General features: G+C 48.0%; 45 protein-coding genes and 3 tRNA genes (1 of these 48 running past the window's edge). 23 read left to right on the forward strand and 25 right to left on the reverse strand.

All coding sequences use genetic code 11. The features are described 5' to 3' along the window. Positions 1-67 precede the first annotated feature (67 nt). The 3 genes from KVT36_RS26255 to KVT36_RS26265 all read left to right on the forward strand — a co-directional run bounded on the left by KVT36_RS26255 (position 68) and on the right by KVT36_RS26265 (position 416). A tRNA-Tyr gene (locus KVT36_RS26255) sits at positions 68-153 on the forward strand. Between the two features lie 98 nt (positions 154-251). After that, a tRNA-Cys gene (locus KVT36_RS26260) sits at positions 252-327 on the forward strand. Between the two features lie 4 nt (positions 328-331). Next, positions 332-416, forward strand: a tRNA-Ser gene (locus tag KVT36_RS26265). A 24-nt stretch (positions 417-440) separates the two neighbouring features. On the opposite strand, the gene KVT36_RS26270 is transcribed toward KVT36_RS26265, so the two are convergent. Further along, complete coding sequence (locus KVT36_RS26270) at positions 441-866, reverse strand: SRPBCC domain-containing protein (protein WP_217606421.1); 426 nt, start codon at positions 864-866, stop codon at positions 441-443. A 23-nt stretch (positions 867-889) separates the two neighbouring features. Beyond that, entirely contained in the window at positions 890-2,074 is a 1,185-nt protein-coding gene (locus KVT36_RS26275) for an MFS transporter (RefSeq protein WP_217606422.1), read from the reverse strand. A 130-nt stretch (positions 2,075-2,204) separates the two neighbouring features. On the opposite strand from KVT36_RS26275, the gene KVT36_RS26280 reads away from it, so the two are divergent. Both KVT36_RS26280 and KVT36_RS26285 read left to right on the forward strand, forming a co-directional pair. Further along, positions 2,205-3,194: a GlxA family transcriptional regulator gene (locus KVT36_RS26280; protein WP_217606423.1), complete on the forward strand. Its 990-nt coding sequence runs from the start codon at positions 2,205-2,207 to the stop codon at positions 3,192-3,194. Positions 3,195-3,310: 116 nt separating this feature from the next. Beyond that, a complete protein-coding gene (locus KVT36_RS26285) occupies positions 3,311-5,731 on the forward strand; it encodes an FtsX-like permease family protein (protein WP_217606424.1) in 2,421 nt (806 codons plus the stop codon). Between the two features lie 7 nt (positions 5,732-5,738). Here KVT36_RS26285 and KVT36_RS26290 read toward each other — a convergent pair whose 3' ends face one another. Together KVT36_RS26290 and KVT36_RS26295 are read right to left on the reverse strand one after the other, a co-directional pair. Next, a complete protein-coding gene (locus KVT36_RS26290) occupies positions 5,739-6,038 on the reverse strand; it encodes a hypothetical protein (RefSeq protein WP_217606425.1) in 300 nt (99 codons plus the stop codon). Between the two features lie 113 nt (positions 6,039-6,151). Beyond that, positions 6,152-6,742 carry a Crp/Fnr family transcriptional regulator gene (locus KVT36_RS26295; protein WP_217606426.1) on the reverse strand — a complete coding sequence of 197 codons (591 nt, stop codon included), beginning with the start codon at positions 6,740-6,742 and terminating at the stop codon, positions 6,152-6,154. Between the two features lie 90 nt (positions 6,743-6,832). On the opposite strand from KVT36_RS26295, the gene KVT36_RS26300 reads away from it, so the two are divergent. Beyond that, positions 6,833-8,419 carry a tetratricopeptide repeat protein gene (locus KVT36_RS26300; RefSeq protein ID WP_217606427.1) on the forward strand — a complete coding sequence of 529 codons (1,587 nt, stop codon included), beginning with the start codon at positions 6,833-6,835 and terminating at the stop codon, positions 8,417-8,419. A gap of 52 nt (positions 8,420-8,471) precedes the next feature. On the opposite strand, the gene KVT36_RS26305 is transcribed toward KVT36_RS26300, so the two are convergent. Beyond that, on the reverse strand, positions 8,472-9,215 hold the full coding sequence (locus tag KVT36_RS26305) for an isocitrate lyase/phosphoenolpyruvate mutase family protein (protein ID WP_217606428.1): 744 nt from the start codon (positions 9,213-9,215) through the stop codon (positions 8,472-8,474). 351 nt (positions 9,216-9,566) lie between these two features. Here KVT36_RS26305 and KVT36_RS26310 point away from each other — a divergent pair, with 351 nt between their 5' ends. The 5 genes from KVT36_RS26310 to KVT36_RS26330 all read left to right on the forward strand — a co-directional run bounded on the left by KVT36_RS26310 (position 9,567) and on the right by KVT36_RS26330 (position 16,755). After that, positions 9,567-12,320, forward strand: a complete 2,754-nt coding sequence (locus tag KVT36_RS26310; RefSeq protein WP_217606429.1) for a TonB-dependent receptor — start codon at positions 9,567-9,569, stop codon at positions 12,318-12,320. 68 nt (positions 12,321-12,388) lie between these two features. Next, positions 12,389-13,672: a hypothetical protein gene (locus tag KVT36_RS26315; protein ID WP_217606430.1), complete on the forward strand. Its 1,284-nt coding sequence runs from the start codon at positions 12,389-12,391 to the stop codon at positions 13,670-13,672. 105 nt (positions 13,673-13,777) lie between these two features. Next, the gene (locus KVT36_RS26320) at positions 13,778-14,833 is read left to right on the forward strand and encodes a phytase (protein ID WP_368670051.1); all 1,056 of its coding nucleotides are present in this window, start codon (positions 13,778-13,780) and stop codon (positions 14,831-14,833) included. 91 nt (positions 14,834-14,924) lie between these two features. Next, positions 14,925-15,896 carry an aldo/keto reductase gene (locus tag KVT36_RS26325; RefSeq protein ID WP_217606431.1) on the forward strand — a complete coding sequence of 324 codons (972 nt, stop codon included), beginning with the start codon at positions 14,925-14,927 and terminating at the stop codon, positions 15,894-15,896. A gap of 100 nt (positions 15,897-15,996) precedes the next feature. Continuing rightward, positions 15,997-16,755: an AraC family transcriptional regulator gene (locus KVT36_RS26330; RefSeq protein ID WP_254640211.1), complete on the forward strand. Its 759-nt coding sequence runs from the start codon at positions 15,997-15,999 to the stop codon at positions 16,753-16,755. A gap of 21 nt (positions 16,756-16,776) precedes the next feature. On the opposite strand, the gene KVT36_RS26335 is transcribed toward KVT36_RS26330, so the two are convergent. Both KVT36_RS26335 and KVT36_RS26340 read right to left on the reverse strand, forming a co-directional pair. Continuing rightward, positions 16,777-17,376 carry a hydrolase gene (locus KVT36_RS26335; protein ID WP_217606433.1) on the reverse strand — a complete coding sequence of 200 codons (600 nt, stop codon included), beginning with the start codon at positions 17,374-17,376 and terminating at the stop codon, positions 16,777-16,779. 32 nt (positions 17,377-17,408) lie between these two features. Next, the gene (locus KVT36_RS26340) at positions 17,409-18,257 is read right to left on the reverse strand and encodes an alpha/beta hydrolase (protein ID WP_217606434.1); all 849 of its coding nucleotides are present in this window, start codon (positions 18,255-18,257) and stop codon (positions 17,409-17,411) included. A 143-nt stretch (positions 18,258-18,400) separates the two neighbouring features. Between KVT36_RS26340 and KVT36_RS26345 the strand changes: the two genes are divergently transcribed. Continuing rightward, positions 18,401-18,988 carry a DUF4142 domain-containing protein gene (locus KVT36_RS26345; protein ID WP_217606435.1) on the forward strand — a complete coding sequence of 196 codons (588 nt, stop codon included), beginning with the start codon at positions 18,401-18,403 and terminating at the stop codon, positions 18,986-18,988. A gap of 178 nt (positions 18,989-19,166) precedes the next feature. Here KVT36_RS26345 and KVT36_RS26350 read toward each other — a convergent pair whose 3' ends face one another. Then, positions 19,167-19,700, reverse strand: coding sequence for a YceI family protein (locus KVT36_RS26350; RefSeq protein WP_217606436.1), 534 nt, complete (start codon positions 19,698-19,700; stop codon positions 19,167-19,169). Positions 19,701-19,897: 197 nt separating this feature from the next. Between KVT36_RS26350 and KVT36_RS26355 the strand changes: the two genes are divergently transcribed. After that, positions 19,898-21,265, forward strand: coding sequence for an exonuclease domain-containing protein (locus KVT36_RS26355; RefSeq protein ID WP_217606437.1), 1,368 nt, complete (start codon positions 19,898-19,900; stop codon positions 21,263-21,265). Positions 21,266-21,791: 526 nt separating this feature from the next. On the opposite strand, the gene KVT36_RS26360 is transcribed toward KVT36_RS26355, so the two are convergent. Continuing rightward, on the reverse strand, positions 21,792-22,415 hold the full coding sequence (locus KVT36_RS26360; RefSeq protein WP_217606438.1) for an energy transducer TonB: 624 nt from the start codon (positions 22,413-22,415) through the stop codon (positions 21,792-21,794). A gap of 106 nt (positions 22,416-22,521) precedes the next feature. Beyond that, positions 22,522-23,541 (reverse strand): amidohydrolase family protein, encoded by a 1,020-nt coding sequence (locus KVT36_RS26365; protein WP_254640212.1) that lies wholly within the window; start codon positions 23,539-23,541, stop codon positions 22,522-22,524. Positions 23,542-23,963: 422 nt separating this feature from the next. Between KVT36_RS26365 and KVT36_RS26370 the strand changes: the two genes are divergently transcribed. The 3 genes from KVT36_RS26370 (at position 23,964) to KVT36_RS26380 (ending at position 27,513) form a co-directional block, all read left to right on the forward strand. Next, complete coding sequence (locus KVT36_RS26370) at positions 23,964-24,893, forward strand: phosphoribosylaminoimidazolesuccinocarboxamide synthase (RefSeq protein WP_217606440.1); 930 nt, start codon at positions 23,964-23,966, stop codon at positions 24,891-24,893. A gap of 202 nt (positions 24,894-25,095) precedes the next feature. Next, entirely contained in the window at positions 25,096-26,892 is a 1,797-nt protein-coding gene (locus KVT36_RS26375) for an ABC transporter ATP-binding protein (protein WP_217606441.1), read from the forward strand. A 165-nt stretch (positions 26,893-27,057) separates the two neighbouring features. After that, entirely contained in the window at positions 27,058-27,513 is a 456-nt protein-coding gene (locus KVT36_RS26380) for a DUF3276 family protein (RefSeq protein WP_217606442.1), read from the forward strand. Positions 27,514-27,759: 246 nt separating this feature from the next. Here KVT36_RS26380 and pgi read toward each other — a convergent pair whose 3' ends face one another. Then, positions 27,760-29,412 carry a glucose-6-phosphate isomerase gene (gene pgi, locus KVT36_RS26385; protein ID WP_217606443.1) on the reverse strand — a complete coding sequence of 551 codons (1,653 nt, stop codon included), beginning with the start codon at positions 29,410-29,412 and terminating at the stop codon, positions 27,760-27,762. Positions 29,413-29,517: 105 nt separating this feature from the next. Beyond that, positions 29,518-30,333, reverse strand: a complete 816-nt coding sequence (locus tag KVT36_RS26390) for a hypothetical protein (RefSeq protein WP_217606444.1) — start codon at positions 30,331-30,333, stop codon at positions 29,518-29,520. Positions 30,334-30,454: 121 nt separating this feature from the next. On the opposite strand from KVT36_RS26390, the gene prfB reads away from it, so the two are divergent. Next, positions 30,455-31,544 (forward strand): peptide chain release factor 2 gene (gene prfB / locus KVT36_RS26395; protein ID WP_217606445.1). Its coding sequence is split into 2 segments (ribosomal slippage): positions 30,455-30,514 and positions 30,516-31,544, totalling 1,089 coding nucleotides; the frame shifts between segments, so codons are not numbered across the junction. 159 nt (positions 31,545-31,703) lie between these two features. After that, on the forward strand, positions 31,704-33,347 hold the full coding sequence (pruA, locus tag KVT36_RS26400; RefSeq protein ID WP_217606446.1) for an L-glutamate gamma-semialdehyde dehydrogenase: 1,644 nt from the start codon (positions 31,704-31,706) through the stop codon (positions 33,345-33,347). Here pruA and KVT36_RS26405 read toward each other — a convergent pair. Then, entirely contained in the window at positions 33,286-34,161 is an 876-nt protein-coding gene (locus KVT36_RS26405; protein WP_254640213.1) for a phosphatase PAP2 family protein, read from the reverse strand. The genes pruA and KVT36_RS26405 overlap by 62 nt on opposite strands. Positions 34,162-34,280: 119 nt before the next feature. On the opposite strand from KVT36_RS26405, the gene KVT36_RS26410 reads away from it, so the two are divergent. After that, on the forward strand, positions 34,281-34,961 hold the full coding sequence (locus KVT36_RS26410) for an NAD-dependent deacylase (protein ID WP_217606447.1): 681 nt from the start codon (positions 34,281-34,283) through the stop codon (positions 34,959-34,961). Positions 34,962-34,970: 9 nt separating this feature from the next. On the opposite strand, the gene KVT36_RS26415 is transcribed toward KVT36_RS26410, so the two are convergent. Beyond that, complete coding sequence (locus KVT36_RS26415; protein WP_217606448.1) at positions 34,971-36,893, reverse strand: hypothetical protein; 1,923 nt, start codon at positions 36,891-36,893, stop codon at positions 34,971-34,973. Positions 36,894-37,011: 118 nt separating this feature from the next. Further along, positions 37,012-38,337: a saccharopine dehydrogenase C-terminal domain-containing protein gene (locus KVT36_RS26420; RefSeq protein ID WP_217606449.1), complete on the reverse strand. Its 1,326-nt coding sequence runs from the start codon at positions 38,335-38,337 to the stop codon at positions 37,012-37,014. Positions 38,338-38,943: 606 nt separating this feature from the next. Between KVT36_RS26420 and gyrA the strand changes: the two genes are divergently transcribed. Then, a complete protein-coding gene (gene gyrA / locus KVT36_RS26425) occupies positions 38,944-41,520 on the forward strand; it encodes a DNA gyrase subunit A (protein WP_254640214.1) in 2,577 nt (858 codons plus the stop codon). A 177-nt stretch (positions 41,521-41,697) separates the two neighbouring features. After that, on the forward strand, positions 41,698-42,963 hold the full coding sequence (locus KVT36_RS26430; protein WP_217606450.1) for a lipopolysaccharide assembly protein LapB: 1,266 nt from the start codon (positions 41,698-41,700) through the stop codon (positions 42,961-42,963). A gap of 53 nt (positions 42,964-43,016) precedes the next feature. Here the strand turns inward: KVT36_RS26430 and KVT36_RS26435 are convergent, their stop codons facing one another. Both KVT36_RS26435 and KVT36_RS26440 read right to left on the reverse strand, forming a co-directional pair. After that, complete coding sequence (locus KVT36_RS26435) at positions 43,017-46,490, reverse strand: M1 family aminopeptidase (protein WP_217606451.1); 3,474 nt, start codon at positions 46,488-46,490, stop codon at positions 43,017-43,019. After that, positions 46,484-47,365 carry an ABC transporter ATP-binding protein gene (locus tag KVT36_RS26440; RefSeq protein WP_217606452.1) on the reverse strand — a complete coding sequence of 294 codons (882 nt, stop codon included), beginning with the start codon at positions 47,363-47,365 and terminating at the stop codon, positions 46,484-46,486. The genes KVT36_RS26435 and KVT36_RS26440 overlap by 7 nt, the downstream gene beginning before the upstream one ends. Before the next feature lie 202 nt (positions 47,366-47,567). Here KVT36_RS26440 and KVT36_RS26445 point away from each other — a divergent pair, with 202 nt between their 5' ends. Together KVT36_RS26445 and KVT36_RS26450 are read left to right on the forward strand one after the other, a co-directional pair. Further along, positions 47,568-49,052, forward strand: a complete 1,485-nt coding sequence (locus KVT36_RS26445) for a sensor histidine kinase (protein ID WP_217606453.1) — start codon at positions 47,568-47,570, stop codon at positions 49,050-49,052. Next, entirely contained in the window at positions 49,049-49,768 is a 720-nt protein-coding gene (locus KVT36_RS26450; RefSeq protein ID WP_217606454.1) for a LytTR family DNA-binding domain-containing protein, read from the forward strand. The genes KVT36_RS26445 and KVT36_RS26450 overlap by 4 nt, the downstream gene beginning before the upstream one ends. Positions 49,769-49,825: 57 nt before the next feature. On the opposite strand, the gene KVT36_RS26455 is transcribed toward KVT36_RS26450, so the two are convergent. The 8 genes from KVT36_RS26455 to KVT36_RS26490 form a co-directional block, all read right to left on the reverse strand. Further along, the gene (locus KVT36_RS26455; protein WP_089911048.1) at positions 49,826-50,005 is read right to left on the reverse strand and encodes a hypothetical protein; all 180 of its coding nucleotides are present in this window, start codon (positions 50,003-50,005) and stop codon (positions 49,826-49,828) included. A gap of 256 nt (positions 50,006-50,261) precedes the next feature. Then, complete coding sequence (locus KVT36_RS26460; protein ID WP_217606455.1) at positions 50,262-52,463, reverse strand: hybrid sensor histidine kinase/response regulator; 2,202 nt, start codon at positions 52,461-52,463, stop codon at positions 50,262-50,264. A 170-nt stretch (positions 52,464-52,633) separates the two neighbouring features. Continuing rightward, positions 52,634-52,837, reverse strand: coding sequence for a hypothetical protein (locus tag KVT36_RS26465; protein ID WP_217606456.1), 204 nt, complete (start codon positions 52,835-52,837; stop codon positions 52,634-52,636). Between the two features lie 217 nt (positions 52,838-53,054). Beyond that, the gene (locus tag KVT36_RS26470) at positions 53,055-53,750 is read right to left on the reverse strand and encodes a LytTR family DNA-binding domain-containing protein (protein WP_217606457.1); all 696 of its coding nucleotides are present in this window, start codon (positions 53,748-53,750) and stop codon (positions 53,055-53,057) included. A gap of 151 nt (positions 53,751-53,901) precedes the next feature. After that, positions 53,902-54,510 (reverse strand): hypothetical protein, encoded by a 609-nt coding sequence (locus KVT36_RS26475; RefSeq protein WP_217606458.1) that lies wholly within the window; start codon positions 54,508-54,510, stop codon positions 53,902-53,904. Positions 54,511-54,561: 51 nt separating this feature from the next. Continuing rightward, complete coding sequence (locus KVT36_RS26480) at positions 54,562-55,878, reverse strand: DUF4302 domain-containing protein (protein ID WP_217606459.1); 1,317 nt, start codon at positions 55,876-55,878, stop codon at positions 54,562-54,564. Positions 55,879-55,885: 7 nt separating this feature from the next. Beyond that, a complete protein-coding gene (locus KVT36_RS26485) occupies positions 55,886-56,788 on the reverse strand; it encodes a putative zinc-binding metallopeptidase (protein WP_217606460.1) in 903 nt (300 codons plus the stop codon). A 30-nt stretch (positions 56,789-56,818) separates the two neighbouring features. Continuing rightward, a protein-coding gene (locus KVT36_RS26490; RefSeq protein ID WP_217606461.1) for a RagB/SusD family nutrient uptake outer membrane protein crosses the window boundary here: on the reverse strand, positions 56,819-57,671 show its 3' portion. The gene runs 599 nt beyond the window's last position; 853 of the gene's 1,452 nt are visible here — the last part of the coding sequence; the start codon falls outside the window, past its right edge — the gene reads right to left on this strand; its stop codon occupies positions 56,819-56,821.

The raw sequence follows: 57,671 nt of genomic DNA on the forward strand, positions 1-57,671 counted from the left end.
ACGTACGGTGGTGTGAGAGGTCAGATAGTCGGCCAAGCCGACTATCTTCCTACTCGATTTATATATCGGGAGATCGGCTACGATGGCGGCGTAGCGCCGGACTGTAAATCCGGTACATCAGAAACACAATAGGTTCGAATCCTATATCTCCCACTACCTGGAGGGTAGGCAAATAATGGTTTGTTGCGGCATCCTGCTAAGTTGTTCCGTGTAACAGCGGTGATGGTTCAATTCCATTGCCCTCCGCTAATGAGCATGTACCTAATGTTGGTAAAGGGGATACACTGCAAATGTATTTTAACAACGGTTCGATTCCGTTCGTGCTCTCTATGGAAGGTTGCCAGAGATGGTAATGGCGCAGTCCCGAAAACTGACGGCGGGTAACACCGGCACAGGTTCGATCCCTGTACCTTCCTCGATTCATATAATGCATTGCATCATCACCCCTGATCCGGATACGGAACACCCTTACCCGTTTCACACAACAATCGCAGGCTTCTTAGAAACAGCGCCCAGTCATAGCTACAGCCGGCAAACTCCGGCGTATATTCTTTCCAGCCATCATGATGCAGGAACAATACAGTGCCTCTTTCAACCGGCTGTAATTCAAATGTAAGCGTTGTGCCGATCCATTCCTCATAACCTTTAACGCAAAGCCATTCTACTTTACTGAGTGGTTCAAGATTAGTGATCTTCATTTCCTTGAAGTAATCCGGGCCAAAGGCAAAGCGCGCAATACTGCCGGTTACTGGCTGCGCTTTTGTTTCAGGTGTCCACCATGCGGAGAGGCCTTTTTCCAGGGTTAATGCATTATAAACGGTTTCAGCTGAGGCTTTAATCAAAAGCCTGTGACAAATACTTTTCATAACAAAATGTTTTGTTGAATTAATTATGCTGCTATAGCAGTTCTTTTTTCTTTCGTAAATGTTGCTGTTCCGGCAGCACGTTTCTTTATAAATACAAAACTAAATGCCAGGGCTGCCAGCAGGCACAGGATGCTCATCCAAACAACATTTTGTATTCCAAAACGTGTTATGACCATACCACCCAGGAAAGAGCCCAGGGCAAAACCTGCATTCCCGAAAGACACCATCAGGCTGGTGGCCAGCTCGGGCGCTTCCGGCGCTTCGGCTGAAATACGCGTCTGGCATATCAGGAAACCACCGGTATGTATAAGTCCCCAGAGTGTAACAATAGCGGTAACCGGAACAAACATGCCGCCGAAAAAATAAGCCAGCATATGCACACCAATAAGAGCCACTATAAACAGGCGTGTGGTAAGCATTATATTTTTACTCAGTAAAATGCCTGTCAGCCAGTTCCCTGCAACGCTGGCGCCTCCGAATAAAAGCAGCATGAGGCTGATCTCTTTGCCATTCATCAATGAAACTTTCGACAGGAATGCTGCCAGGTAGCCATAGGTAGAGAACATACCGGCAATCATGATAATGGTGGCTAAAAGGTTTACCCATAACTGCGGGTTAGCCAATGACCTGACCTGGCTGCGCTGCGTATTCTTTTCTGTTACAGGCATGGATGGTATATATGTTACCAGCATGGCAAGCGCCACCAGGTTAATGATGCCTGCTGTAATAAAAGCAGCCTGCCAGTTTACCAGGTCGGCAATATAGGTAGTAAGCGGTACACCTAATACCGTACCTACACTAATGGCGCCCATTACCACTGCTACTGCTTTAGGCACATCCTTTGGCGCCACCTGCCGTGAAGCTGTTGCAATGGCAACTGACCAGAACACAGGATGCAGTAAGGCCGGTACAATACGCGCAATCATCAGCACTGTAAAATTGGGTGAGAGGGCTGAAACAATATTAGAGAGCACAAAAACAGATAGCGCGCCTGTCATCAGCCATTTGCGGTTTATCCTGGATGTAAGCAGCACTGTAAAAGGGCCTGTGACCGCAATCGTAAGTGCAAACCCGCTCAGCAGCCAGCCTGCGGTATCTATGGAAATTTGAAATGCTTTTGCCAGTACAGGTAAAATGCCAATTACGCTGAACTCTGTGGTAATGATCCCAAAACCACCCAGTGCTAAAATCAAAATTGACCTTTTCATAAAATGTGTTTTACCGGTTGAAGAATGTAATACAAAGCTAATTTCCATAAGTCACTTTCAGGGGTAGGCGATTGGACATTATGATGGGTTGATCAGGACAGCACAATTGGGTACCTTTAAAATAAAAACGATGAAACATCTTACAATAATAGTCCCCGACGGCCAGTGCACTTTAAGCAGTGTGGCCTGTATAGTGGGTGCATATGAAATGTTTGCATCTGCCAACGAATACTGGAAAGAAAATAGTAAAGACGATCTGTTTAAGATAGAGCTGGCAGGGGTTTCAGAACAGGGTGAATTTCACGATGGCATGTTGTCGGTAAATTATGTGTCGCCTGTTTCAACGATCCTGAATACCGATCTTATCCTGGTACCCTCACTGGTGCACGACTTCCAAAAAGCTTCAAAGGGAAACCAATTACTGGCGGACTGGGTGGCAAAGCAATACAAGAACGGGGCAGAGATAGCCAGCATGTGTACCGGCGCTTATATGCTGGCATCAGCTGGTTTGCTGGATGGGAAAACATGCTCCACGCATTGGCGCACGGCAAATAATTTCAGGGCCTTATTTCCCAATGTGATCTTAAAGGAAGAGCACCTGATCACAGATGAAAATGGCATTTACACCAATGGCGGCGGCTATTCTTTCCTGAACCTGGCCATTTACCTGGTAGAAAAATATTACGACCGGCAAACAGCCATTTACTGCTCTAAAATAATGCAGGTTGAAATAGACCGGCAAAGCCAATCGGCATTCATCATATTTACAGGACAGAAACTGCATGGCGATGAAATAGTGAAACAGGCACAGTCCTATATTGAAAGCAACCTGGATGAAAAGATCTCAATTGAAGAGCTGTCGTCCAGGTTAGCGGTAGGCCGGCGGAACTTTGACCGCAGGTTTGTTAAAGCTACCGGCAATACGCCTATTGAATATGCCCAGCGGGTAAAAATTGAATGGGCAAAAAAAGCATTTGAAAATACCCGTAAAACAATCAATGAAGTGATGTATGAAGTGGGTTATTCTGACCTGAAAGCATTCCGTGAAGTTTTCCGCAAAATTACGGGTATGTCGCCTTTGGGATACAAGAACAAATATAATAAGGAGGCGGTGGTTTAACTGTTCACTTCCGGACAGCCATGTTCAGATCCGGACAGGCGTAAAACGTCAAAGCCCGCTACCAGCGCATGTTAAGGATGGCAATATTCTTGTATTGGAGAGGAAAACCACAAAGCATGCTAAGGAGCTACTTCAAAATTGCCTGGAGGAATCTATCCAAACAAAGAATGTATTCTTCCATTAAAATAGGCGGATTTGCTTTGGGGATTGCCGCCTGTTTGCTGATAGCTTTGTATATCAGGCATGAGCTTAGCTATGACCTTCAATATCCCCTGGCAGATCGTATTTACCGGGCTGTGGTGGACTGGCATATGCCTAACAGCAAGAATTCCTATTTACCCGCTCCGCTTGCAGGCGCTTTAAAAAGAGACTATCCCGAAGTAGAAAAGACAGGCCGCTTTTTAGATGGCGAGCTTTTTGGCGCCGGCAGCACCCAGGTGAGGCGTTCGGACAAAGTTGAGAATAATTTTGAAGAAGGCGTGCTTTTTGCCGACCAGGAGCTGTTGGATATACTACAGATCCACTTTATTTATGGCGATGCTGCACATGCGCTTGACAAGCCCAATACCATTGTAATAACAAAACGTAAAGCAGATAAATACTTCCCTGATGAGAACCCTGTTGGTAGATCGCTTATATTAAATGATAATAACGGAAAGCCCTATGAAATAGGCGGGGTGATAGCTGATTTTCCGTCAAATTCCCACCTGCAGTGCGATTTCATGCTTACGCTGAAGGGAGTGGAGCTTTGGGCGGGCGAGCAAACACACTGGCTGGCCAACAACTATCAAACATATATCCTGCTACGTCCCGGAGCGGATGCTACAAAATTTCAGGCAAAGCTTTCAGATATAAAAAACAAATACCTAATGGCAAATGCCCGGGCAACGGGTAATGCGCCGCTGGCTGAAATATTTGAGAAAGTAACGTTTTCGATCCAGCCATTGAAAGATATTCATCTGAGATCTGAAGGCATCAATGATGGCCTGCGCCACGGCGATATACGCCTGGTGTGGCTGTTTGGCGCTGTTGCGTGCTTTATCCTTATTATAGCCTGCATCAACTTTATTAATCTTTCCACTGCCAGGTCGGCCGGCAGAGCTAAGGAAGTGGGGCTCAGGAAAACCATCGGCTCCAGCCGTGCCGGTTTGATCCGGCAATTTCTCAGTGAATCTACTTTATTCAGCTTTCTTTCATTTGCCCTGGGCATTGGCCTTGCCTGGCTGCTCTTACCTTATTTTAATACGCTTTCGGGACAGTCGTTACAATTCCCCTGGACTGCCTGGTGGCTGGCGCCGCTGCTGATTGTTTCAGCCCTGGTTGTGGGCTTACTGGCCGGCCTGTATCCCTCTTTGCATCTTTCATCCTTTCAGCCCATTCATGCGCTTAAAGGTAATATTGGCCGTACCAGCCGGCGTTCCAATATGCGCAGCGTGCTGGTTGTTTTCCAGTTTACCGTATCCATCGCTCTCATTGTAGGCACCTTTGTAATTTACCGTCAGGTGAGATATATTCTTGATAAGAAAGTAGGTTTTGATAAGGAACAGGTGATGCTGTTACAGGGAGCCAACGCGGTGGGGAGCAGAACAGCTGCGTTTAAAAAAGCGCTTTTACAATTGCCGGGCGTAAAAAATGCTACTGTCAGCGAATACCTGCCTGTTTCGGGCACTAAAAGAAATGATAACCTGTTTATAGAAGAAGAGAAACGACAGGAGAATGTACCTGTCTCCGGCCAGCTATGGGTAGCAGACCATGATTATGTGAAAACCATGAGCATGCATATATTAGCGGGGAGAGACTTTTCCGTTAGCATGCCTACGGATTCACAGGCTGTGATCATTAATCAAACCATGGCAAAGCAGCTGGGCCTGAAAGATCCCATTGGCAAGCGTATTACCAATACCGACAGAACCTGGACAGTTATTGGCCTGGTAGAAGATTTTCATTTTGAATCGCTCCGGGAAAATATCAGGCCGCTTTGCCTGGTCATAGGCAACAGCCCTTCCATTATTTCCGTTAAAGTGCATACCGCTGATATGCGCCGCTTTATTTCATCGGTAACATCGGTATGGGATGCGTTTGCACCCCATCAGCCCATCCGGTATTCGTTCCTGGATCAGCGCTTTACCCGCATGTATACGGATGTAGAGCGTACCGGCCGGATCTTCAGCAGCTTTGCCGTGCTGGCCATTATTGTGGCTTGTTTGGGCCTGTTTGGACTGTCTGCTTTTATGGCGGAACAGCGTACAAAGGAAATAGGCGTCAGAAAAGTGCTGGGCGCCAGTGTGGGTAATGTAATAGTGCTGCTTTCAAAAGAATTTATCCGCTTAGCGCTGATCGCTATTGTTATAGCTTCGCCGCTGGCCTGGTACGTGATGCAGCGCTGGCTGAATAATTTTGCTTACCATATTAATGTGGAATGGTGGGTGTTTATACTGGCTGGTTTGATCGTGACGGTTATTACGCTTTTAACAGTGTCGTTCCAGTCTGTGAAAGCAGCGCTTATGAACCCGGTGCAATCATTGAGATCGGAATGATGCTTAGTTATTCCGCATTGGGTACATCTTCTATGCGGTAATAAATTTTCAAGCCTCTTTCTTTGGCAATCCTTACATCTTCATCTGCGCCTTTAGAAGCGCCGGTTATACGAAGAACAGCATCACATTTTTCAAGGATCCGGTGTGCAACAGGATATTGCACCTCTTCCCAGGCTGCATCTCCCGGTTTGGCAGAACCTGCAAGATGGATTAACGGCAGTGCAATCCATTCTCCAATAATGGGAACATGGCCTTTCCTGAAAAGTGGTAAGGCTACCGCTTCCAGGTTGTTTAGATTTTGTTGCATTGCTTGTGGGTCGTCATTTGTTCCGCTCCTGTAAGGGCCTGCAATAAGTATCAGCATATTTTTATTGTTTTTACAAAGCAACTACACCTGCAGCAGAAAAAAAATAAAGTAGTTTAAGAAATAGTTTTCCCCGTTTTATTGGCTCTTATCATACTTAAAAACTCCGGCGTAATGCCTAAATACGAAGCAATTTGTTTTTGTGTAACCAGTTTTGCTACCTGTGGATATTTGTCCAGGAAAATACGATACCGCTCTTCGGCTGACAGGGAGAGGGTTTGAATAACTCTAAGCTGCTCTCTTATATATGCATTTTGCATGATTATTCTAAAGAACCGTTCAAACTTTGGAACCTTTATATACAATTGGTCCAGGTCTTCTTTTTGTAATTGAAGCAGCATGCTGTCTTCCAGCGCTTCAATATTTAACATGGCTGGTTGCTGGTTTATAAAACAAAACATATCAGTAACCCACCAGTCAGGAATAGCAAACATAATGGTGGATTGCCGGCCCGTTTTATCCAGGTAAAAAGCCCTTAAAGCACCTGATACAACAAAACTGATCTCTTTACAGAGCTGTTCTTCTCTCAGGATCATACCTTTCCTGGGAACCTTCTTTTCTTTTAAGAGTGAAATGAAATACGCAGCCTCCTGTTTATCCAGCGAAATGTGTTTGCTGATGTTCCTCAAAATTATGTCATATTCCATATGCTAATTTTGAATGAAGTTAGAACCTATAATTGGGAAATCAGCCCATCCCTTAACAATAAGATAATATTCAAACCTTTCCTTTGCACTATGGATCGTGCGCTCATCATTATATTACTTTTATCCCTGACCATCTCCGCCACTGCCCAGGAGCTTACATTGAAACTCCGCCGTTTTGAGCAAACCGACGATTACCAGCAGCCGCCCCAGGACTCTGCCTTCCTGGCGCTGCAAGCTGCCTGCAATAAAGCCATTGAGAAAAAAGACGCATCTGCTGCTGCCGGTTACCTGCAGCAAATGGGCCGCGCCTGTTTTCACCTGGGGCATTACCCCCAGGCGCTGGACTATCACCTGCAAGCCGGGGAAATATTCAGAAGCGAAGGTAAACAGGAGCAGCTGGCCAATAACCTGAACGACCTGGGGATCCTTTATTACTACAACCGCCAGCGGGGCCTTGCACATCAGCAATACCAGGAGGCCTTATCCATCTACAGCCATTTACATAACCCAGCCGGCATGGCCGTGACCCTGGGGAAAATAGGCCACCTGTACGAAAAACAGCAGCGGTACGACAGTGCCTTTTACTTCCAGCGGCAAGCCTTAGCCCAATACCGGCAGCTGGATGATAAGCAGGGCATTGCCAAAATTTATGAGAATATTGGCAGCATTTATGAAGACCTGGCCCGCTATGATTCCGCCCATTACTACTTTCAGCAGGCGCTCACATTAGATGAGCAAACCGCCGACGATATTGCCCGCATAGAAGTGCTCAATAACCTGGGCGATGTGCTGCGCAAAACCGGCCGTTACCGCGAGGGGCTGCAGCTTACCCGACAGGCATTGGCCTTAGCCCTGCAAACCAATGAGCAATACCAGCTAAGCGGGGCGTATAAAGACCTTGGCAAATCCTACAACCTGCTGGGCATGAACGATAGCGCCTATTATTACCTGGAGCTGAGCCGCCAGCATTTACTGGATATCTATTCCCGCGAAAGCAGCAAACAGGTAGCCCTGCTGCAAACCATGTATGGCATGGAAAAAAAGAACCGGGAAATAGAACGCCTGCAGCTGGCCCGTAAAATGAACGGCATTATTGTGATAGCGGTAGTAGTGGTAATTATACTGCTGGTAGTGTTAGGTACGGTTATCATCAGCCGCCAGCGCCTGCGGATAAAACATGCGGAGATACTGGCCCAGCAGGAACGCCAGCAGTACGAGGTGTCCCAGGGCCGCATGCAGGCAGAGCTGGAGAACCGCAAAATGGAGCTTACCACCCATACCCTTCACATTATTCAAAAGAACCAGCTGCTGGAAGAGCTGCGCAACCGCCTGGATGAATTAGTGAAGGACGACCGCCGCGATCAGAAGAAACAATTAAAACAGATGCACCAGCAGATCAACCATAGCTTTCAGCACGACCGCTACTGGGATGAGTTCCGCAGCATGTTTGAGCAGGTACACCAGGCTTTCTTTAACAACCTCAAAAACTATTGCGACAGCCTTACCCCCAACGATCTTCGCCTGGTAGCCCTCCTGAAAATGAACCTGCCTTCCGGCGATATTGCCACCCTGCTCTCTGTTTCACAGGACAGCCTTCGCGTAATGCGCTACCGCCTCCGCAAAAAGCTGAACATGGAACAGGGAGAGAGTTTGACGGCATTTATACAGTCGCTCTGAAAGAATTAATAATGAAGAATGAATAATTAATAATGTTGAATGTAGCGGACTTTTAATGTAGTGGCGCAAACGAATGGGTTGCTACAATGTTCTTAACAATACTTTCTAATTGATTATAAGTGGCCCGGTATAGAAAACCTGCCATGCTTATTCTCTTAATACCGCATTCAGCCAGTGTTTGGATAGATGACAGCTTAGGCGTACCCACCACATTTACCGGAAGGGTTGTAGCGGCAGTAATTTCCTTAATAATATCAGTATCCTGTACACCGGTAACAAACAAGCCATCGGCGCCTGCCTCCTGGTATAACTTTGCCCTTCTTAAAGTGGTTTCAAGCGGCGAAGGAAGCTTTAATAAAAAAACATCGGTTCTTGCATTTATAAAAAGCTGCTGGTTGGTTCTTGCCAGGTAGTTTTTAATGCTGCTTAACTTTTTCAAATAAACGTCCTCACCCTGCGGGTCTTCCAGGTTTATTCCTGCAACGCCAATGTTAATCAGTTTTTGAATATTAGCGTTTAAATCGTTTAAATTCTCGGCGTAACCTCTCTCCAGGTCAACCGACAATGGGATGCTGGTGCAGGATCTTATGCGTTCCAGCATATATAATAATTCAGAGAACGGTATCTTTTCACCATCCGCATACCCTAATGAATCTGCAATGGCGCCGCTGGATGTAGCAATGGCATCAAACCCATTTTTTTCTATTAACTGAGCGCTTTTAACATTCCAGGCATTTGCAATAACCAGTGGTTTTACCTGGTGGTGTAAATCCAAAAACTTTTCATAATCACTCATAACAACCTATTTTATTTTACAAATGTATTGTCCGGATGGCACTCTTTTGGGGGGCAACAGAGACAATATTGGGGTCATTTGGGTCAGGAGGATTAGTTGCTTTCCGCTGTTTTGTTTTGTGGCCGGCAACCAGGCGGTAAGGGCTTAACATTCCGGTAATATTGCGGTAACATTAAGTTAATTGGCTATTCTGTTACGCTTGTGACTATTGAGGATCAAATAATTATCACTGGTTTGTTCACGTTGTTGCCCCCTTGTTCACGCCTCTTGTAACGGTGTTTCCTTTTTGTTAACCCCCAAAACTTGGCAAGGTTAAGCGGCCTTTGCACATTTGCCCCGTCAAATAAATATATGCTGCGCAAAATTTACTTCCTCTTTTGTTTTATAGTGTGCACGCTGCCGGTACTGGCAGGTAACATCAAAGGCCGGGTAACGGATCCTACCACCCGGGAGCCGCTTATTGGCGCTACCGTGATGCTGGAAGAAAAAGGCCTGTATGATATTACCGGCCTGGATGGCTCCTTTAATATAAAGAACATACCACCCGGCACTTACCACCTGAGTATAAGCCTGGCTGGTTATAAAACCCGTGTGCAGGAGATTACGGTAACTGAAACAGGAATGCCTGTAACAGATATTACCCTGGAACCCGGTAATAAAAAGAACCTGCAGGAAGTGGTGGTAGCCGGCAAAACCAATAAAGCGGCAGAAGGCACTGCCCGTTTAATTGAGCGTGATGCCGGCCAGGTAATGAACGTGGTTTCCGGGCAGGCCATTAAGCTGTCGCCGGATCTTACGGTGGCAAATGTTATACAGCGTGTGTCCGGCATTTCCGTGGAGCGTAACAGCAATGGCGATGGGCAGTACGCCATTATGCGCGGCATGAATAAACGTTACAATTACACGCTGGTGAATGGCGTAAAAATTCCCAGCCCCGATGATAAATACCGTTATGTGCCGCTGGATATTTTCCCCGCGGAGCTGCTGGACCGCCTGGAAGTATACAAAGCCCTTACGCCTTCTATGGAAGGGGATGCTGTGGGCGGCGCAGTGAACATGGTAATGAAAGATGCGCCGGATCACCTGGCCGTAGATGCCAACCTGGCTACCGGTTATAACCAATTATTCTTTAACCGCGATTTCATGAGCTTTAATAAAGGCGGGGTAAATGCAAAATCGCCGTATGAGATAAACGGTAATCAGTATAATGCTACTGCGGCTGATTTTCCCAACGCTACCTCCGGCTATAAACAGCAACGGCCCATGCCTAACCTGGTAGGCGGCCTTTCTGTAGGTAACCGCTACCTCCATAACCGCCTGGGCATAATACTGGCCGGCAGCCTGCAGCACACGTACCGTGGCAGCAACAGCTTGTTCTTTAATACAGAAAAGGTAGATACGTTCAGCGGGGTTACCATTACCAGCATGAATAAACGCCAGTATTCAGAAGAACAGCTGCGCTATGGGCTGCACGGAAAGGCGGATTTCCGGTTTAACAGCCGCCACCATCTTGAATGGTACAATGCCTTTATGCACCTGGCCAACACACAGGTGCGCGATGCCGTGGGTACACAGCTTACTATTGGCGGTTATGATCCGGAGAATGGTAATGCCACCCTGAGCTTTAATACCCGCTCCCGCATTACCCGCCAGCAGATCTATAACAGTACCCTGCAGGGTAATCACCAGCTGCTGGACAAGCTGCAGCTGCAATGGGCCGCAGTATATTCCAAAGCCAGCAACCGCCAGCCGGATAATACCACCATTCCGCTTAGCGGTATAGAACAACACTTTGAGCAAACCCGTACCACGGTAGGCAATGCCTCCCGTAGCTGGGAATATAATACAGACCGCGACCTGGCCGGGTACCTGCACCTTGTATATAACCAACCCGTAGCCGGTGTACCGGTAGAGTGGAGGCTGGGAGGCCTGTACCGCGATAAGCAGCGTACCAACTTCTATAACAACTACCAGTTCCACCCCGCCAATTTGCAGGCAGAATATGATAAAGACTTTAACGACTATACGGAAATTCAATGGGTGATAGATAACCCGCGTGGCAGCGTAGGCTCTGCGCTTAATTACTCTGCCACGGAAAAGATCAAGGCCGGTTACCTGCAGTTTAAAATAGCAGCGCCCCGCCTGGAAGTAACCGGCGGCGCCCGTGTGGAGGCTACTGACCAGGGTTATGAAATGAAGGTGCCTATTGGTGAGGACCGCCCCAGCGCCAATCAAACCTATACCGATGTATTGCCCAGCTTACACTTCCGGTACATGGCCAATGATAAGACCAATATCCGCGCGTCTTACTTCCGCTCCGTGAACCGCCCGGGTTTTGCAGAGCTGGTGCCCGCGCCTATTGTACGAGAAGAGTATTCTGAAAAAGGTAACCCGGATCTTAAACATGCCATTGCAGATAATATTGATCTGCGTTATGAGCTGTTCCCGCATGCCACAGAGCAGCTGATGGCCGGCGTATTCTTCAAACACATCAAAGACCCTATAGAGTTCACGCTGCAGCGCGATCCACGCCGTCCGCAGGATAGCTATTATATGCCGGGCAACTTTGGCAATGCTACCAACTACGGCCTGGAGCTGGATTTCATTAAATACGTAAAACAGTTTGGCATCAAGGCGAATTATACCTATACCCATTCCAGCATTACTACTACCAAAGCACAACGCGTACGGGATGCCAATGGCGATTTTGCCATTGTTACGCCGGAGCAAACCAGGCCGCTGTACGGGCAATCTGCACACATCGGCAACCTTACTTTGTTATACAGGAATGCCCGTTATGGCTGGGATGCCCAGCTGGCAGGCACTTACACAGGCGATCGTATTGTAACGGTTGCAGAGTTTATAGATGATGACCAGTGGCAGAAAGGTTTTATACAAATGGACTTCTCCATGGAAAAAACCTTTGGGCACTTCAGCGTTTTTGCCAAAGCAAACAACCTGCTGAATACGCCCATGGAGGTATACATCCGCAAACCGCGCAATAATACAGATGCCATTTCCTACCAGACAGAGAACGGCAAAGTACTGGTGCGCCGCGATTATTACCAGCGCACTTATCTGTTAGGAGCGAGGTATAACTTTTAGGAGCAGAAAGCAGAAACCAACATTAGCACATCAGCATATTAGCACATTAAAATAAACATCTTCAAGAAATGAAAAAGCTTATTCTTAATCCGGTTATGGCCTTGCTGGTAACAGCAGCGGTATTCACAAGTTGCAGCAAAGACAGTAACAATAATCCTGATCCTAATCCCGGTAAAGTTGATACCACTGCGCTTTCCGGCGATGTATCCGGTACCTGGACCAAAGGCAATGTATACAAGATAACAGGCTCCGTGCAGATCGCAGAGGGTAAATCCCTCACTATTGAGGAAGGGGTAACCATATTATTCAGCGATACTATTGTAAAGCCTGAGTTCATTGTAAAAGGTAACCTGTACAGCAACGGTACTGCACAAAACCCGGTAAAGTTCACCGTGCCTGATAACCTGAAAACCAGCGCCAACCAGTTCGGTGGTTTCTGGGGTGGTATTATTGCCGGCCCTACCAGTGCAGAACTGGTTTTGAACTACACCATCCTGGAATATGGCGGCGCCGTAACCACAGAAGAATCAGCGTCTGTAAAAGCAGGCCTGTATAAAGCCGCCGCAGGCGAGCGTGTGCCCGCCCTGTATTACAGCAATGTGAATGGCAAGCTGGTTGTAATGAACAGCACTATCCGTAATTTTTATGAAGATGGTATGTACCTGGAAGGCGGCAAGCTGCTGATAGCTAAGAATACCGTGCACACCACCGGTATTGCTAATGGCGATGCTATTAACATAAAATCCGGCTGCGTGGCAGATGTGGCTTTTAACCTGGTGTACAGCCCTAATACCAATGGCATGAAGTTATCCAACAGTGGCGACCGTACCCCCCAGGCTTTTGTGACCGGTTATAACAATACAATTGTAAATGCAGGCTGGAGAAGGCCTACCACCAAAGGCGGCTCCATTTGGGTAGAGAAAGGTGTACGCGTAAACCTGTACAATAACCTGCTGGCTAATGACCGTTATGGCATTAAACGCGATAAAGGCGCGCCGGAAGACAGCGCCAACGGCCGCTCTGTAATAGCCAATACTTTCTATTACGGTTATACGCAAACCACTGTGGACCAGTTCCAGCCTTCTAACGAGATCATTGCAGGCGCTAACGATATTATTGCTGCTACTGCAGGCGCTAATGATCCTAAGTTTGTAAGCTACCCTTTAAATACAGATCTGAATAACGCCACTTTTGATGCTACCTGGGATTTTCACCTGCAGGCAGGCTCACCTGCTTTAACCAAAGGCAAAACCGGCATTACACGTAACTACTCCGCCGGCCTTACTGTAAATGGCGTAACCTATACATCTCCCGAAGCGGCTGATTATATAGGAGCGTTTGGTGTTAAATAGCATAAAGCGCAAAGCAGAAAGCAGAAAGCAAAATGTACTTCATTCGCTCATAACATTCGCATTAAAGGCTTTCTGCTTTCTGCTTTCAGCATAAAACAAACAACAGTGAAATACTTCCTCTTCATTCTTCCCCTTGCCCTGCAATCCTGCCAGGGGCAGCAGGGGCCTATCGTTATACAGGATACCACGCTTAGCAACGGCAAGGCCCTGCAGCCGGTAGTAGTTACTGAACCGGTGTTATACGATTCCGATGATCCAGCCATCTGGATCAACAAAACCGATACAGCACATAGTCTTATCATTGGCACCGACAAGAACAGCGATGGCGGCCTGTATGTATTTGACCTGCAGGGAAAGGTTGTACAAAAAGTAAGCGGCCTTAAACGTCCTAACAACGTAGACATAGCCTACGGCCTGCACCTGAACGGGCAGCCCACAGATATTGCCGTTACTACAGAACGGGAAACCAACAGCCTGCGCATTTACCGCCTGCCGGATATGCAGGCCGTGGACGGCAGCGGCATCCCGGTATTTGAAGGAGAGGAGGAGCGGGCCCCCATGGGCATCAGCCTGTATACACGCCCTTCAGACAGCGCCATCTTTGCCATTGTAAGCCGTAAAACCGGCCCTGCTACCCAATACCTGTGGCAGTACCGCCTGCAGGATAATGGCAAGGGACAGGTAACAGCCACGCTGGTACGAAAATTCGGGCAATACAGCGCTAAAAAGGAAATAGAAAGTGTTGCGGTGGATAATGAGCTGGGCTACGTTTATTATTCTGATGAGCAATCCGGCATCCGCCAGTACTACGCTGATCCGGCAAAGGGAGATGCAGAACTATCCCTCTTTGGACAGCACGAGTTCCGGGCAGATAATGAAGGCATCAGCATTTATAAAACCGGCCCGGCTACAGGTTATATCCTGGTATCAGACCAGGATGCCAACAGCTTTAATATTTACCGCCGTGAAGGCGATGCTGGTGATCCGCAGCGGCATACTTTACTGAAAAAGATCCTGGTATCTGCTATGAACAGCGATGGCTCCGATGTTACCAATGTAGCGCTGGACGCACGTTTTCCCAAAGGGCTTTTTGTAGCCATGAGCACCGATAAGACTTTCCATTACTATGATTGGCGGCAGCTTGAAGCATTAATAAGGTGAGCCATACAGACAAGTAAATTGAGCCGCAAAAGAAACCCCTCAGAGGGTTCAAAAGCTGATCTTTGTGCCGTTAATCAATAAAATAACAACCATGACAACAATAACAAAGATCAGCCTGGGCAAGAATGGACCACTTGTATCTAAACTGGGATTAGGCTGTATGCGCATGTCGCCTGTTTGGGGAAACAAGGGGAGCGACGAAAGTGAAAGCATCGCCACCATTCAGCAGGCATTGGACAGCGGCATCAATTTCCTGAACACCGGCGACTTTTACGGCCACGGTCATAATGAGCTGTTGGTAGGCAAAGCCATCAAAGGCAGAAGGGATGATGCTTTCATCAGCGTAAAATTTGGCGGTATCATATATGGCGGTCAATTCATTGGATTGGACCTGCGGCCTATAGCCATCAAAAACTTCATCAACTATTCTTTGGTGCGCCTGGGTATAGATACCATAGATCTTTACCAGCCCTGCAGATTAGATAACAGCGTTCCGGTAGAAGACGTAATAGGAACTGTTGCTGATCTGATCAAAGAAGGAAAGGTGCGTTACCTTGGCGTATCTGAGATCACTGCCGGTCAGCTGCGGAAGGCAAATAACATACACCCGGTAACAGCATTGGAAATAGGCTATTCACTGGCCGACCGCCAGATAGAAAGTGAGCTGCTTCCCACCGCTAAAGAGCTGGGGATAGGAGTGGTGGCCTTTGCCAATACTGCCGAGGGTTTACTTACCGGTGAGCTGAAAGCACCGCTTGCAGCCAATGCTTACCATAATCACTTTTCACGTTTCCAGGGAGAGAACCTGGTAAAGAACCTGGAGAAAGTGGAAGTGTTGAAAACAATGGCAAAGGAAAAAGGGGCCACACCCACACAGCTGGCCATTGCCTGGGTGAATGCGCAGGGGGATCATATTATGCCACTGGTAAGCATGAGCCGGAGATCGCGGCTGCCGGAAAACATACAGGCTATGGAGATCAGCTTCACGGCTGAGGAGATGAATGCCCTTAATACCCAGTTTGCGCCGGGCGCCATACTTGGCGGCACCTATTTGCAGCGATAGGAGCGTCTGCAAATAAGCCCCGTCAATTTAATATCTTTACTTAATGATAAATCCAACTGAAATAATCCCCGGGGTTTTATTTTACTCTTATCTCTCCGCCATGAGAAAGGAGAAGGTAGGATTTTTTGAATTTACTATACTGGTATTACAGGTTTCCGGACAGTTTACGATGGAGACTGCCAGCGAGCGCATTTCGATGGGACGCGGCCAGATGTTGCTGGTCCGGAAAAATCAGCTGGGAGAGCTTACCAAAATGCCGCTGGAAGATGAGGATTATCAAACCATTGTGATTCGCCTGGACGAAGATATGCTCAGGAAGTTTGCCCTGGAAGAACAGATTGAGATAGCGCAAAAATATACAGGCCCAAGCAACATTCTTATTCCTGAAAGCGATTTTTTGCATGGCTTTTTCCAGTCCGTGATGCCTTATATCCACCATCCGGAGGAAAAGATTACCCATGCGCTGGGAGTGATAAAAGTAAAAGAGGCTATACAACTATTGCTGCATACCATGCCGGAACTGAAGGAATTCCTGTTCGACTTTTCTGAACCCCATAAGATAGACCTGGAAAAATTCATGCTGAGTAATTTTCATTTCAATGTTCCTGTTGAAAGATTTGCGCAGCTCACGGGCAGAAGCCTTGCGGGGTTCAAGCGTGATTTCCAGAAAGCATTCGGCATGGCCCCGCGGCAGTGGCTGCAGGACAGAAGGCTGGCAGAAGCCCGGCACCTGATAGAAAATAAACATAAAAAACCATCTGCCATCTACCTTGACTTAGGATTTGAAAGCCTTTCCCATTTCTCGCATTCCTTTAAAAAGAAGTTCGGTAAGGCGCCCAGCGAGAGTTTGCATTCTTAATTATTCATTTTTCATTATTCATTACTGCTGTAATTGATTGGCAATCACAAAACCTATCAGCTCATCCTGCGCAATACCTGCACGCATACACGCATCCTGGATATCTTCCCGGGATACATTTGCTGCAAAGGATTTTTCTTTCAGCCTTTTCTTTACACCTTTAATATCCATCCCGGCATAACCATCGGGCCGCATAAGCGAGTAGGCATGTACCAGCCCGGAAAGCTCATCAAAAGCGTATAACATTTTATCCATATTGCTTTCCGGCTCCACGCCAAAATAGCGGGGGCCGTGTGAGGCAATGGCTCTTATTATTTCAGGATCTACCTGCAGGCGTTCCAGCTCCTCAATGATCTTGCGGCAATGCAGCTCCGGCCACAGGTCCCAGTCGGCATCGTGCAGTAAGCCGGCCAGCTCCCAGCGCCATTGCCCGGCTTCATCCAGCTTTTCGCTTTCAGCGGCCCAGCAGCGCATCAGGTGGCCTACCTGCCGCATGTGCAGCTGTAGCTTTTCATTCTTTACCCATTCGCGGAGCAGGGCATTAGCATCCTCTTTTGATAGTACGTTGCCGGCATTCGCCGGGTTGCCGAATGTTGTTCTTCCTAATGGTAATATTTCCATGCAAGTGGTTTGCTTAATGTGAAGAATAGGGTTTACTGTGTTATCTTCTTTAGCCATTTTTCCGCCAGTGCGGGCCACACATCTGCAGCAGGGTTGCCGGGCCGTAAGCCGTATCCATGCCCGCCGTGGGCATAAAAGTGTAATTCTACAGGCACCTTTGCATCGCGCAATGCGCCTGCCATTACCAGCGCGCTGTTGCCATAGGTATCATCTGCCGTAGCAAACAGGAACATGGGCGGGGTTTTGGCATTCACCGCCAGCTCCGGCGTTAAGGTACGTTGCGGGCCTTTGTCGAGGTAGGCCGGGTAGATAAGCAATGCGAAATCGGGCCGGCAGGAGAGGGCGTCCGCATCATCCACCGGCATATAATTATGTTGCTCGTATAAAGTAGCGGCGCGTGCGCTTAAGCTGCCACCGGCAGAAAAGCCTAATACACCTATTTGTTTATTCAGCTCCCATTCTTTTGCCCGGCTGCGCACAATACGCAAGGCCCGTTGTACATCCTGCAGCGCGCCTTTTTCTTTTTGCGGCACGCGGTACTGTAATACAAAAGCGGTGTATCCCAGCCCGCTTAGCCATTGTGCAATTTCATCACCTTCCAGGTTAATGGCCAGTATGCTGTAACCGCCGCCAGGACAAACAACAATACCCGTATGCAGATCAGGCACACCGGCTTTGGGTGTGTATACGGTAAGGATGGGGTCTGTAACATCCGTTAATCTTATTACATGCCTGCTGGTGTCCGGCGTAGGTACAGCCGCTTTCTTGGCAGCTGTTTCCCCTGGTACCGTACCCGGCCATAAGTGAATGACAGTCTGTTGTTGCGCAACGCTGGAAAAACTGCTCATAATGATGCAAAATAGCCATAAAGGATGTTTCATAGAGTGGAATTTATTCCATACAAAATACAATTTAATGCCATTTGTACCTATGCTTTCTATAGGTATTCCCCCATTTTACTGATTAGGTATCCTTTTTGTATCCAAAGCTGGCAGAAGCATATCAATCACCAAAACAATAAGTTATGAAACATGTATTGAACAAATGGAACACTTTATTACTTGCTGTCTTGCTGCCTTTTGCCCTGCAGTCCTGCGGTGGAGGTAACACTAATGCGAGTCACGACGATAGTGTAGACAGCGCTAAAGATGTAAATGAAGCAATGGCGCCGGTAGACAATGAATCATCAGACTTTGCAGTAAAAGCCGCCAGTGGTGGTATGATGGAAGTAGAGCTAGGTAAGGTGGCCCAGCAGAATGCCAGCTCACCCCGCGTAAAAGCTTTTGGCCAGATGATGGTGCAGGACCACTCTAAAGCCAATGAAGAGCTGAAAAGCCTGGCCAGCGCAAAAAATGTAACCCTGCCGGATAGCGCAGGTGAAGACCATAGCAAACATATCCAGGATCTTAGCAAAAAGACGGGTAAAGATTTTGACAAAGCTTATATAGATATGATGGTAGATGACCATAATGAAGATATTGACATGTTTGACAAGGCCTCCAAAGACCTGAAAGATGCCGATCTGAAAGCATTTGCCACCAACACACTGCCCACTTTACGCGCACACCTGGATTCTGCCAAGGCGGTACAGGAATCGCTGAAGAAGAGATAGCGGCCTGGGGCCGTAGTCCACGGACCATGGTCCACAGTCCATAGCCTGGTGCGTATTGAAGATTTTCAATATAGTACTGGGGCGGGTCTGTCCATTTTTCCAATATTCTTTAAACAAAAGGCCATAGTCTGCTGACCGTGGCCTTTTGTTTATGCTTGATTGTGGCCTCCGGGCCACACTACTGTTTCGCCAACTCTATCTCGCAATGGATCCGTACATCGTCGCCTACAACCAGGCCACCGGCTTCGGTTACGGCGCTCCAGTTCAGTCCAAAATCTTTCCGGTTAATTTTACCGCTTACCGTAAAACCGGCTTTAGTATTTCCCCAGGGATCTTTTACCACGCCGCCAAATTCCACACCTACGGTTATTGACTTCGTTACATCGCGGATGGTGAGGTCGCCGGTTACATTATAAGATCCGTCGTTATCCACGGACTCAAATTTCTTCGGCACAAAGGTGATCTTGGGGAAAGCGTGATCGTCAAAGAACTCCGGTGAGCGCAGGTGCCGGTCCCGGTCATCATTGCCGGTGGATACTGATGCGGTGTCTGCCGTAAAAATGGCTTTAGCCGTAGTAAAATCCTCCTCTTCTGTTTCCGCTTCCAGGCTGAACTTATTAAAGTGGCCGGAAACGCTGGAAATCATCAGGTGTTTAATTTTAAATCCTATCGAGCTGTGTGCCGGGTCCAGGACCCATTTGGAGACTGCCATATGAAAGTAGTTTTAAGTGATAAGTTTAGTGCCTGGGGAAATTACGAATTATCAGGCTAAATGACGAACGCAAAACAGTGAATGCAAAACGCAAAATGCTGAATGCTTAACGCTGAGCACATCATACGCTGCATTTTAGCGTTCCGCTTTTTGCGTTCGGCATTAAGCATTCCGCCTTTATTCGTAATTTCACGAAAATGTATGCCATTGTTGACATAGAAACCACCGGCGGCCATGCCAGCGCCAATGCCATTACGGAAGTAGCCATTTTTGTGTACGATGGCCTGCAGGTGGTGCAGGAGTACCATACCCTGGTAAATCCGCGCATGCCCATTCCGTATTATGTACAGTCGCTCACCGGTATTACAGATGAAATGGTGGCGGAAGCGCCTGGTTTTGAAGACCTGGCGGAAAATATTTACGGCCTGCTGCACGATAAGATCTTCGTAGCCCACAACGTTAATTTCGATTATTCTTTTTTACAGCATCAGCTGGCTACCCATGGGTATGAGCTGAAGTGTAAAAAGCTTTGCACGGTACGCCTGGGGCGTAAGATCATCCCGGGCCTGCCATCGTACAGCCTGGGTAACCTGTGCCGCTCCCTGGAGATCCCCGTATTACAGCGCCACCGCGCTGCCGGCGATGCGGCTGCCACCGTACGTTTATTTGAGATGCTGCTGCTGCGGGATACAGAGCAGGCTATAGCCGGCGCTCTTAAGGCAGGCTCCAAAGAGCAGTTCCTGCCGCCCAACCTGCCGCCGGAGCAGGTAAAACAGCTGCCTGCCAACCCTGGCGTATATTATTTTCACGATCAAAAAGGGAAGGTGGTGTATGTAGGCAAGGCGCGCAACCTGCGCAAGCGGGTGAACAGCCATTTTACGGGCAACAATGCCGGGCGCAAGCGCCAGGAGTTCCTGCGTAATATTTACAGCATCAGCTATGAAATAACCGGTACGGAGTTAATGGCGGAGATCCTGGAATCTGTGGAGATAAAGCGGTTATGGCCGGTATATAATTATGCCCAGAAGCATGTGGAGTTCAACTACGGCTTTTACACTTTTGAGGACCAGGACGGGTATTTACGCCTGGCTATTGAAAAGCGGCGTAAGTATTCCAACCCCCTTCATGTATTTAAATTGCTGGTAGAAGGGCATCAGCTGCTGCGGAACCTGATCCGGAAGTTTGATCTGTGTCCCAGGCTGTGTTTTCTGCAAAAGGGGAATGGCGCCTGTTTACCGCTGCAGGAGCATACCTGCCGTGGCGCCTGTGAAAAAAAAGAACCCGCAGCCTTGTATAATAACAGGGTGCAGGAAGCCATAGACTGGTTGCAACAGCAACAGCCGTCATTTGTAATTATAGGTCATGGGAGAGGGGTTGATGAACAGAGCTGTATACTGATGGAAAAAGGGCGCTTTTACGGAATGGGATACCTTCCCCGGGATGTAGCCGTTACCGGTAGTGACCAGCTAAAGGATTTCCTTACGCAGTACCCCGAAAATGAATACATCCAAAACCTGATCCGGCTGCACGCAACCGGCAAAGCTGCCCGTTTGTTACCATTGTAACAACCCGCATTCCACACTCCCCACGTACAATAAAACCAAACAAAAAAAATAGAGCAGATCAGTCCCTGGCCGGTAACTGGTACAGCTGCCGGTAGTAATATTAAGTACAGATCTGTTTGAAAGGCGCAAAAGCATTATTGAAAGAATGTGTTGCTGTTGCACAGGTATGAATGACTAACTGTATGGTACACCCTTTTGGTTTTTACAGGCCATAAATATCCCGGTACCGGATCCGGTACAATGCTGGTAGATAGTGTTTGTCCCCGTATGATGCAACAATGCCGGCTTTCTGTACGATCAGCAGTAAAAATGAAAACTGTGTGTCCTTTGATCTCTTAATTTAAAACGAAACGAAACTTTTAAAAAGTAACTGTCATAAACTGATCAAATACAGAGAGCCCGTGCTCACGAAAACAGACATCATATACCCTGGACAAGCAGGCAACAACATCACATTCAAAACAATAATAAAAATAGCCGCGGGAACCCGGAACGCCTTTCGGTAACAGGCCCCTGGAAAGTGCTATTACTGTTGTTGTAACAGGAACTTAACCGGCAGCTCAAAGTACATGCTTACAATACGTCCGTTATACGCAACCGGCGTAAACTTCAGTTGTTTGGCAGCATCTACGGCAGCATCTTCCAGGCCATAACCCAGTTTGGTCATAGGCTCCAGTTCGCTGATCTTGCCGTCACTGTTTACTACAAAAGATACATACACTGTACCGTTAACGCCATTCTCCTTAGCTTTGAAAGGATACTTCAGGTTAGCGTACAGGGAGGCAGTAGCATCAGCCAGCTGTTGTTGCTGCTCCTGTGAGTAAGTGATGGTAGTAAATACTGTATCAGGCTTGCCATTACGCTGGCGGATCCAGTATGCGTCAGCCACGGTGTTGTCCTGGATGGTGTACCCGTGTTGGATCTGACGGCTGTCAAAATAATTGTAAGACCAGCGGCCTGGTTTCATCAGGTTCTCGCCGCCTTCTCCGTTCAACTGCACAAAGGTGTTTGTACCATTGTCCCCTTTGTTGATAATAAAACGGATAGCACCATTCTTGTAATAAACGGTGTCGTTGGACGCCTTAGATTGCAGAGAACAGCCTAGCGCCATAATTAACAGTACGGCTGCTCCTAAGAATTGCTTCTTCATAGGTCGTTGTTTTATTGAATTAGAATTGTTGATGCTTCTTTCATGTTTTCCTGGTAAGTCGGTGTGTTCGGCAAGCTTTTCCATAGCTTTAGAGTTTAAGTGTTTCTTAATCCGGAAATCCGCTTTTGTCAATCCCCGGAATGATCTTCAATGCATTTTTATAATAGATCTTCTTTAAGATCCCGTCTGGCAGCTGCATTCCATACATCCGCCAGAACGCATGATATTTTTTATGGTACGGAAAGTACTCATCCGCTGTTTCCAGCACACGGAAGTAAGTAGCGTATTCCGATGGCACCCAGGAATCTTTCCCGAAAAGGATGCGGTCCTGGTATTTTTCAAAGAACGTGCGGGCCATAATGGGCTGCCGCCCCAGCTCCGCTATCACTGCTCCAAACTCCACATGCATATTAGGTATCTCCTCCATCAGCTCCGCCAGTTTTGCCAGGTCATTTGCATACCAGCCAAAGTGGGCGTTAATGAAGGTGGTTTTCGGATGTTTTTTAAACATCCTGTGCTGTTCCTCAATGATCTGTGCCCAGGGCGCGGGATTTTTAGGACCTCTTTGCCTGCCGGGGTGGGAGGCCAGCTCCAGCCAGCGCTCATTTTTTTCATCCATCGGCTCCCAGAAAGGTGCAGGGTCTGCCGCATGGATCAGTACGGGTATCTTCAGCTCACCGCATTTGTCCCAGATGGCATCCAGCCGCGGATCATCTATCGGTACCCGTTTACCACTGTTATCCTTCACACTCAGCCCCAGCGTTTTAAAGATCTTCAGTCCATTGGCTCCGTTCTTAACATCCTGCTCCAGCTGCTGTACCGCTTTTTGGGTCCAGCCCGGCTGCCCGATGCCGTCAAAGTCAATGTTGGCAAACACAATGAACCGCTTTGGCGCATGTTCCCTGATATTGTCTGCCTGTTGTTTAAGCTGGCTGCCATTGCCGCCGCTTAAATTCACCATTACCTGCATATGAAGGGCGTCCATTTCTTTTACGAGCGCCCCCAGGTCCTGGCTACCCATATTCCACTGATGATTGTGTACATCAATGAATGGATATTTGGCCCTGGTGAGGATATGTTCCGGCACCTTCAGGGTGGAAACCGGGTCATATTTCTCAAAATCCATATGGCCATTTTGGCTCGATTGGCCTTGTGCACAACCGGTGATTATCAGCCCGATATGTAGCAAAAGCGAATACCTGCTTAGGTTCTGGGTCATAGTTGAATCACGTCTCAAATTACGAATTTTTAATAAATACTAATAATTAATATAAGATTTTTTATTCTATTAATAATTAACATCACGTATTAACATCATTTTCAGATGATAACTAATTTTAAATCATCATATATTATATATGATATGTGATGTGTAAATTTTTTCCGGGCTAACCGGATAAAAGGAGGAGGCATTGTGGGTATTTTGTTGGCTGCATGTGGGGACTTTTTTTATGGGTAACGGTATTTTATAGCTTCCAGGCTGTATTTTTGCGCATCGTTAGTTTACGTAAACCATTCATTTCAGTTAATTTATAATTTTTCTTACTGATGCTTACATCTGATTTCAAATTTCCGGGACAAACAGCCTTCTATAAAGGCAAGGTACGCGACGTATATACCATTAATGACCAGCTGATGGTAATGCTGGTAAGCGACCGTATTTCTGCTTTTGACGTAGTACTGCCTAAGCCCATTCCTTACAAAGGACAGGTTTTGAACCAGGTAGCCGCCATTATGCTGGAAGCCACCAAAGACATTGTGCCAAACTGGGTTAAGTCTGTGCCTTTGCCAAATGTAACTATCGGGTTGAAATGTGAAACCTTTCCCGTAGAAATGGTAGTACGTGGTAACCTTACCGGCCATGCCTGGAGAACGTATAAAAGCGGCAAACGCGAATTATGCGGTGTACAGATGCCCGAAGGCATGAAAGAAAATGATTTCTTTCCCACACCTATTATTACGCCCACTACCAAAGCGCATGAAGGGCAAGATGAGGACATTAGCCGTGAGGAGATCATAACACAGGGCCTGGTAAGTGAAAAGGAGTATGCCCAGCTGGAAAAATATACGCTGGCATTATTTGAGCGCGGCAAGCAGCTGGCAGCCAAACGCGGCCTGATACTGGTAGATACCAAGTACGAGTTTGGCAAGATCGGCGATACCATTTATGTAATTGATGAAGTGCATACCCCGGACTCTTCCCGTTACTTCTACGCAGAAGGCTACGAGGAAAACCAGAAAGCCGGCAAAGCGCAGAAGCAGCTGAGTAAAGAGTTTGTACGGGAATGGCTGATGGAAAAAGGTTTCCAGGGCAAAGATGGCCAGCAGGTGCCGGAAATGGACGAAGCTTTTGTAAAAAGCGTAAGCGACCGTTACATAGAGCTGTTTGAAAATATCACGGGGCAAAAATTCGTAAAAGAAGATGTAAGCCCTGCGGATATAGAAAAGAAAATTATCGAGTCGCTTAAGAAAGCATAAAGCGGAAAGCATAAAGCTTAACGCTTAACGCAGAAAGCTTAAAGCAGAAAGTAAAAGGTGGAAAGCTTTATGCTTTCTGCTTTTCGCTTTCTGCTTTTTAATTACCTTTGTACACGCGAAACCTGTAACCGGAAACCTGTAATCCTGACAAGTAACAAACGTTAATCTATTAATTATTAATCCTTAATTATTAATTACAAGGATGAAGCACCTCGCAGCGCTGAATATATACTTTGTAAAATATAAATGGTTGTTCATACTCGGGCTGCTGTTCACTTCTATTTCCATTGTATTCAGCATTTTTCAACCCGTAATGGTTCGGCAGATCTTTGACCTGCTGGCGCAAAACCTGGATAACTACCGCATGATCAGCGACACCGGTATCAAAGGCGTATTCCGTTCCGACTTTACCCGCGTGCTGGCCTTTTACGGCGTTACCATTTTACTCTCTGCTTTACTGAGCGGCTTTTTCATGTTCCTGCAGCGGCAAACGCTGATTGTAATGAGCCGCCATATTGAATACGACCTCAAGAACGATATTTACCAGCAATACCAGCGGCTGGACCTCAACTTCTTTAAAATGCACCGCACCGGCGATATGATGAGCCGTATTACGGAAGATGTATCACGGGTGCGCATGTACGTAGGGCCGGCCATAATGTATGCCGCCCGCACCATTCTGATGCTGGTAATGATCGTGTACCTGATGGTAAAGGTGAACTTCACCCTTACCTTATATACATTATCGCCCCTGCCGGTGCTGGCGCTCACCATTTATTATGTGAACCGCATCATTCACCGTAAAAGTGAACGTATACAGGCGCAGCTCTCCAACTTAACCTCCATTGCACAGGAATCTTATTCCGGCATCCGTGTAATAAAATCATATGTGCAGGAAGATGCCACGGCGCAGCACTTTGCACAGGCCAGTGAAGAATACAAGCAGAGCTCTGTAAGCCTTGCCAAAACAGATGCCCTGTACCAGCCTGCCATGTCGCTCATGATAGGCCTGAGTGTTATACTCACCATTTTTATCGGGGGCATACAGGTGATACATGGTAATATTACCGTAGGTAACCTGGCGGAGTTTGTGATCTATGTGAACATGCTCATATTCCCGTTCTTTTCCATAGGATGGGTAGCCTCCATGATCCAGCGCGCCGCTGCATCGCAGCAGCGTATTAATGAGTTCCTGCAGCTGGAGCCCACTATTAAGAATAAAGAGAACGCACAGGCCATACCACTAAAAGGCAGCATCCGTTTTGATAAGGTGTCTTTTACGTACCCTCATACAGGTATCCAGGCTATTAAAGATTTTGAGCTGACGATTGAATCCGGACAAAAAGTAGCCATTATAGGCCGTACAGGTTCCGGTAAGTCTACCCTGGCGCAGCTACTGTTACGCATGTACGATCCGCAGCAGGGCAGGGTGCTGTTAGACGGCCATGATATCCGTGACCTGCGGCTGGACAGCCTGCGCGGCCAGATCAGCTATGTACCGCAGGATGTGTTCCTGTTCTCAGATAACATTACGAACAATATCCGGTTCGGCGCGCCGGCCGCTAACCTGGAAGCCGTAAAACAGGCAGCCCGCCAGGCCTCTGTGGAAAAGGATATCCTGAATTTCAATGAAGGTTTTGATACCATGATAGGGGAGCGGGGTGTAACCCTGAGCGGTGGCCAGAAGCAGCGCATCTCCATTGCACGGGCGCTGATCATGGATCCCAACATCCTGGTTTTTGACGATTGCCTGTCGGCGGTAGATGCCCGCACGGAAAAAGAGATCATTGGTAACCTGTACGCCTATCTGAAAGATAAGACTGCTATTATTATAACACACCGCATCTTTGCGCTGTTTGAGTTTGATAAAATAATCGTTCTGGACGAAGGCCGGATCGTAGAAACGGGAACGCATGAACAATTAATGACATTAAACGGCTACTACGCTGAGCTGTACGCCCGGCAACAATCCGGGGAGGAGGAAGCTGTAACTGAATAGAAATCATTTTTTTACATATACCGCTGGCCCCTTATCGGGAACTCTTTTTGATCACTTATCAAAATCATTTAAAATTATTTTGATATTTGTAAAACAATAGTATATTTGTTGCTTATTGAATATTGATAAATTGGATTGATTCGTTAACACTTAAATCTATCAACTGTGGCGTACGAAAACAACAATCAACAGGAAAGAAACAACGATAGCATCTTTTCTAAACGATTGAAAGCGGGTAAAAGAAGAACTTACTTCTTTGATGTAAAGACCACTCGGGGAAACGACTACTTTCTGACAATTACAGAAAGCAAAAAACGTTTCAATGACAACGGTTACGACAGGCACAAAGTATTCCTGTACAAAGAAGACTTCAACAAATTCCTGAATGCATTAACCGAAACCATCAATTATGTAAAAACCGAATTGATGCCTGATTTCGACTTTGATGCTTACAACCACGACTACGTGAGAGAAGATGGTGAAGACGACGGTAATGATGTAGTTGCAGAAGCCACTGCTGCTGCCGCTGCGCCCGCACCTTCACCTGTTGAAGTAGAAGAGCCGGCCATTGCGCCCGCTGCTGCTGCCGCCTCTCACAGCGATGATGTAGACAAATGGTAAGATTTTTACTCTTATTCAAGAATATGACCTCCGGACTTTTCCGGAGGTTTTTTTTTATTTACAAATGATCATATCATATATTTTCTGAAAGAGAATTTTATCTTAATCTGATTGCCTGCGGCAAAAGAAAAACCCCAGGCTTTTGTTACCGTAGTAACATCAAACCTGAGGTTTTATAATCTTATCTTTTCCTCGTTCTATTACTCTTTCGCTCAATGCAATGGACCATGGACCATCGGCCATGGACTAAGCCTTCATCTTCTTCCACGCATTGATCAGCCCATTGGTGCTGGCATCGTGGCCGGTAACAACATCGTTGCTTTCCAGCTCCGGTAATATTTTATTAGCTAATTGCTTACCCAGCTCTACACCCCATTGGTCAAAGGTGTAAATGTTCCAGATAACACCCTGTACAAAGATCTTATGTTCGTATAGGGCTATGAGTGAGCCCAGGGAACGCGGCGTAATTTCTTTTACCAAAAAAGAATTGGACGGCCGGTTACCCGTAAATACTTTATATGGCAGCAGCTTAGCCAATGCATCGCCCGTCATACCGGATTTTTCCAGCTCGGCCTTTACTTCCGCTGCTGTTTTACCATTCATCAGCGCCTCCGTTTGTGCGAAGAAGTTAGATAACAGCTTTACATGATGATCGCCCAGCGGATTGTGGCTGATGGCCGGCGCAATGAAGTCGCAGGGGATGAGCTTAGTGCCCTGGTGAATAAGCTGGTAAAATGCGTGCTGCCCGTTGGTACCCGGCTCGCCCCAAACAATAGGGCCGGTCTGGTAGGGAACAGGCTGCCCGTTACGATCCACATACTTACCGTTGCTTTCCATATTCCCCTGCTGGAAATAAGCTGCAAAGCGGTGCATGTACTGATCATACGGCAATATTGCTTCGGAATCCGCATCAAAGAAGTTGCCGTACCATAAACCTACCAGCGCCATTATAGCCGGTATGTTCTTTTCAAACGGGGTAGTAGTAAAATGTTCATCTACAGCATGAGCGCCTTCCAGCAAGGCTTTGAAGTTGCCAAAACCAATGGTTAAGGCTATGCTTAAACCAATGGCGGACCATAAGGAATACGGGCCGCCCACCCAGTCCCAGAACTCAAAGATATTCACCGGGTCTATACCAAAAGCCTTTACTGCTTTTTCGTTGGTGGAAAGTGCTGCAAAGTGCAGTGCAATATGTTTTTCATCCTTTGCGTGCTGCAGGAACCATTCGCGGGCCGTGTTGGCATTGGTCATGGTGTCCTGTGTGGTAAAGGTTTTGGAAGCTGCCAGGAAAAGTGTTTCTTCCGGGGTAACTTTCTTCAGGGTTTCGGCAATAGGGGTGCCATCTACATTCGATACAAAGTAAGGCTGTATGCGTTTTACCCAATACGGTTTCAGGGCTTCTGTAACCATTACCGGGCCCAGTCCGGAGCCGCCAATGCCAATGTTTACAATATAACGTATAGGCTTACCCGTGTAACCTTTTTGTGCGCCGGAATGGATCTGCTGGCAGTAGTGCTCCATTTTCTGCAGCACTTTGTTCACATCATCCATTACATTCTGTCCATCCAGCATTACTGGTTTATTGGAAGTATTGCGCAGTGCGGTATGCAGCACGGCGCGGCCTTCGGTAGCATTGATCTTTTCTGCGCCAAACATTGCTTTAATAGCTGCCTCTACCTGGCATTCCTTTGCCAGCTCCAGCAGTTTGGTGCGCGTTTCCTCCGTTACCAGGTTCTTGGAATAATCAAACAGTATATCTTCAAACCGCAGGGAGAATTTTTCGAAACGCTGTGCGTCTTCAGCAAAGAGCTGGCGCATATGTACCTGCTTCATGCTGGCGGCGTGCTGCTGCAACTGTTGCCAGGCTTTCGTCGTAGTCGGATTCGTCGATGGAAACATAGTGAGGTGATTTGAGCCTCAAAAGTAGTTCTTACATTTTAGATTAAAAAGTCCATGGCCCATAGTCGATAGTCCATGGCATTTTCCGGAGGGGTAAATCTAAAATCACTGCGATTGTAAATCCTTTTTCCGTTTATAGAAGTACCAGCCAATAGTGCCGGTTATCAGCACAATGGCAATATAACAGGCGGTGGTAAGGGCTGGTACCGGCAGCCCCTCTGCAGTTTTTCTTTTAATAATAATACCGGTTAACGACCAAATGATTACCACGCCATATATTATATTATGATGTTGTAAAACCATATAGGCGCCAAACCCTGCCAGGAGGCCAACCATTAATACCGTCCAGGTAACCATGCCAATGAGCTGCCCGTTCCAGCCCCAGTACACCATCAGCGTTTCAATATTTGCCAGGGTGGAAAAGCTGATCCAGCCCAGGTACAGGCTAAAGGGAAATTGCAGCAGCAGCTTTTCACGCTTGGAAACGTGCGTATGGCCAATGGAAAAATTATAGTGGATGGCAATAAGGGATACCAGCAGCACCAGCTTCAGTAACAGGGAAAGCGGCAGCAGCTCATAATGCCAGGCAAAGAACCAGCCGGCATTGGCTACGCAGCCGATCAGCCACCAGTACCGCATATGCGTCATCAGCCTGGTGAGCTCCTGTGGATAATCTCCCCAGAAAGCCAGCCACAGCTGGTACACAACAAAAGCAAACAGCGCCAGGTAAATAGCGCCCCAAACATTCAGCGTTACAGTTGCCGGCAGCAGCAGATGCGCATATTTTTCTGCGATCTCGCTTGTATGCATGCCGTTAATAGGCATCCTCACTGCCAGGAAATTAACACCTATGACCAGTATAAACCCAATGGCATGAAAGATCGATTGGTTCTTATAATGCAGGGTTTCATCGGCTGCCATAGCATAGTTAGGTTTTCGAACATCAGAAGGAAACAGTGTTAAAAAATATACAAATATTATGCTAAAGCTAATATACAACACCCTTCCCACATTCGCACTTTTTGCTTACATTTGCGACCTTATGACAGCAGAGCAACTTAAAGCTATGAGGGACCGTCTCCACGTCCTGGGAGGTTTTCTTTAACGTCCCGGACCGCATAGCCAAAATAGAAAATGATAAACAGCTTACCCTGGCGCCCGGCTTTTGGGACGACAATGCCCGGGCAACTTCCATTCTCAAAGAAATTAAGGTCAATAAATTCTGGGTAGACCTCTATGATAAGGTGCAAACCGCCATAGAGGACAGCAGTGTATTGAATGATTTCCAGAAAGAAGGGGAGGCCAAAGAAGAAGAAGTACAGGACGCCTATCAGAAGGCCCTTGCTGACCTGGATGAGCTGGAATTTAAATCCACCCTGAACCAGCCGGAAGATGAGATGCCGGCAGTATTAACCATCAATTCCGGCGCCGGTGGCACCGAAAGCCAGGATTGGGCGGAAATGCTGTTGCGTATGTACCGTATGTATGGCGAAAAGCAGGGTTGGAAAGTATCTGAAATTGATGTGCAGTACGGCGATGGCGCCGGCATTAAATCTGCTACCCTGGAGTTTGACGGGGACTTTGCCTACGGACAGCTGAAAGCAGAAAGCGGCGTGCACCGGCTGGTGCGCATCTCGCCCTTTGATGCCAATGCCCGCAGGCATACCTCCTTTGCATCTGTTTTCGTATATCCGTTGGTGGATGATACGATAGAGATAGCTGTAAACCCCGCTGACCTGGAATGGGAATTTTACCGTTCAGGAGGTAAGGGTGGTCAGAACGTGAACAAGGTAGAAACTGCCGTACGTTTAAAGCACATACCCTCCGGTATTATTATAGAATGCCAGCAGGCGCGTACACAAGGGGAGAACCGCGAAAAGGCCCTCACCATGTTAAAGTCACGCCTGTACGAAGAGGAGATACGCAAGCAGGAAGAGATGAAGAACGCTGCCAACGCCAACAAACGCAAAATTGAATGGGGATCGCAGATCCGCTCCTATGTATTCCATCCGTATAAAATAATCAAAGACCACCGCACCGATTTTGAGGTTGGTAACGTGCAGCCGGTTATGGATGGAGAGCTGGGCGGATTTATTAAAGCGTACCTGATGATGGCGAAGGAGGAAGCGTAGACTGGGAAAATGTAAAATGTAAGATCATAAATGACAAATGTAAAAGTATAATGCAGCGAATGTAATCTTCGATGCATTATACTTTTGCATTTGAAATTTTACATTTGCGATTTTACATTCTTAATTACAACAAAATCGTAAACCACAAACTTATTTAGGATGCATAACGCCTATTTTCAATTTGCAGCGCCCCATAATGAACCGGTATATAATTATGCACCCGGTTCTCCCGAAAGGGCCGCATTAAAAAAGCAGCTGGCTGCATTCAAAGCCGCACCTGCAGATATTCCCATGTATATTAACGGCCAGGAAGTGCGTACCGATAAAACGGTAGACATACGCCCGCCGCATGAAATAAAACATAAGCTGGGCCAGTTCCACAGGGGCGATGCCAGCCACGTGCAATCCGCTATAGACGCAGCTTTGGCCGCACGTGCCCAATGGGCTGATACTCCCTGGGAACAACGCGCTTCCATTTTCCTGCGCGCTGCAGAGCTGATGGCCACCAGGTACCGCTATCATATGAATGGCGCTACCATGCTGGGGCAAAGCAAAAATGCTTACCAGGCAGAAATAGACAGCGCCTGTGAGCTCATAGACTTCCTGCGTTTTAATGTACACTACTTAAGCGAAATATATAAACAGCAACCGGTAAGCTCCGCAGGCGTACATAACAGAACAGAGTACCGCCCGCTGGAAGGTTTTGTGCTGGCTGTAACGCCGTTCAACTTTACCGCCATTGCCGGTAACCTGCCATCTGTAGCTGCTATGTGCGGCAATGTGGTGGTATGGAAACCTGCAGATACGCAGGTATTTGCATCCAGCGTGTTTATGCAGATCTTAATAGAAGCCGGCTTACCTGCCGGTGTAATTAACCTGGTATATCCGGAAGGCCCCGTATTAGGAGAGGTATGTTTTAACCACCGCGAGTTTGCAGGTATTCACTTCACCGGCTCAACCGGTGTGTTCCAGCAAATGTGGAAGACCATCGGCACCAACATTCATAAATACCGCGCTTACCCGCGCATAGTAGGTGAAACCGGTGGTAAGGATTTTGTGCTGGCTCACAAGTCTGCGCTGGTAGATGTGGTGGTAACTGCACTGGCCCGCGGCGCTTTTGAATACCAGGGACAAAAATGTTCCGCTGCTTCCCGCGCGTACCTGCCTTCCAACATTTCAGAAGAAGTGCAGCAAAAGCTGGCTACTATGCTGGGCACCATGAAAATGGGTACAGTAGAGGATTTCGGCAACTTCATCAACGCAGTGATCGACGAACATTCCTTTTATAAGATCGCAGCTTATATAGATAATGCAAAAAAAGATCCCAAAGCAAAGATCATTGCCGGCGGCAACTACAACAAAGCTGAGGGTTATTTTATTGAGCCTACTGTGATCGTAACCACTGATCCCAAATACAAAACTATGTGTGAGGAGATCTTTGGCCCCGTGTTAACGATCTACACGTACGATGCTGATAAATTTGAAGAAACATTAACCTTAGTTGATACTACTTCTGATTACGCGCTTACCGGTTCCATTATTGCGCAGGACCGTTATGCAATAGACCTGGCCACCAAAAAGCTGGTGAACAGCGCAGGCAACTTTTACATTAACGATAAACCTACCGGCGCAGTAGTAGGGCAGCAGCCTTTTGGCGGCGCCAGGGCTTCCGGCACCAACGATAAGGCAGGCTCTATGTTAAACCTGTACCGCTGGTTAAGCGCCCGCACCATTAAGGAAACTATGGTACCACCTGTAGACTATAAGTACCCTTTTTTACAGAGTGACGGCGCTGGCTCCTGATAACGGTCCTGGTTACAAACCAGCCCAGTGAAGCGCCTATCCATACATCGCTGCTCCAGTGGCGGTTCTGGTACATGCGTGTAGCGCCGGTTAGGGTAGCCAGGCCATAGGCGGCCCAGGGCACCCAGGGATAATCTTTTCCATAGATCTCAGCAAATGCAGTAGCCACGGAGGTTACAGTAAGCATATGCCCGGAAGGGAAGGAGGTGAAACGTTTATCACCATTAAAGGGAGCGCTGTAGCTGAAAGGATGATCGGTGGTGGTAGGCCGCTGCCTGCGGATAATGATCTTGGCCGTGGTATATAACGCTGTTGATATCAGCAGGGATTTGGCCGCCATGAGGGAGGCATGCTCCAGGTTCCGGTTTTTGGCTACCACGCCGGTGAGGTACAGCACCCCAATGAGGTAGGGCGAGTAGGCGTTACCGAAAGGTTCTATCTGGTTTGTAACTTTAGTAAGCCCGCTGCTGCGGTTGCGTTGAATGAATTGTTTGATCTCATAATCACCCGCCATCAGCAAACCTGCTGTACCCATTACCACACCAAACTTTGCAAAGTCGCGGCCCTGCCAGTGAAAAGGGCGGCTGGCGGTGTACCCCAGGTCCTGGATAATACTTTTCAGGTAAGTGCCATTCACACGGTAGCGGATCACGCTGTCCTGGGTAACGTTGGTAGCAGTATCCAGCTTAGGGGTGTTGCCAAACGCCGGTAAGCTGTCTTTAGCAACTTTTGTGCTGTCTTTGTCCTGTGCCATCAGGCAGCAGGGGACCAGCAACAGCAGGGTACAGTAAAGAAAATAATGGGAAGTACGCAAGGTGCTATGTTGATTTTGTGCAAATATATATCTGTAACCCATATATTATGCACATTGGGCCTAAAGAGCCCTCAAAAAAGCGGTAAATTAAATAACTTGTAACCCTTAAATAAGAAGATATGAAACCACGACTGGTAGTGCTTTCCGGCGCCGGCATAAGCGCGGAAAGCGGGATCAAGACCTTCCGGGACAGCAATGGCCTGTGGGAAGAATATGATATTTATGAAGTGGCCTCTCCCCAGGGCTGGCAAAAGAACCCGGCCCTGGTGCTGGAGTTTTACAACCTGCGCCGTAAAGATGTAAGCACCGCGCAGCCCAATGCGGCCCACCTTGGCCTGGCGCAGCTGCAGGATAAATATGATGTACGTATTATAACCCAGAATATTGACGACCTGCATGAGCGGGCCGGCTCCCGGCATGTGCTGCACCTGCATGGGCAGATCTTCCAGATGCGCAGCGTGCTGGATGAGGAACGCATTTACCCCATTACAGAAGATATAAAACTGGGCGACCTGGCTGCTGACGGCGGACAGCTACGCCCGCACATTGTATGGTTTGGCGAAGCCGTGCCCATGATAGAGGTGGCGCTGAAAGAAGTGTTACAGGCAGATATTTTTGTAGTGGTGGGCACGTCTCTGAACGTATACCCGGCAGCAGGGCTGCTGGATTATGTGGGGCCCAATGTACCTAAATATGTGATCGATAAAAGCATACCTGCAGTAAGTAATATACAGGAGCTGCATTGTATTGAGAAGCCGGCTACAGAAGGGGTAGCGGAGCTGATAAAGTTGCTGGCGTAATAACGCCGGTTAGTAATGGCGTTTATTAAAAGGTGTTCTTTCAATAAAGTTAATGTCATGTTCGCCCTGCCTTACCGTATGGGTTGCCTTTGCTTTAGGGATAGCTGCTGTGGCGGAAGCGGAAAATGATTTACTGGAGGATACGCGTATAACTACATCCGGTGCGCTGACCGTTACCCCCGGTCCGGCGCCGGCCTGCAGTCTTTTAGTGATCTTTGCCTTCCAGTTGGTGGTGGTGAAAAAGGTATTCAGGGAAGGGTGGCAATGTTCACATACGGTGTTGGGGTTAGAATACATATCCAGCACTAAAGCCACTATGCTAACAGTTTTGCCTGCAAGCGCGGCCAGCTGCCCATCAAATATGCCCAGGTTCTTGCTCAGGTATACGATCATGTCTTGCTCGCTATGCGCATGGTGACCATCATCATATTCATCTACACTACCTATTTGCCCGCTGTTTACCAGCATGGTGGCAATTTTATCGGCCTTCTTATGCTTTTTATCAACAGACGACGTGGTTTTTCCGCTACCGAAGAAAAGGGTTACGCCGGTGGCCAGCTTTAATTCACCACCATCCAGGTATACCAGGCTAAAACGGGCGTTAATGCCATTCCCATGTAAGCTTTCCGGCTCATATAATGCGTCGTGTAAGGCTTCGCCCTCCAGGGGTAAGGAGCGGCGGGCGCCGGTTGGCTGATAGCGAATATCCATAGTCTTTATCATGGTGCGGTCATGGGTGGTGCCTTTGATGCTAAGCGCAGGCTGCTTCCACTTTACGGCATATTTCTCCTCCAGCAATGAGGGCCTGTAGGTTTTTAAGCCACTGGCCCTGTCAGCGGTATATTTTTCCCCGGCTTCCCTGGCAGTTTCCTGTAAAGCAATGATGCCTTCCGTTTGTTCAGCCGGCAATGTTCTGCTTACGGCAGCACCGCCGATCGTAATTACTAATACGCCCCATTCGTCAAACTGGTTTTTCAATGCCTTCGCCGCGGGGCCGTAGTTTTGAAGCGGTTTTATATAAGTTGCTCTTTGTCCGTCCAGTAATTTCCCGGCAATGGCAGCCACATTCATAATACCGTAATAGTAGGCGCCTACTTTTACCCACCATTTTTTACCTCCCTCGTCGTAGAATAATTTACCTGCAGAAATTTTAATATCCCATTCAACATCCGGCGTGGCTGCTGCTTTCCCTTTTTTCTCTTCTTTTGTTTCGCCGCTTGCAACTGCGTCCACTTCTTCCTCTTCGGAACTATCTTTTGTTTTCTTTTTAACCTTTGCTTTCTTTTTCTGGCGCTCTTTTGATCTGCCTTTTTTGCGTTTGCTGCTGCTGCTGTTGCTCCTGTTCCTTTTCCTGCTCGGGGCTTCACCGCGGTCCGATGTATCGCTTCCGCTTTCACTGGCTGTGGGGAGGGAAGTGCTGGTAGTGGTTGTTGCGATGATATCTTCTTCTTCTGAAAGCAGTTCCGGTGCTGCAACATTCTCCTGGCCGCCGTCGTCTTCTTCCTCTTCTTCGCCTCCACCCAGGAAGGCCGCCATGCTCTTATCCCATTTGCTGGCGGTCGGACGGCTCATCCAGGTGGCAATTTCCCGCATCTTCTCCGGTGTATATTTTGTCTTGTCCCGCAGGGCATTAAAGAACAGGGCACTATTCTCCTCAGTTGTACCGGGCACCAGCTCTGGTGGTTTTGCAGGGTCAAAAGAAACATAAACAGCGGTACGCTGCACAATGGCCGGCCCTTTTTGCGCTGTAGCTGCATTCCGGTTAGCAGCAGCCTGCAATTGCGCCTGCGCCTGTACACGCCGGCTGTTATCAGCCATTTGCTGGTAAGCTTTTAACTGTTTTACATTTGGTGGCTGTTCATGCGCCCTGGCAGCAGTTTCATGGGCTATAGCCTTTGTAGCGGAGGAAGTTTCGTTAGTACCGGTTTTCATGAGGGCATACGGATATTGATCCTAAAGTACTGAAATTATATAAAATAAAAAGTCCCGCCTTTCGGCAGGACTTCATTATCAAACGGAGAGTTCATCATAGGAAAAAAAGACTTTCTATCTATTCAAAACTCTCTTCAAAACGGATATCGAATTCTTCGAGTTCTTTTAGTACTGGATTATAAACTTCGGGCATCGTGGGGATCTGGAGGCCCGTAACGGTGATCTTTTCCTGCAGCATTAGCTTAGCCATAATACCCAGGGGGAGCCCTACCGTTTTTGCCATGGCCGTCCGTAAGCTATCTTCGCCCTGCACAATCATATAGCTGTGCATCCGCGTGGCCATGTTGCGCCGTTCAAATTCTATCTCATGCATCATCACTATCATATCCTTATCACTGGGCTGCATGATGAGGCGCGCTTCCATAATGTGCTGCAAGATAGCAGCATTCGTTTGTTCTCCCAAATTTATTAAATCGCCATTCAATAATCCCAGGTATTTCAGCTGCCGTAGGATCTTGGATTTACTGCTTACATTCAGGTATTGCGCCATGTTCTCCTCATTGCTTAGCTGCTTATCTATTTTCACATGCTGGGTGGCCCATTTGAAATAGGTGAGGTGGTCTGTTTGCAGCTTGCGGGTATCGTCTGTAAGGCCCAGCTTTATCACTGCGCTCCAGCCTTCGCAAAAATCAGGATAACGCAGCGTGGCCCGCATAAAAGTGGGAATGTTCTCCAGGTGGTAGGAGGACATGTAGGCCAGTGAATCCCGGTTAGGATAATATGCCAGCTTGCCCAGGCCGGGGATCTGTATGGTTTTGGACTGATCAAAAAGTTGTTCGTGGCTCAGCTCCTTCACCTTGCCTTTATCACGGTAGGTAGCGCCTGCCTGGCCTGCCAGCACTATGTTACGGGCGTTCCAGGATATTTTGTACTGCCATGCGTTATCATTGCTTTCCGGGGAAATGAGCCCGCCGCAGTAAGAGCGGAATGAATAAATAAGCCCGCCTTTCTTTTCAATGGAATGGATCACTTTCATGGCCGACATATGATCAATGCCGGGGTCTAAGCCCATCTCGTACATGAACAGCAGGCCGGCCTGCTCAATCTCTTTTTCCAGCTTGCGTACTTCCGGATCAATATAGGATGCGGTGAGCAGGTGTTTTTTAAATTGAAGACAGTCGCGGGCTACCAGTATGTGCAGGGCAGGGGGCAACAGGGAAATTACCAGGTCGGCTTCCGTAATCAGCGGCTGGCGTGCATCCTGGTCCTTTACATCAATAGCTGCGGGCGTAACGTAATAGGATTTCCCGGTTTTGGCTTTTATTAACATTAAGTCATGGTCCACTACCGTTACATGCCATTTCTGCCTGGGTGCATTGTTTACCAAATAATCGATCAGGCAGGTGGCAGACTTTCCGGCGCCAAACAACAGAATGTTTCTCATAGTTCTTCTTTAAGCTTTATCATGGTTACAGAATCAGGGGAAATAACAGCAGTGATCTTACATATGTTCGGAATTTTTAGAAGATCCGATTTCAAAGGTGTCTAATTTATTTTTCCCGCGCTGTTTAATATCTGATTATCATATTGTTAAAAACAAATAGTTTGCCAATATTTTTTTTATTCTATATAGGAATATTTAAATATATTATCAGCTTACTGCATTGGAGATGCGTGGAAGGGTCCATGGTCGATGGTCGGGGGACCATGGCATAGCTCGTGAAAAAACGCAGTTCAGGTTATGGCAGAATGGCGGTTATGTGGTGATTTTTTTTAATAAATACGATGGGAAATACGCATTTGAACCCTGCATTTTCTGCACAAATATCAACCCCTGATCCAGGCAATGGACCCTGGACTATGGACCGTTAAACATTTATGCACAACCTTTCCCACAGCGGCTGAATACCGGCTTAAAAATCGTATATTTGCACCTCTGCTTTCTGAAGCAGAAAAAACTGTAAACCAATAATTAACGATGTACAACTTATGATTTTACATAGCGCCATTTTGCCATGTAAGGTCAAACAGTTAAAATCAACATTCTGATATGGCAGAAAATACCGAAAACCAGGAAAATCAGGAAAGCAGGATTATCCAGATCAACATCGAGGAGCAAATGAAAACGGCTTACATAGATTACTCTATGTCTGTGATCGTAGGCCGCGCCTTACCGGATGTTAGAGATGGTATGAAGCCGGTGCACCGCCGCGTTTTATTCGGCATGAATGAGCTGGGCAATAACTCCAACAAAGCTTACAAGAAATCAGCCCGTGTGGTGGGTGAAGTAATGGGTAAATTTCACCCGCACGGTGATAAGGCCATTTACGACACCATTGCCCGCCTGGTACAGCCCTGGACCATGCGCTACCCGCTGGTAGACGGTCAGGGTAACTTTGGATCGGTAGACGGGGATGATCCGGCAGCCATGCGTTATACGGAGGTGCGTATGCAGAAGATCGCCGAGGCCATGCTGGAAGATATTGAAAAGGAAACCGTAGACTTTACCCTCAACTTTGACGATACCCTGGAAGAGCCTACGGTATTGCCTACACGTATTCCAAACCTGCTGGTGAACGGCGCCTCCGGTATTGCCGTAGGTATGGCCACCAACATAATGCCTCACAACCTCAGTGAAGTGGTGGATGGTTTGATAGCGTATATTGATAACCGTGAGATCACTATCGAGGACCTCATTAAACATGTGAAAGCGCCTGATTTCCCTACCGGTGGTATCATTTACGGGTACGAAGGGGTGAAGCAGGGTTTTGAAACAGGCCGCGGCAGGGTAGTAGTGCGTGGTAAGATCAACGTGGAAACCACGAAAGCCGGCCGCGAAAGGCTGGTGATCTATGAGCTGCCCTACCAGATCAACAAAGCCGTATTACACCAGAAAATAGCCCAGCTGGCAGATGACAAGATCATTGAAGGCATTTCCGAGGTACGCGATGAAAGCGACCGGGAAGGTATGCGCCTGGTAATAGACCTGAAGCGCGAAGCCATTGCCAACGTGGTAGTGAACCAGCTGTATAAATACTCTGAGCTGCAAACTTCTTACGGTATCAATAACGTGGCGCTGGTAAAAGGCCGTCCGCGTATCCTGAACCTGAAAGACCTGCTGGTAGAGTTTGTAGAGTTCCGTCATGAAGTGGTGCTGCGCAGAACGCGTTACGACCTGCGTAAAGCAGAAGAAAAGGCCCACATCCTGGCCGGTTACCTGATAGCGCTGGACCACCTGGATGAAGTGATAGCCCTGATCCGCGCTTCCCGCACACCGGAAGTAGCCAAGGAAGGGTTAATGACCCAGTTCGGCCTTTCTGAATTACAATCCAAAGCCATCCTGGAACTGCGTTTACAACGCTTAACCGGTATGGAGCGCGATAAGATCAAGGAAGAATATGATGAAGTAATGAAGCTGATCTCTTACCTGAAAGAAGTGCTGGGTGATGAAGCGCTGCGTTTCCGTATCATTAAGGACGAGCTGATGGATGTGAAGAAGAAGTTTGGCGATGAGCGTAAAACAGAGATCCAGTACCTGGCCAGCGAAATGCGCATAGAAGATATTATTGCCGAGGAAGATGTGGTGATCACCATTTCACACCTGGGTTATATCAAGCGTACCTCTGCCTACGATTACCGCCAGCAGAAACGCGGTGGCCGTGGCGCCATAGGCGGTAAAACCCGCGATGAGGATTATATAGAGCACCTGTTCGTAGCCTCTACCCACCATACCATGCTGTTCTTTACAGAAAAGGGCCGCTGCTTCTGGTTAAAGGTGTACGAAATACCGGAAGGCGAAAAACAAAGCAAGGGCCGCGCCATCCAGAACCTGATCACGCTGCCTACGGATGATAAGATCCGCGCTATTATAGATATCAAGGACCTGGGCGATAAAGACTTTATTAACAGCCATTACATTATACTGTGTACCAAGAACGGTATCATTAAAAAGACCTTACTGGAAGAATTCTCCCGCCCGCGCCAGAACGGTGTAAATGCCATTACCATCAATGAAGGCGACCAGCTGCTGGAAGCTAAGCTCACCAATGGCAACAGCGAAATGATGATGGCCATCCAGAGTGGCCGCGCCATCCGTTTCCCGGAAAATACCGTTCGCGATACAGGCCGTGGCGCCATTGGTGTACGCGGTATTGAGGTAGATAATGTGAAGGATGAAGTGGTTGGTATGATTTGTGTTAATAAGGAGGATGAGTCCCGTACGATCCTGGTGGTATCTGAAAAAGGCTTTGGTAAACGTACCAGCATTGACGAATACCGCATCACGAATCGCGGGGGCAAGGGGGTTAAAACCATTAATATCACGGAAAAAACCGGCAACCTGATCGCAGTGTTAGACGTTACTGAAAAAGACGACCTGATGATCACCTGTAAATCCGGCATTACCATCCGCATGGCAGTAGCAGACATCCGCGAAGCCGGCAGGGCTACCCAGGGGGTACGCCTCATACGTTTGGACGATAGCGATGAAATAGCTGCTGTGGCAAGGCTGGATGAGCAGGAAGTGATTGCAGATATAACAGAAGAAAACGGCGAAATTACGGAAGGCGGGGAAAACACCGGCAGCACGGAAACAACGGATACTGCGGACGCACAACCTACCGAATAGTTTTAATTTGAAATAATTGATAATACGATTGTGGACTTAGTGGACAATTTTGCCATTAGGTTCATAATCGTTGTCATTATTTGAAATTAATCACAGATATTTACGATCCTGAAATTGGAAATGTAATCTAAAAACAAACCATACTTATATTGTTATCAGCAACTAAAAATTGAGCTCATGAAAAAACTATTGGTATCTTTTCTTTTTTGCAGTGCCGGACTTGCTGCCGTTGCGCAAAAAGGTAAGGTTAACAGCGCGGAAGACGCACTGAAGAACCAGGACCTTGCAAAGGCTAAAGCGGACATTGACGAAGCCCTGCAAAACGAAAAAACTAAAGATGATGCCAAAACATGGTATGTAAAGGGCAAAGTAATGGAAGCCATGGCCACTAAAGATAAGAGTGTGCCGGAAGCGCTGGAGGCATTTGATGCTTACCAGAAAGCCCTGGATAAAAATGCAAAGATGCCTGAGGCGCTGCTGGAAATTAACCAGCGTATGTTTAACCTGTATGCTACTGTAGGTAACGCAGGTTATGGTAACCTGAACGACCAGAAATGGGACTCAGCCTACCAGAACTTCCATAAGGCATTTGAAATTGCAAGGTATTACAATGGCAAGAACCTCAGCGGTTCCATTCCCACGGATACTTCTATGACCTTTTACCTGGGTTATGCTGCACAACAGGCCAGCCAGAAAGACGCTACCTTAAAGGATACGGCGCTGACCTACCTGCAAAAAGCAGTAGACCTGCAGTTTAAAGGCGAACCGGCCCTGTATGTAATACTGGCACAGGCTTACGAAGAAAAAGGCGATAACGCCAACTGGTTAAAAACCATTGAAGAAGGTAAGAAAGCCTACCCGAAAGACAAGCGCTTTAACGACATGGAAATGATCTATTACTCCAAAACAGGTAAAACTGCGGAGTTAATGACCATGCTGGAAAAGAAGGTACAGGAAAATCCCAACGATTTCCAGACCCAGTTGGATTATGCTATCCGCGTGGATAACATGGCCAACCCCCGGGATGAAAAAGGTGAGGACCAGGCTAAACCTGCTAATTACGATGAGCTGATGGGCAAAGCGGAAGCAGGTTACAAAAAAGCCCTGGAGCTGAATGCCGCCGACCCTACCGCTAACTTCCAGTTAGGCGCCCTGTTCTTTAACCGCGCAGTAGGTTTTAATAAAGAGCTGAATGGCTTAAGCAGCAAAGAGCAAAGCTCTCCCAAAGCAAAAGAGCTGCAGGCTAAAGTAGAAGAGCTGATGAACACTGCGCTGCCTTACTTTGAGAAAGCAGATGCCGGTTTTGCCGCCAAAGGCAACCTGGAAGCTGGCGACAAGCAGACCTACGAAAGCTGCCTGTACGCGCTGCAAAAGATCTACGCTATCAAGAACCAGACTGCTAAGGTGGATGAAGTGAAGAAGAAGCTGGACGGATTGAAATAGTAATTACGAATTAATTATAGGCCGGCCTGAAAGTGATTTCAGGCCGGCTTTTTTTATAAGATTATTTTGTTGTCTGTTTTGTTTTCTTCCAGTACATAATCATAAGGATCTATGGATATGGAATGCAGTTTGCGTTTTGCCGTGAGCGTTAGTACGGTGGTGTTTTTATTAAAGTGATGGTGCTGTACGGTAAGCTGTTGCCCGTCAAAGAGGCCAATGTCAAAATTATCGTTGGGTGATAATGGTTTGCCGGCGTCTGTTTTATTGACCGTAACCCGGAGCTGTAGCTTATAAAGACCGCCGGGTAAGGGTTTGCAGGAGATCATTTTCAGCTGTAATGCAAATACGATCACTTTTTGCAGGTTATCTTCAATCACCTGCCGCTGGGCTGCAGTAGCGCCCTGCTGTAATTCGCTGATAAGATCCGCTGGTGTGGCCCTGGGGCCGGGCCAGGCATGTTTGTTTAACAAACGCTGAAGGGCTGCGTTAAGCGCTGCTTCGCCCAGGGCCTGGCGAATGGCATACAGGGCCAGGCCGCCTTTCTGGTAATATACAAAAGGCTGATCTGCTGTGCGGGACAGTGGCAGCTCCGGTTTGCCGGTATTACGCATACCAAAATACAGGTTGTTATCTGCCCGCTGGTAAGAGTGCAGCTGCTCCCTGCCAAAGTGCTGTTCCAGCACCGCGGCCTCCGTATATTTTGCCAGCGATTCTGTAAGCAGCGCAGCACCCGGGCCATTTGCCGGGCTTAGCTTGTTGGCCCACCACTGGTGCGATGTTTCGTGTACTGTTATGGCATAGGCCTGGTTTACCTGCGCGGTATCCTGGTAGCTGGCCAGGAAATTAATACGCTCTGCGCCGAATATTACGCCAGGGTAGGCGGTGGCTGCGCCGCGGTACTGCGGTATTTCAGCCAGTGTAAGCTGCGGCAGGGTATAAGGTCCAAAGTGCTGAGTACAATAATCCAGCGTATTTTTCATGGCCTGCAGCATTGCCGCAATATTCTGCTCATGGCCTCTGGTATAACAAATGCGCAGCTGTACGCCTTTATACATTTCTTCCTTAACAGCATAATGTGCTGCGCTCAGCGCAAACATGAAATTAACGGGTGCAGTGGTTTTATAATGAAAGTACCGGTGCTGCCCGCTTACCCAGGTATTTTGCAAGGTACCCGTGGTAACTACATATTGATCTGCAGGAGCAGAGATGGTGGTTTCCAGGTCAATGAGATGATAGGCCGTATCTGTTGTAACAGCTGTATCCTGCACTGGCAGGCCGTTACGCTGGCGTTCATATGCATCTGTTATTTCAAAGCCGGGATTGTAGCCCAGGAAGGGTACAAATTTTTCCAGCTCAATATAAGTGCCGTTGCGTACCACGCTATGCTCACTGTCAAAAGCGGTGAACCCGGAGCGGTTTGTTTGCAGGGAAAATAACAGGGGCAGGGTATCGCCCGGTAGTAACGGTTTTTTCAATATAAACCAGTATTGATGAAAGGCAGCATCTGCTTTTTGTTGCAGTGCGCCGGGTACGGTGATTTGAATGTTGCTTACGCTGGGATCTATGGCTACCCAGATCTTTGAAATAACTGCCCGGGAGGTATTTTGTAAACGATAGCTACCGCTTACTGTATACATGGCCCTTGCAGGATGCAGGGCTACCGTGGTTTTTACAGAAGTAATAACCGGTTGTGGCAGATGGGCGAGCGGTTTATATTGCTGTTCATACGCGGCCTGCCAGCGCAGCTGTGTGTTATTGCTCATATAATGGCTGCGTATATTGGCCTGGTAAAAAATGTAGATCCCGCAGCTGATCCATACAGTGATACTAACGGCCAGCCCTATACGTGCTGTTACCGGCCAATGCGTAAATAAAACACGCCAGCGTTGCCTTGCCGTTAATTGCCGGCCGCCTTGCCATAAACGCAGTGCCGGCAGCGCCGGTATTATTGCAAAGGCGCACCAGTACAGCATGTACCAGTTAAAGGCATACGTGTAATGCCCGTACCCGTTCATGTGAGCATACAACAGGTCCGGTACAGTAGCATAACGTAACAGGTAATGTTCTATACCCAGCCGCCGGCTGAATATGATCAGCGCTACTACAAACAGGTTCAGTAACATGCCCAGGTATTTATTGGGCGTTAGGGTTTGAATAACCAGGATCAGTACGGCAAACAGGAATAAAGGCAGGCCGCTGTAATAATAAAGGGAAACATATACTGCCCATTGGGGCTGATAATAAGCATTGGCCAGCTGTAACCCCAGGCCTATGCCTATATTGGCGGTAATGAGGATGGCCACCAGGAGGGCCAGTGTTACGCATTTTGCGGCCCATATCACTGCGCCAGGCGCCGGTGTGCTATATACCAGCGGCTGCATGTTAGCGGCCTTTTCACGGGTCAGTAATTCTGCGGCATAAAATATCAGCAGCAGCAGAGCAGGGCGTACGGTACGCATGGCTTCTGCCAGGTAACCGGTAACAGGGTAAAAATGAATGCCGTAAGGGCCTGCTAAACTATCTTTTAACTCCACCGTATACAGGAAGATCCATAACAGCAGCAGGGCCATAAAGGGAATGTGTTTGCATACAAACCATACTTCCTGTTTAAGCTGGGAGTAAAATACAGAGAGCGTATATTTCCAACCCTGCGTATGTACGGTTACGTTATAACAGGGTTGGATCACTGCTTCCTGCTGCGCTGTTGTAACCGTTTTTTTAACCGTTCCCAAAGTAAGGCGGAAAGCAAAAAAGCGGTAGCACACTGCTAACAGTGTCAGCGCAAAACCCGTCCATAATAAGCGGTTCAGCAAAAAAAAACCTTGTAAGGGAAAGAGCTGTGTGTTGCGCTGTACACTGGTCCAGCTGCGGGTTTCGCCAAAAAAAGCAGCAAGTCCGAAGGGGTCCGTTAGAACGGAGAGCGCATCCGGCCCGCCTGGCTTTAATGCAGATGCGGCCATCATGGGGGAGTTGCTTAATATAGCAGCGGTGAGGTAAAGGATGTATAACAACAGTCCCGCTACATAAACAGCCCTTGCACTGCGCGTAAATACTGCTGTGCAAAATAACAGGCTGGCGGCCAGCAATACATTTGGTAAACCAAACACCAGCAAAGGCTGGCAAAAGCTGAACAAATGAAAGTCGCCCCGCTCCCCGGCGGCGCCAATGGCAATGCCCAGCACCACGCAGCATAACATTACAAAGGTTACACCCAGTAATCCCAGGAAGCGAACGGTAAAATAGTGCCCGCGTTTTACCGAAGTGGTAAACAATACGGCCTCCATCCGGCAGGCGGTATCCCGCAGCACCACGTTGGCGCAAAACAGCGTGCACGCAAATATGCAGCAGAGGGAAAGCAGGCCTACCGTAACGGTGATCACATAGGGCGAATTTTTATGTACCTCCGCACCGCCAAAGCTGCCATACGTGAAAAGCAGGCCCAACGCAAAGAACAGCACCGCTGCTATTTTAAAGGAAAGCTGGCGGGCATGGTATAACAGCTCAAATTTTAATAAAGCGCTTAACATACGGCCTCCTCTTTTAATGCAGAAAAATAAACGGCTTCCAAACCGGGGTAAAAAGGCTCAAAGCCGCTATCCGGGCATTGCGCAGCCAGCACATACACCTGTACCTGCCCGCCGGTTCTGCGGGTGGAGATCACCTGCAAGGCCGACTGGTAATACTGCAGCAATGTTTTGCTTACAGTTTTGCGCCATACTTTTCCTTCCAGCGCAGCTGTTAAGGCGGCAGGTTTGCCCTGTATAATTATCCGCCCGCCGGCCAGTACCGCCATTTCCGGGCACAGGTCGTGCACATCATCTACAATGTGCGTGGATAACAGTATCACTACCTGCTCGCCAATTTCGCTCAGCAGGTCGTGGAAGCGGTTGCGTTCCTGCGGGTCCAGGCCGGCGGTAGGCTCATCTGCAATGATCAGCTGCGGGCTGCCCAGCGGCGCCTGCGCAATGCCAAAACGCTGACGCATGCCACCGGAAAAGGTGCTTACGGCCTGCTTGCGCACGGAATATAAATTGGTTTGCTGCAGCAGTGCCAATACCTGTTCCTGTCTTTCTTTTTTATGCAGCAAACCTTTCAGCACTGCCAAATGATCCAGCAGGGCCAGCGCAGATATTTTCGGGTATACGCCAAAATCCTGCGGTAAATAACCCAGGCGGCTGCGCAGGGTTTGCGGCTGTTGGTGAATGTTATGCCCGTCAAAAAATACCTGCCCGCTGTCCGGCAGCTGCAGGGTGGCCAGTGTGCGCATGGGGGTGGACTGCCCGGCCCCGTTAGGCCCCAGCAGGCCAAACAGGCCGTTAGAAATATTCAGGGATACATTGTTGAGCGCTTTTACACCATTGCCATAACTTTTGGTGAGCTGCTGTATCTGTAGTCGGTACATGGGGGTGTTGTTTTAGTGAACAGGGGGTAAATTAGGCGTGCTGCAGGCGCTGTTCAACAATAAGTGATGGCGGATAGGGGATGGCTGACAAACGCCCTGTATGGCCCTGTTTCCGCGCAAAAAGACCTACATCATGAAAACCGGTACGTTCGTCATTAAAATTTGTGCGGGTATTATATTCGCTGTTCTTTTACCTGGTTATATGTTACGTACTAAAAATATTCCCGCGTTTTTTTCACAGCATGCAGATGCCTGGTTGTTTGCCGGTTTGCTACCCTGGCTGCTGATCTTACGGAAACCTGATCCTGACTGGGAAGCGTACGGCCGTCAGCTGCTGCTGTTATTCTTACTGCTGCTGCCTGTGCTGGTGTTTGGCTGGTACAGGCAGCGCTGGTTACGGCAATTTTCACGTAAGGGATATATAACCTGCTGGCTGATCTGTTTTGGCGGGGCCTTACCGTTAACCACCTTTATATTCTTTCGCCTGCAGCCCCCGGGGCTGGAAGGTTTTTTCCCGGTGAGCTGCGCGATGGCTGCGCTGATATTAGAGCTGCTTTTAACAGCCAATGCCAGCTACCGGCTGCAGGTGCAGCGTATTCCGCTGCTGCAAAAGATCAGCCTGGAAAATGCAGTGTTTATCACCATCGCCCTCATCTCGCTCACACTGGCGGTAATGGGCGTATCCAGCCTGCATGATCCGCGGTATCATACCCCGGAGCAATTGCTGATAGGTTTTGAGTTCAGCATTATAAAGATCCTGCGGTACTTTGGTACATTCCTGTCGTTCTTTGTACAGTTCCTGCTCATGTATTTGTGCGGGTACCTGTTCTTTTACATTAACAGCCGTTTCCTGGTATTGAAGGTATTAAAGCAAAAGGGGGTGTTATGGTATATCCTGGCCGCTTTTGCAGCGGTAGCTGTATGTTATCCGCTGATTGCGCAGCTGTTAATATCCCTGCCTGTTAATCACTTGCTGGGCACTATTTTTCCGGACAACCCCTTTAAGCTGGAAAATGCTTTTGCAGCACTGGGTATCCTGTTATTCAGCCTGCCGGTAATACTGGCGGTGCAATGGACCCGGCAGAACAGCCGCATTCTGCAGCTTGAAAAAGAAAAGGCAGGTACGGAGCTATACCTGCTGAAACAGCAGCTTAACCCTCATTTCTTTTTTAACACGCTCAATAACCTGTATGCGCTTAGCTTACAGCAATCCCCGCAAACGCCGGAAAGCATTCTGCAGCTCTCTGACCTGATGCGTTATGTGATCTATAAAGGGCAGGAGCCGCTGGTAGGTATTGGGGAGGAAGTAAAGTACCTGGAAGATTATATACAGCTGCAGCAGATACGGCTTAAGAAAACACCGGATCTGCGTTTTACACAAAACATTACCGATCCTGCTTTGCAGATACCGCCTATGCTGCTGATCGTATTTATTGAGAATGCGTTTAAACATGGCATTGAACCTGCAGAAGAAAATGCCTTCCTGCACATTCACCTGCAGTGTGAAATCGGGCAGCTCTATTTCAGCTGTGAAAATTCCTTTGAGCCGCAGGCGCCTGCTGCACCTGGCATTGGGCTCAGCAACCTGCAAAAGCGGCTGGCGCTGTTGTACCCCGGCAGCCACCTGCTGCAAACGGGGGTAAAAAATCATACTTTTAAAGCCGAATTGCAACTGAACCGCTTATGAGCATGCGCTGCCTTATAGTTGATGATGAGCCCCTGGCCCATGAAGTGATCCTGAAGTACATGGAGGACATTCCTTTCCTGGAAAACAGCGGGCAGTGTTACCGCCCTGCAGAAGCGCTGGAATTCCTGAGCAAACATACGGTAGACCTTATTTTCCTGGACATCCGCATGCCTAAGCTCAATGGCCTGGACCTGTTAAGAGCGCTGCAGCAACGCCCTTTGGTGATCATTACTTCTGCCTACGAAGAGCATGCGCTGGAAAGCTTTGAGCTGGAAGTATGCGATTACCTGTTAAAACCTTTCCGCTTTGAACGTTTTTTAAAAGCCGTTAACCGCGCACTGGCCATGCATACGTTAAAAATAAAGGCCGGTGATCCTGCACCCGCAGCACCCGTTAGTAAAACACCTGCGCAGATCTACATTAAATCCGACAAAAAGTTTGTGCTGCTGGACCTGGATGCGGTGTACTACCTGGAAAGCCTGGGTAATTATGTGAAGGTATGGGAGGCCGATAAATTCCTGTTAACTCCGCGCACGCTCAGCAGCTTTGAGGAGCAGCTGCCGGCCGATGCTTTTGTACGCATCCATAAATCATACATCCTGAACAAAAAGTATGTGCATTATATTGAAGGCAATACCATTGGCCTGAAGAATAAAAAGCAGCTGCCGCTGGGCAAAAATTATAAACACCTGGTAAAGGAGCTGCTGAACAAATAAGAAAAGCCCTCCGCGGCATAGCGGAGGGCCTTTTAGTGAGATCCTATCCTTGGACTATTAGCCTTTCTTAGCTTCTTCTTTTACTTTCTTTACGTGGTGATGAGCAGCTTTCTTGGTGGTGTCGCTGGCCATTTTAGCTTCTTTAGGATGTTTGGTTTTTGCATCCTGTGCAAAAGATACTGCGCTAACGCTCAGAAATAATACAGCGGCTGCGATCAGGCTTTTCGTGATTTTCATGATGTTTGTCGTTTTAAAAATTGATTAAGTAATAATGTGTTTTTTAGAATTGCTTTGCTAAAATTAGGGCAAGTATCTACGGGTTAGGGTCCGGTTTCGGTGAACGGGGAATAAGTGTCGTTGAACAAGGAAAAAGCACAGGTGTGGTGAGTAAATGATTAACGCTGAATGCTTAACGCTTAACGCTAAAATAATGCAGCGTATGGCCTGAAAGCATTGCGTCCGGCGTTCAGCATTCAGCGTTTTGCGTTCAGCATTACAAAAGTATTTCCAGGGCTTCTTCCACTGCCTGCAGGCATACCTGTTTCAGTGATTCAAACTGTGCGGCGGTTTGGGTGGGATCGTAATGTTCATCGCTTAGCTGCTCCATAGGATCCAGGAAAGCATACAGCTGGTGTTCCAGGCCAATAAAGGCAACGGTGGTTTTAATATTATGTGCAATACTGCGTATAGCCGGTATGTCTGCTGCAGTAATGGCGGCTTTTAGCAGTGACAGGTCTTCCGGCAGCTGTGCAATGAACTGTTGCAGCATGGTGTGTTCAAATGCCTTATCACCTTTGGAAAGATCCTGCAGGTATTGCAGGCTTATTAAATGGGCCGGCAGCTCTTTATGGTTAGGCACGGATGTATGATTCACCAGCCATTCCGGCGGGCCGGTTTTGCCGGTAAATACCTGTATGATACGATAGAGCTCTTCTTCCCGTATGGGTTTGGCTACATATTCATTCATGCCGTAGCTCAGGCATTTTTCCCGCTCGCCGGCCATGGCGTGGGCTGTCATGGCTACAATGGGAATGTTGGAGCGCAGCTCCTGCCGTATTTTGCGGGCGGCGGTATAACCGTCCATTTCAGGCATTTGTATATCCATCAGCACCAGGTCAAAATGTTGTTTTTCCAGGGCCTGTAATACCTCTATACCATTGTTCACTACATGAAAATGCAGGTGCCAGTTATACAGCAAATGCCGCAGCAGGTCCTGGTTCATGCGGTTGTCTTCCGCTATCAGCAGGTGCGCATCTGTATAAGGCGTTTGCCCGTTACCGTTGTAGAGTTCTGTGCCGGATTCGGGCATTACTTCCCCTAGGGTGTAGGGCAGCTCTATGGTAAAGGTGCTGCCTTTGCCCGGCTGGCTTTCTACGCTTGCTTTTCCATGCTGCAGCTCCACCAGCTGTTTTACAATGGCCAAGCCCAGGGCGGTGCCGCCGTATTTGCGGGTGGTATTGGCTTCTGCCTGGTTAAAGCGGTCAAAAATGTAGGGGAGCTTATCTGTGGCAATACCAATGCCGGTATCTTTCACGGTAAAGAGTATACGAACATTACTGTCGTGCTGCTGCACCAGGCTTACCCGGATGGTAACGGCGCCTTCATTGGTGAACTTGATGGCGTTGTTGGTAAGGTTCACCAGCACCTGTGTAAGCCGTAATACATCGCCGTACAGGATGTCCGGAACATTATCTTCTATCAGCATTACCAGGCTTAAATGTTTTTCCACGGCTTTGGGCAGGAACATGGTTTGCAGGGAGTGCAGGCTGCCCCGCAGGCTAAATGAAACAGGCTCCAGCCGCATCATGCCGGCTTCTATTTTGGAAATGTCCAGTATGTCGTTGATAATATCCAGCAGGTTTTCTCCGGCGCTTTGAATGGCAGATACGTATTCTTTGGATTTATCGTTCAGGGACTGTCCCTGCAGCAGCCGTGTAAAGCCCAGCACCGCATTCATGGGCGTACGGATCTCATGGCTCATATTGGCCAGGAACTGCTCTTTAATGGCGGAGAGCTTGCGTTCCTTTTGCTGTGACTGATCCAGCGCATCTATCAATTGCTCCTGCTGATGGATACGGCTGATGATATATAAAAAACCCAGCAGGCTGGCTATACAGGCGCAGCATACCAGTATGGTGCCCCAGCTCTGGGCTTTTTGCCCGCTGGTATCTATTATGTGTACAGTGCGGTTCACCACGGTTTGCCGGGTGCTGTCCAGCAGGTGGATAATGGTGTTGATGGCTTCTCCCAGGCGTTTGCCCTTTTCGCTGTTGATCACCTTTTCCGCTGCCTTTTTACCCGGCCCGTAAAAGGTATCCAGCACCTGCACATTAAAGTTATTTTTTTCATCCACCAGGTAATTCAGCTGGGTTAGCAGCTTTTCCGTGCTATCATCCAGCATCATTTTATTGATGGTGTTCAGGTCGGATTTAATGATGGCTATTTCCGCTTCAATGCCGGTTACATGCAGGGTGTCCTGGGAAATAACGGTGCCCCTAACCTTGCTGTCGGTTTTGGCCATGTTGGTTTGCAGCTTCTGCAGCTCATTTTTTACCCTGAGCTCCTGCAGCACCTGTTCATTGCCGGATATAAGTTTGCGGATGTTCTTGGAAGAGTTGAACTGCAGTATGATGAAGAGGATCATACCTGTGAGAAACAGGCCCAGTAAATAGTATTTGATCCGTTTTGACTGCATGAGTAGCTTATATCTATCGTTTAAGGCCCTTCTAAATTACGATTTTAGCGGTACTGATGGTAAGCAATGCGCTAAAGGGAAAAATCTGGTCCCGCGTGATACAGCCGGACCAGAACAATTCCGTTTAACGTTGTAGTGGGACGTTAAACCTGTGCTTACCTCAACGGGCCTTATTTGGCTTTGGGAGCAGCAGCAGTCGTTTTGGCTTTTGATTTTGCAGTATGATGATGTTTTTTGTGTGCTTTATGTGCTTTCTTAGCAGGAGCGGTGGCTTCTTTCTGTGCAACATGTTTAGCTGCAACAGGCGTACCGGCAAAAGCGGATGCACCTACAAATAACATAGCGGCTGCCATTAATATTCCTAACTTTTTCATTGTTTTGTTTTTTTGTTGATCAATTGTTTAACGACCTAAAGATACGGTGGTGTAAAAGGCTGTATGAGCACAAATTGTTCAACAGGCAACAGCTATCGGTGGAAAAGGAAAAAGTGTCGTTTAATGTGCAGGTGTGCAGATATGCAGATGTGCAGATGAATGCCCGCGAAGATCTGCCTTTATTATTTGCACATATGCATATCTGCACATTTGCACATTAGAGCAGGTTCAACCTGCTGTTCAGCGGGCTTCTGTAAGCATCTGCAATGGGAATAGCGTTGTTAAAGATATTAATAGTGCCGTCTTCGATGGCTTCAATCTTATCTAATGCCACAATATAGGAGCGGTGCACCCGCATAAAACGGGCGGTGGGTAATTTTTCTTCCACAGCTTTCAGCGTGGTGTGAATGGCATGGAATTTTTGCGTGGTGTGCAGCTTCACATAGTCGCCCATGGCTTCCAGGAAAAGGATATCCTCCATTTTAATGCGCTTCAGCACGCCGTTATCGCGAATGAAGATAAATTCATTATCTGCTACCTGCAATTCGCGGCTATTGCTGTCCAGTATTTCGCGGGCTTTTTCAATGGCCTGTATAAAACGGGCGGGGTTTACCGGTTTTATCAGGTAATCGGCTACGTTCAGCTCAAATGCTTCTACTGCATACTCTTTTTTAACAGTGGTGAAAATAATGACCGGGCGTTTGCGGCCCAGGTTGCGGGTAAGCTCAATGCCGCTCATACCGGGCATTTCAATATCCAGCAGCAGCAGGTCTACCTTTTCCTTTTGCAGGATGTTATAGGCTTCCATGGCGCTATTGCATTCCGCCACTACCTGCAGGTGCTCTACATGGCTGGTAAGCTGTTTCATGGCGGTACGGGCCAGCTTGTTGTCGTCTACAATGAGGCAGTTCATGCATGCAATTTAGGAATTAATGCTGAATGCCTGCTTATGCGTAACGCTAAATGCCGAACGCTTAACGCTAAAATGCAGCGTATAATGGATGACCGGTAATGACGGAGTTCAAAATACGCGGCAGGAAGCGTTAAGCGTTCGGCGTTTAAAGCTAATCTTTCAGCTTCAGGTATGCCTTCACCTCCTTATAGTTATTCCAGTTTATATTCTTCGCCTTCCGGGCGTTAGCGCCGCCGGGGATCAGGATGTAGCGGTATTGCTGGATCTTTTCACCGCTATCTGAATCTATGAACGTGCTGGGGTCAAGGTTGGAGTACAGGGCAATGCCGCCGGTTAAGAAATTAACGTTGATGTTCACGTTAGAATATACGTCGTAATAGGGCAGGGGCACTACGTTGGGATCAGCAGCCGTACCCAGGTTCACGTACACTTTCATTTCACCGGTGGTTAGTATGGTCTGGTCCAGCTTTGGAGCATCTATACCACTGAAAAAGCCCAGGGTATCCAGCACACCTGCATTCCTGAAAGTATCTGCCTCAAATACTACATCCAGCCATTCAGAGTAAATAACGTTGGCGGTGCCGGTGTCGCCCTTTTCACCCTGTGGGCCGGCTGCACCTGCAGCACCGTTTGCACCGTTTGCACCGGGAGGGCCCTGTTCACCCTGCGGGCCGGTGGGGCCTTCTTTAGAGCAGGCAACATATAACAGGCTAACGGCCAGTAACATCAGGCAGGCAATGTGCGTGGTAACTCTTTTCATAATACAGTAGTTTGAGTGAAAGAATGATGAATTATTAAGCTTATAAACGATTTAATATTCCCAGGAGATCCAGGCCAGCGCATCTTTTGCGCTTACCATGTCATAAGTGGCGGCGCCGGTTTGCACCAGGTAATAACCGCGGGCCTCTATCATTTGCGTATTGGTGCTCTCAAATGCTGCAGTAGCAGCCGCCGGCACATCGCCCAGGGTACCAAACTCGCGGAAAATAATGCGGCCATCTGTTGTAAAGGTGGGCGGCACATAGGCGGATCCAAAATCAAGGGAAAGCGCATCCGGCTGCACGATTATATAACCCAGCAGGTCATAGATAATACCGCTTTGGCGGCCATAGGCCGGCCAGAAGATCAGGAATGCAAAGTTGTCAATGCTGCGTACGTGAAAGGCATCGTCCACACCATTTACATGAAAGCCGTTATTGGAAGCCCAGTAGCTATCCTGCTGAGCGGCAAACTGCCACCAGCGCCGCGGGGCCTGCAGGTCTACACGCGCAGGCCTGATAGCGCCTGCAATGCTGCCCTGCGTGGCGCCGTTAACCTGCACCTGCAATGTATTGCTGCCTGCATTCCAGCTGCCGCTGTTTAAGCTGGTGATCGTAACTGCGCCATCTGTAAAAGGGGTAACCAGGACAAGCCCCTGGCTGGTGTAGTAAAAACGGGCGGTAACCCGGTGCGGGTTGCCACTATCATCTACCCAGGCAAATGTGATGGTATGCTGCCGGTTATTAAAAGTAATATCGTAGGCATTAGTGCCCCAGCTAAGACGTTTGAAGTATTGCAGTATACGGCCCAGGTACTGGAAGTTCAGCGCTTTCCGCCAGCCGCCGTTCTGCCAGGCTGCTTCCTGGGGGGGCGTGGCTTTGTACAGGGTTACTTTGGTTTTGTTATAGCGGCCGGTGAGCTTTATGCTGTCGGCCGTTGCGGTGTCTATGGCAAATTCAAAATCAGATTGCAGGCCCGTACCATCATCCCCGCCATTCACGGTTCCGTCCGGGTCGGCCAGCATGTGCAGGTAGGTGTAAGTATCAAAGATCAGGCTGGGCTGCTGCAGGGCTTTTAGCCGGTAGCTGCTTTCCCGGGGAGTGCCGGAGCTGGTGGTGTCAATATCCGCATAAGTTACTACGCGGTTGGTTTCATTGAACTTAAAATGAAAGTTGAAAATGCTGCCGGTACCCGTGGTGATGCGTGCTTCCCAGCCATTGGGCGCAGCTGTGAGCGCGGCCTGGTACTGGCTCAGGGCCTGGTTAATGCGCTCATCCGGTGAAAGGTCAAAAACGGATTTATCATCTTTGCGGCAAGCGGTGAAAGATGATAGTATTAATAAAAGGCAGTATGCCAATCGTGATCTCATTTGTACATCATTTAATCAGTGCTACAATGGACGCTCTGGTCCTTGCCTGCAGGTTGTAAAAATTAATGTGCCAGGTATCGTTGAAATAATTCACTACAATGGTTTCTTTCTGCCGCAGCTTGTCTTTCGCAACTTCTGCAGTAGTGCCATTGGGGCTGGTACCGGTAATGCTGTTCACCAGGTTATCAAAACCTGCCTTGCCTTCTGTAAGCATAATGGAGATCATTTCCACGAAATCCTCATCCGGCGCGCTCATGGCATAGGCGCTTATAAACCCGTCCTGGTGGGCTGTTTCGTCAGATACATTGTTCCAGTTGGAGGTATAACGCCCAATGGATATACGTTTAAAGTCGGGCGTGTACAGTACGTTCTGGTGCAGGATGTGCCCAAACTCATGCTCTATGGTATGGAACATCATTTTCACGTTGCTGGAGTCGGAGGGGGTATAGTCGCTCATACCCTTTATACGGAAATCGTTCAGCACATACAGCACAATACGGCGGCCGCCTTCTGCAGTGCCCAGGGTAATGGTGCCATCCGGGTTATAGCTGGCGCTGCCTACCAGCACAAAAAACTTGGGGCATAAACGTTTCATAAATATTTCGCCTGCTTCTGCTACATAATTATTGATCCATACTTTTTTTATAGCGCTCAGCACGGGTATGATCTTCTCTTCCTTAGGCGGCACCAGCGTGCGGTTAAGTGCCAGCTCGCCCTGGTCCCACTTGTATTTAACGGCAATGTTATAAGGTACGGTCAGGCTGTCCATGATCCAGTTATCAATGGGGCCGGGCGTCCAGGTATCGCCGCCCAGGCCGGGTATATTATCTATGTCGCCCAGGTCGTCGTCTTTTTTACAGGCGGTTAACAGGCACAACAAAAAAGCGCCTGCAAGCAGTATATGTTTCATTTGTGTATTGTCTTTTAAGGTCATCATATATTATCGCGGATTCAGTTTTAAGCCGGCCAGCTGTGCGGATTGCGGCAATTGAAATACCCGGCGCGGATCGTCCTCGCCCAGGACCAGTATATCTCCATCAGTTGTATAATGCGTTACGGGGGCTTTGTAGCGGATCAGGTCCAGCCAGCGCATGCCTTCCTGCACATACTCTGCCCGTTTAAAACCAAACAGCGTGCTGAGGATACCACTTTGCAGGTTACTGGTGCCATAGTAGTTCCGGATCTTAGTGGCGTTAATAATATGCTGGCTGGCATCGTAATTGGCAATGCGCGTACTGGCGTAGGCATTCAGATCTGCCAGCGCTGCAGTGGTATTGTTCAGGTAAACATTGGCTTCAATGCGGTTAAACAGCACTTCCTCTGTGGTAAGTATGGGCACTACCACATATCCTACGCCTATATCTGCGTTAATAGAGCTGCGTACAAAATGTTCATTGATCTTGGGCAGCAGGTAATTGTCTGTACCGGAGGTGAATACCTGGAAGTTAAATGCCCAGTTGCCGCCGGTTACATTACGGCGCAGGATCTCATCCCGCTTGCCGGATGTAAGGCCATAACGCACCGTGAAATAATTGCGTGCCCACCAGGATACTGTTTCCACCAGCAGCAGGTTGGCTGGTTCTGTGGCGCGTGCGTAACGTGCATAAAGCTCAAGGTAGGTAATGCTGGTGTAGGTGGTGTTCCAGGGCCGCAGCAGCGCTGTAACGTTACCGGTAAGCACCTGGTTGGCATGTTCCAGCACTTTGGCGTAATCTTTCTTAAATAAATAAAAACGTGCGGCAAATGCGTGTGCGGCTGCGGTAGTAAAGTGATAGCGGGGAACAGCATAGCGG

Origin of the sequence: Chitinophaga sp. GbtcB8 (assembly GCF_019091455.1) — a bacterium.
Classification (GTDB): Bacteria; Bacteroidota; Bacteroidia; order Chitinophagales; family Chitinophagaceae; genus Chitinophaga.

Bases quoted from the DNA above. Each gene is read 5' to 3' on its own strand.
- KVT36_RS26270 (WP_217606421.1), bottom strand. From the start codon at position 866: ATGAAAAGTATTTGTCACAGGCTTTTGATTAAAGCCTCAGCTGAAACC.
- KVT36_RS26420 (WP_217606449.1), bottom strand. From the start codon at position 38,337: ATGAGAAACATTCTGTTGTTTGGCGCCGGAAAGTCTGCCACCTGCCTG.
- KVT36_RS26460 (WP_217606455.1), bottom strand. From the start codon at position 52,463: ATGCAGTCAAAACGGATCAAATACTATTTACTGGGCCTGTTTCTCACA.
- KVT36_RS26435 (WP_217606451.1), bottom strand. From the start codon at position 46,490: ATGTTAAGCGCTTTATTAAAATTTGAGCTGTTATACCATGCCCGCCAG.
- KVT36_RS26450 (WP_217606454.1), top strand. From the start codon at position 49,049: ATGAGCATGCGCTGCCTTATAGTTGATGATGAGCCCCTGGCCCATGAA.
- KVT36_RS26470 (WP_217606457.1), bottom strand. From the start codon at position 53,750: ATGAACTGCCTCATTGTAGACGACAACAAGCTGGCCCGTACCGCCATG.
- KVT36_RS26390 (WP_217606444.1), bottom strand. From the start codon at position 30,333: ATGGCAGCCGATGAAACCCTGCATTATAAGAACCAATCGATCTTTCAT.
- KVT36_RS26445 (WP_217606453.1), top strand. From the start codon at position 47,568: ATGTTACGTACTAAAAATATTCCCGCGTTTTTTTCACAGCATGCAGAT.
- KVT36_RS26345 (WP_217606435.1), top strand. From the start codon at position 18,401: ATGAAACATGTATTGAACAAATGGAACACTTTATTACTTGCTGTCTTG.
- KVT36_RS26440 (WP_217606452.1), bottom strand. From the start codon at position 47,365: ATGTACCGACTACAGATACAGCAGCTCACCAAAAGTTATGGCAATGGT.
- KVT36_RS26360 (WP_217606438.1), bottom strand. From the start codon at position 22,415: ATGAAGAAGCAATTCTTAGGAGCAGCCGTACTGTTAATTATGGCGCTA.
- KVT36_RS26315 (WP_217606430.1), top strand. From the start codon at position 12,389: ATGAAAAAGCTTATTCTTAATCCGGTTATGGCCTTGCTGGTAACAGCA.
- KVT36_RS26350 (WP_217606436.1), bottom strand. From the start codon at position 19,700: ATGGCAGTCTCCAAATGGGTCCTGGACCCGGCACACAGCTCGATAGGA.
- KVT36_RS26375 (WP_217606441.1), top strand. From the start codon at position 25,096: ATGAAGCACCTCGCAGCGCTGAATATATACTTTGTAAAATATAAATGG.
- KVT36_RS26365 (WP_254640212.1), bottom strand. From the start codon at position 23,541: ATGGATTTTGAGAAATATGACCCGGTTTCCACCCTGAAGGTGCCGGAA.
- KVT36_RS26430 (WP_217606450.1), top strand. From the start codon at position 41,698: ATGAAAAAACTATTGGTATCTTTTCTTTTTTGCAGTGCCGGACTTGCT.
- KVT36_RS26410 (WP_217606447.1), top strand. From the start codon at position 34,281: ATGAAACCACGACTGGTAGTGCTTTCCGGCGCCGGCATAAGCGCGGAA.
- KVT36_RS26325 (WP_217606431.1), top strand. From the start codon at position 14,925: ATGACAACAATAACAAAGATCAGCCTGGGCAAGAATGGACCACTTGTA.
- KVT36_RS26340 (WP_217606434.1), bottom strand. From the start codon at position 18,257: ATGAAACATCCTTTATGGCTATTTTGCATCATTATGAGCAGTTTTTCC.
- KVT36_RS26465 (WP_217606456.1), bottom strand. From the start codon at position 52,837: ATGAAAAAGTTAGGAATATTAATGGCAGCCGCTATGTTATTTGTAGGT.
- KVT36_RS26290 (WP_217606425.1), bottom strand. From the start codon at position 6,038: ATGCAACAAAATCTAAACAACCTGGAAGCGGTAGCCTTACCACTTTTC.
- KVT36_RS26295 (WP_217606426.1), bottom strand. From the start codon at position 6,742: ATGGAATATGACATAATTTTGAGGAACATCAGCAAACACATTTCGCTG.
- KVT36_RS26335 (WP_217606433.1), bottom strand. From the start codon at position 17,376: ATGGAAATATTACCATTAGGAAGAACAACATTCGGCAACCCGGCGAAT.
- KVT36_RS26475 (WP_217606458.1), bottom strand. From the start codon at position 54,510: ATGAAAAGAGTTACCACGCACATTGCCTGCCTGATGTTACTGGCCGTT.
- KVT36_RS26415 (WP_217606448.1), bottom strand. From the start codon at position 36,893: ATGAAAACCGGTACTAACGAAACTTCCTCCGCTACAAAGGCTATAGCC.
- KVT36_RS26280 (WP_217606423.1), top strand. From the start codon at position 2,205: ATGAAACATCTTACAATAATAGTCCCCGACGGCCAGTGCACTTTAAGC.
- KVT36_RS26330 (WP_254640211.1), top strand. From the start codon at position 15,997: ATGAGAAAGGAGAAGGTAGGATTTTTTGAATTTACTATACTGGTATTA.
- KVT36_RS26275 (WP_217606422.1), bottom strand. From the start codon at position 2,074: ATGAAAAGGTCAATTTTGATTTTAGCACTGGGTGGTTTTGGGATCATT.
- pruA (WP_217606446.1), top strand. From the start codon at position 31,704: ATGCATAACGCCTATTTTCAATTTGCAGCGCCCCATAATGAACCGGTA.
- pgi (WP_217606443.1), bottom strand. From the start codon at position 29,412: ATGTTTCCATCGACGAATCCGACTACGACGAAAGCCTGGCAACAGTTG.
- KVT36_RS26485 (WP_217606460.1), bottom strand. From the start codon at position 56,788: ATGAAACATATACTGCTTGCAGGCGCTTTTTTGTTGTGCCTGTTAACC.
- KVT36_RS26285 (WP_217606424.1), top strand. From the start codon at position 3,311: ATGCTAAGGAGCTACTTCAAAATTGCCTGGAGGAATCTATCCAAACAA.
- KVT36_RS26305 (WP_217606428.1), bottom strand. From the start codon at position 9,215: ATGAGTGATTATGAAAAGTTTTTGGATTTACACCACCAGGTAAAACCA.
- KVT36_RS26355 (WP_217606437.1), top strand. From the start codon at position 19,898: ATGTATGCCATTGTTGACATAGAAACCACCGGCGGCCATGCCAGCGCC.
- gyrA (WP_254640214.1), top strand. From the start codon at position 38,944: ATGGCAGAAAATACCGAAAACCAGGAAAATCAGGAAAGCAGGATTATC.
- KVT36_RS26455 (WP_089911048.1), bottom strand. From the start codon at position 50,005: ATGAAAATCACGAAAAGCCTGATCGCAGCCGCTGTATTATTTCTGAGC.
- KVT36_RS26480 (WP_217606459.1), bottom strand. From the start codon at position 55,878: ATGAGATCACGATTGGCATACTGCCTTTTATTAATACTATCATCTTTC.
- KVT36_RS26300 (WP_217606427.1), top strand. From the start codon at position 6,833: ATGGATCGTGCGCTCATCATTATATTACTTTTATCCCTGACCATCTCC.
- KVT36_RS26370 (WP_217606440.1), top strand. From the start codon at position 23,964: ATGCTTACATCTGATTTCAAATTTCCGGGACAAACAGCCTTCTATAAA.
- KVT36_RS26310 (WP_217606429.1), top strand. From the start codon at position 9,567: ATGCTGCGCAAAATTTACTTCCTCTTTTGTTTTATAGTGTGCACGCTG.